We start from the raw sequence: 56,784 nt of genomic DNA on the forward strand, positions 1-56,784 counted from the left end.
AGTCCTGCCAGCCGTCCAGCGTGCGCCGGGGCTGCGAGGCCCCGCCCGGCATCACCACCGCGCCGACGTACGGCGCCTGGAAGACACGAAATGTGGTGTCGGAGAAGAACTCCGTGCAGTCCACGAGCTCGAGCCCGAATCGCATGTCGGGCTTGTCGGAGCCGAACCGCTGCATCGCCTCGGCGTAGCTGATCCGCGGGATGGGCCGCGGGATCTCGTACCCGATCAGCGCCCACAGCGCCGACAGGATCTCCTCGGAGATGGCGAGGATGTCCTCCGCGTCCACGAAGCTCATCTCCATGTCGAGCTGGGTGAACTCCGGCTGGCGGTCGGCGCGGAAATCCTCGTCCCGGTAGCAACGGGCGATCTGGTAGTAACGCTCCATCCCGGCCACCATCAGCAGCTGCTTGAACAGCTGCGGGCTCTGCGGCAACGCGTAGAACGACCCCGGCTGCAGCCGGGCCGGCACCAGAAAGTCGCGGGCGCCTTCGGGGGTCGAACGTGTCATCGTCGGCGTCTCGATCTCGACGAAGTCGTGCTCGGCCAGCACGCCGCGAGCGGCGGCATTCACCTTGGAGCGCAACCGAATTGCCGCGGCGGGCGCGTCGCGGCGCAGGTCGAGGTAGCGGTACTTCAGCCGGGTTTCCTCGCCGGCGGGCTCGTCGAACTGGAACGGCAGCGGCGCGCTCTCCCCCAGCACGGTCAACGCGGTGGCGTTGACCTCGATCTCGCCGGTGGCGATCTCGGGGTTGGCGTTGCCCTCCGGGCGGATCTCGACCACACCAGAGACCGCAACGCAGAACTCGGCACGCAGCCGGTGCGCCTGGGCCAGCACGTCTTCGGCGCGGAACACCACCTGGGTGATCCCGGAGGCGTCGCGCAGGTCGATGAAGATGACGCCACCGTGGTCGCGGCGGCGGGCCACCCAGCCCGCTAGCGTCACCTGCTGCCCGGCGTCGCTGCTCCTCAGCGACCCGGCGGCGTGGCTGCGCAGCACAAAAACACTCCCCTTCACGTTGGACGACAGATCAGTCTAAGGGGCGGTGTAGTTTCGCTCGTATCGCCACAAACATCGCACTCGTCGGTCCGGGCGCCGTCGGTACGACGGTCGCCGCGCTCCTGTCTCGGGCCGGCCATTCGGTCCTGGTGTGCGGCCGCACCACACGCGAACGCATCGAACTGCGGCCCGACGGCGCCGACCCGATCCTCGTCCCCGGCCCGGTGCACACCGATCCCGACGAGGTTTCGGGCCCCGTGGATGTGGTGCTGTTGGCCGTCAAGGCCACCCAGAACCAGGAGGCGGCCGGCTGGCTGGCCCGGCTCTGCGACGTCCACACCATCGTCGTGGTGCTGCAAAACGGTATCGAGCAGGTCGAGCAGGTGCAGCCGCACTGCCCGCGCTCCCCCGTCATCCCCGGCATCGTCTGGTATTCCGCCGAAACCCGGCCCGAAGGCTGGGTGCGGCTGCGCGGCGAGGCGGCCCTGGTGCTACCCAGCGGACCCTCGGCCCAGACGGTCGCCGAACTGCTACGCGGCGCCGGCTGCCGCGTCGACTGCGACCCCGACATCATCACCGCGGCCTGGCGCAAGCTGCTCACCAACGCGCTGGCCGGGTTCATGGCGCTGTCGCGGCGGCGGTCCGGGATGTTTCGCCGCGACGACGTGGCCGCGCTGTCGCGCCGCTATGTCACCGAATGCCTGGCCGTCGCGCGGGCCGAAGGCGCCCGGCTTCCCGACGGCATCGCCGACGAGCTGACCGACCTGTTCCGCAACGTCTCCGAGGACATGGGCACGTCGATCCTGACCGACGCGGAAAACCGCCGGCCGATGGAATGGGACGTCCGCAACGGCGTGATCCTCCGCAAGGCCCGGGCCCACGGCCTGGCCACACCGATCAGCGACGTCGTGGTGCCGTTGTTGGCCGCGGCCAGCGACGGCCCCGGCTAGATTATTTTCATGTTCCCCTGCGAGCGCGTCGACGTGAACTTCATCGAGACGGCGCCATTTGCGTTCCGCAACAGCGTCGACCTGGCCATCACCCCCGAGCAGCTGTTCGAGGTGCTCTCCGACGCCGGATCCTGGCCACGCTGGGCGAAGGTGATCACCAAGGTGACCTGGACCAGCCCCGAGCCGCGCGGCGTCGGCACCACCCGCGTCGTCGAGATGCGCGGCGGGATCGTCGGCAACGAGGAATTTCTCGCGTGGGAACCCTTCACGCACATGGCTTTTCGCTTCAACGAATGCTCGACCAAGTCCGTGGCGGCCTTCGCCGAGGACTACCGCGTCGAGGTCATCCCGGGCGGCTGCCGGCTGACGTGGACCATGGCCCAGAAGCCGGCGGGCCCGGCGAAGCTGGCGATGGTCGTGGTCGGGCCGCTGCTGAACCTGGCCCTGCGCCGATACCTGCGCAACCTGCGCAGCTACACCGACTCCCTTGCGACCCGGCAACCTTAGGAGCGTGTCATGACCTTCAACGAGGGCATGCAGATCGACACCAGCAACGCGTCGTCGTCCGGCGGTGGCGGGATGGGGATGGCCGTCGGGGGCGGCGGCCTCGGGCTGATCATCCTGCTCGGGGCGCTGTTCCTGGGCGTGGACCCCGGTCGCGTCATGAACCAGCAACAGACCAACACCGGCGGGTACTCGGCGCCCGGATTCGACCTGAGCCAGTGCAAGACGGGTGCGGACGCCAACAAGTACGTGCAGTGCCGCGTGGTCGCGACCGGCAACTCGGTGGACGCGGTGTGGCATCAGCTGATGCCGGGGTACACCCGTCCCCATGTGCGCCTGTTCAGCGACCAGGTGAGCACCGGCTGCGGACCGGCCACCACCGATGTCGGGCCGTTCTACTGCCCGGCCGACCAGACGGCGTACTTCGACACCAGCTTCTTTCAGGATGTGCTCGTCAAGCAGCTTCATTCCAGCAACGGGGCTTTCGCACAGGAATACGTCGTCGCCCACGAATACGGACATCACGTGCAACAGCTGCAGGGCGACCTCGGCCGCGCCCAGCAGGGAGCCAAGGGCGCCGGCGGCAACGGCGTGCGCACCGAGCTGCAGGCCGACTGCTACGCCGGCGTCTGGGCGCACTACGCCGCCACGGTCAACCAGAAGGACGGCACGCCGTTCCTGAATCCGTTGACCGACGACGACATTCGCGACGCGCTATCGGCCGCCGCCTCGGTCGGCGACGACCGCATCCAGAAACAGGCGACGGGGCATGTCAACCGCGAAAGCTGGACGCACGGCTCGGCCGAGCAGCGCCAGCATTGGTTCACCGTCGGCTATCAGACCGGTGATCCGAAGCAGTGCGACACCTTCTCCGCACCCGATTTGGGTTAGGCACCAAGCAGTTTGCGCAACTCGGCGCGGCCGTCCTCGTCGAGCGGGAGCAGCGGCGCGCGCGGGTCCCCGACCGGGAAGTCGAGCAGCTCCAGGCCCGCCTTGACGGTGGTGGCCAGTCCGCCCGCGACGATGAAGGTGAGCAGCGGCTTGAGGTCGTCGTAGAGCTTCTGGGCCGTGTCGAGGTCGGTCGCGCGGACCGCCTCGTAGAGGTCGATGCAGGGCTGCGGACGCAAACACGGTGCGGCCGTGCACCATCCGGATGCCCCCGCCTTCAGTGCGTCGAGCACCAGCGGGTTGCTGCCGTTGTAGAAGGGCAGCCGGCTGCCGGACAGTTCGGCGATGCGCTGCATGCGGGTCAGGTCGCCGGTGGACTCCTTGACCATGGTGACGTTGTCGATGGATTCGAACATGCGCACCAGCAATTCGGGAGGCATGTCGACGCCGCTGGTGGCCGGGTTGTTGTAGGCCATGATCGGGATCGAGATGGCGTCGCTGATGCTGCGGTAGTGCTGGAAGATCTCCCGCTCGGTGAGCTTCCAGTAGGACACCGGCAGGATCATCACCGCGTCGGCGCCGGCCTGCTGGGCGTAGGTGGCGCGGCGAATGGTCTTGGCGGTGGTCACATCCGACACGCCGACGACCACCGGCACCCGCCCCGCGACCGTCGCGATGGTGGTATCGACCACGGTGTCGACTTCGGGCTCGTCGAGGTAGGCCAGCTCACCGGTGCTGCCCAGCGGCGCGATCGCATGCACGCCCGCGGACACCAGCCGGTCGACCAGTGCCGCGAGACGTTTCGTGTCAACTTCATTTCGGCCGCTCGCGGCCAAAAACGGGGTCACCGGGTAGGCGATGATGCCGTGGATCTTGGGCTCAGACGTGTGCGCCACAGGCGGGCTCCTCGGATTGGGTTGGCGGATAACGGGTTAGCTGGTCAGCACGTCGGGATGCCGGGCCAGGGCCCGGCGGGCGTAGTAGGCGAAGTTGGCCCGGCTGCGCTGCGGCGACAGCGTCCAGTCGTGGGCCTCGCGGGCCAGTTCCTCGGGTAGCTCTTTGACGGTGCCGGCGGCCATCGCGGCCAGCTGCAGCTTGGCGGCGCGCTCGATGAGGATTCCCAACGAGCACGCCTCCTCGATGCTGGCGCCGGCGATGACGTGGCCGTGGTGGGCCAGCAGGACCGCCTTCTTGTCACCGAGGGCGGCGGAGATGATCTCGCCCTCCTCGTTGCCGACCGGCACGCCCGGCCATTTTTCCAGAAACGCGCAGTCGCCGTAGAGCGGTGTGGTGTCCATGTGGGACACGACCAGCGGAACTTCCAGCATCGACAGCGCCGCCACATGGAACGCGTGCGTGTGCACGATGCATTGCACATCGGGACGGGCGCGATAGATCCAGCTGTGAAAGCGATTGGCGGGGTTGGCGATTCCAGTCTGGGGTCCGTCCCCCTCAAGGACGTTGAGGTCCTCGTCGACCAGGAGCAGGTTGGCGTCGGTGATCTCGTCGAACCCCAGGCCGAGCCGTTGCGTGTAGTAGGTGCCGTCCTCCTCGGCGCGGGCGGTGATCTGCCCGGCCAGGCCGGAGTCGTGCCCGGCGTCAAACAGGGCGCGGCACGTCAGGGCGAGCTTTTGGCGGGTGGTCAGCGGCGAATCGGTGGCGTCTTGGGATTGAAAGGCCGCCAACTGCTCGGCGGCCCGGCGCATCAAGTCGGATTTCGAATCGGTGAACGTGCTGGCCATAGCGGGCTCCCTCGGCGCGAACGTGTGACACAATAGTATCACTATAGGAAACCTTGTGTCATGAGAGGGGTGGCCGGTGACGGCACTGCTGCGCGCGGTCCGCAAGCAACGCGGCCTCACCCTGGAGGCCCTCGCCCAGCAGACCGGGCTGACCAAGAGCTATCTGTCCAAGATCGAACGCCGGCGCAGCACGCCGTCGATCGCGGTCGCCCTCAAGGTCGCCAAGGCGCTGGACGTCGACGTCGGGCGGCTGTTCTCCGACGAGGCGGCGCACGAGAAAATCACCGTCGAACGCGCGGCCAACGCCGACGGCGAACGCTACCGGGTGCTGGCCTCGTCGCTGCTGGGAAAGTCGATGTCGCCGTTTGTGGTTCGCCCGACGGAGAAGCTGGCCGACGACCCCCATCCCGAGCACACCGGTCAGGAATTCATGTTCGTGCACGCCGGGACCGTCGAACTCGACTACGGCGATCAGACGTTCACGCTCAGGCCCGGCGACAGCGCCTATTTCGACGCTGCGATCAGCCACACGGTCCGGGCCGTCGGCGCCGAACCCGCCGAGGTCGTCGTCGTGGCTACCAGGGACGCGTCGAGCAGGTGACGCCGGTGGTGGCGCTCTGGGTCACCACGACCTGGCCGTCCACCGCGATCTGGCACTGAATCTGCGGCATGTTCGACGAGTCGCAGTCCGGCCAGTGGCATCCGCCGCTGGCGTTGACGAACGCCCACTGGTTGGGGTCCGCCAGGGTGGCGTTGTAGACGAGCGGCTGGTTGGCGGTGAACGCCGTCTGCACGGTGTTCAGGAACTGCGACGAGTTCGAGTTGAAGGCCGCCTGGCTGGGCGGGTCGCTGTTCATGTACCTGACGTTGCCGGTCAGGTTGCCGGTGGCGGTGATCGTGTAGGTCACCTGGTGGCCGGCGGGATCCGCGTGGGAGGTCGCGGGCGTCGCAATCATCGCGACGGCCGCGGCAAACGTCGCCGCCGCGATCCCCGTGGTCGCTATTCGCACGTTCGTCATATCTGAAACGCTACCGAATCCGTTACCGCCGTATCCCGGAAACGGCGGGCGTTCACCGTCAGGTTGGCCGGCTCCGGTATGAAGCAGGGGTGAGCAACGATTCGGAACCCGCCGGCATCAGCCGCCGCCGGTTACTCACATCGAGTGCGGCCTCCGCGGTTCTCGGCGGCGTCGGGGTGGGCGGCGCCGCGCTGCTGTGGTCGGAGGGCGCCGGGTCCCGTGGGCCCGCCGCGTGGCTGCAGCCCGACCGCCACGGCGCGCCACCGATCGGCGGCCTACACCTGCAATTCGGCAAGGACGCCGCCACCGAGGTGGTGGTGTCCTGGCACACCACCGACGCGGTCCGCAATCCGCGCGTCCTGCTCGGCACGCCGACATCGGGGTTCGGCCACACCGTGACCGCCGAGACCCGCACCTACCGGGACGCGAAATCCAACACCGAAGTTCGCGTCAACCACGCCCGGCTGACCGGCCTGACCCCTGACACCGACTACGTGTACGCCGCGATGCACGACGGCGCCGAACCGGAACAGGGCACCGTGCGAACGGCGCCGTCGGGCCGAAAGCCCCTGCGTTTCACCAGCTTCGGGGATCAGTCCACCCCGGCGCTGGCCAGGATGCCCGACGGCCGCTATGCCACCGACAACATCGGCTCGCCGGCGGCCGCCGACACCACCATGGCCATCGAGCGGCTCGGCCCGCTGTTCAACCTCGTCAACGGCGATCTGTGCTACGCGAACCTGGCCCAGAACCGGATCCGCACGTGGTCGAACTGGTTCGACAACAACACCCGCTCGGCGCGCCACCGGCCCTGGATGCCGGCGGCCGGCAACCACGAGAACGAATTGGGCAACGGGCCAATCGGTTACGGCGCCTACCAGACCTACTTCGCGGTGCCCGATTCCGGGTCCAGCCCCCAGACCCGCGGCCTGTGGTACTCGTTCACCGCCGGCTCGGTGCGGGTGATCAGCCTCGCCAACGACGACGTGGCCTACCAGGACGGCGGCAACTCCTACGTGCACGGCTACTCCGGAGGCGAGCAAAGGCGTTGGCTGGCCAGTGAACTCGCAGCGTCCCGGAACGATCCCAATATCGACTGGGTGGTTGTGTGCATGCACCAGACGGCGATCTCCACCGCGGACAAGACCAACGGGGCCGACTTGGGCATTCGGGAGGAATGGCTGCCGCTGTTCGACCAGCATCAGGTCGATCTGGTGGTGTGCGGCCACGAACACCACTACGAGCGCTCGCACCCCTTGCGGGGCGCGTTGGGGACCGACACCAGAACGCCGATCCCCGTCGACACCCGAAGCGATCTCATCGACTCGACACGGGGAACGGTGCACCTGGTCATCGGCGGCGGCGGAACCTCGGCGCCGAGCAACGCGATGTTCTTTCCCGAGCCCCGCTGCCGGGTGGTCACGGGCGTGGGGGCGTTTGACCCCGGGTTGCGGCGCAAGGCGCCGATCTACGTCCTCGAGGACGCGCCGTGGTCGGCGTTCCGCGACCGCGACAACCCTTACGGCTTTGTGGCTTTCGACGTCGACCCGGGCCGCCGCGGCGGCAATACCTCGATCAAGGCGACGCATTACGCGCTGCGGGGCCCGCTGGGCGACATGGTCGTGATCGACGAATTCACGCTGACCAAGCCGCGCCGCGACAACGGCTAGTTCAAAACAACGTCTGCTGCAGGGGTTGCGGTGCCGCGGCCGGCACCGCCTGGGAGAAGGGGCGATGATCGCCCGCAAGCCGGTACTTGGCGATCAGGGGGGCGGCGCGCTCGCGCAGCATGTCGCGATAGTCCTGCGGCAGGTAGGCGCCCCGTCGGTACAGCTCGCGATAGCGGCCGACCAGTTCGGGATGTGAGCGGGCCAGCCACGACATGAACCAGCCGCGGGTCGAGCTGCGCAGGTGCAGGCCGAAGACCGTCACACTGGCGGCGCCGGCCACCGCGATCTGGCCGAGCAGCGCGTCGAGCTGCTCGACGGAGTCGGTGAGATACGGCAGCACCGGCGCGACCATCACATGGCAGTCCAGCCCCGCGGCGCGGATCGCGCCGATCAGACCGAGCCGCGCCTGCGGGGTGGGCGTCCCGGGCTCGACGTCGCGGTGCAGCGCGGCATCCCCGACGGCCAGCGACACCGCGACCGATACCGGGACCTGCGCCGCGGCGTCCGCGAGCAGCGGCAGGTCGCGGCGCAGCAAGGTGCCCTTGGTCAGGATCGAGAGCGGGGTGCCCGATTCGGCCAGGGCGCCGATGATGCCGGGCATCAACGCGTAGCGACCCTCGGCCCGCTGGTAGGGATCGGTGTTGGTGCCCAGGGCGACGGTCTCGCGCCGCCAGGACGGCCGGCGCAGCTCGCGACGCAGCACCTCGGCCACGTTGGTCTTGACCACGACCTGGGTGTCAAAGTCGTTGCCGCAGTCCAACTCCAGATATTCGTGGGTGGGCCGGGCGAAGCAGTACCGGCACGCGTGCGAGCAGCCGCGGTAGCCGTTGACCGTGTAGCGAAACGGTAGGGCCGACGCGCTGGGCACCTTGTTCAGCGCGGACTTGCACAGCACCTCGTGAAAGGTGATCCCCTCGAACTGCGGCGACCGCACGCTGCGAACCAAGCCGATGCGTTGCAGCCCCGGCAGTGCCCCGTCGTCCATCGGTTCCCCGTTGACCGCGACGGCCTGGTTTGCCCACCGCATCCCAATATTCGAACATCAGTTCGATGTCGAGTCAAGTGCCGGTGCCGGAACGCCGAGCGCTAGTGGTCGCGGCGGCCTCCGTTAGCCGTTGTGCACCTTCGAAAGTCGGGCTTGTGCCCGGTAGCAAACCAGTTTATTTTCGGTTAACCGAGGCGAAGGCGGGGTGTTCAGGCATGCGTTTGATCCATGTCGTGGCGGCGGTGGGCATTCCCGTCGTCGCGCTGCTCGGGGCGTCCCCGGCTGGCGCAGAGACCGGCGCCGTTGGTTATGCACAATGCGTCGGAGGCGACACGAAGCCCCCGCCGCCGGGGGTGAGTGCAGACGTGTGGTTCCCCAGCGTCCATGTGATCGACCACGACATCATTTCGGGTGTGCCTGCCGCCGAAGTGGTTCAGAGGTTGGAGAACATGGGTGTCAAGCCCGAGGACGCCGTTCGGCGCGTGCAGTGTTATCTGGTCAACTCACCGCATTAGCCCTCTCCTGACGAAGGCCGACCCCGGGGCTAAGCTTCGGATCGTCGCCCGCTACGTCAGCCGCGAGGACCTATGACCGACCGCATTGAGACTTCCCGCACCATCGGCGCACCGGCTTCGGACATCTTCGCCGTGCTGTGCGACCCGCAGGGCCACGTGGCGATCGATTCGTCCGGGATGCTCCAGGACGCCGACGGCGATCCGGTGCGCGGCGTCGGCGACACCTTCGTGGTGCACATGGATCGCGAGTCGTTGAACGACTTTCCGCAACTGGGCAAGTACGACGTCACCGTCGACATCAAGCAGTTCGAGCAGGATCGCCTGATCGCGTGGACGGTGCTCGGCCAGATCCAGCCACCGATCGGCCACGTGTACGGCTATACGCTCGCACCGACCGAAGACGCCTCGGCCACCGTGGTCACCTCGTTCTACGACTGGTCGGATATTGACCCCAAGTGGCGGGAAGCCGGAATTTTCCCGATCCTGTCCGAGGGCGCGCTGCGGGCGACCCTGGGAATTCTCGACCGCACCGTCCGCCGCGGTTATCCGCGCGGGATTGTGCTGTAAGCCCAACGGCGAGAAGGTTTTTTCCCACATTCGTGGGGGTATCACGTCAGGACCCCTCACGAAAGGACCTCACATGTTGCATTCGGTGATTCTGGCGAGTTCGGACCCCGTCGCCGCCGGCTTCATTCTGCGTGGCATCAAAGGGATTTTCGTCGCGATCGGCAGCATCATCGCCGCAATAGTCTGCGGCGTCATCGCCATGATGAAGGGCCGCAATCCACTGGGATGGGGAATCCTTGGGCTGTTCTTCTCCATCCTCACGTTGATCGTGGTGATCATCATTCCCAGCAAGAAATGACCGGGCTGCGCCGTCCCACGCCCGCGCGCTAGAACGGCGGCGGCTCCCCATCCCCAACGGCGTGAGCCGATTCGGAATACCAAGCGTACGAAGGCTTTTCGGCCAACCGGGCGTCGCGGTTGTGTTTGCGTTCTGTGGCGACGCGGGTGGCGCGGTCTTGGGTGCGGGTGCGGCGGCGTTGGGGCATCATCGCGGTGCGCTGGGTGCAGTAGTTCGGGGGTGGGTCGGCTTCGGGGGCCGGGATGGCGCCGGTGCCCTGGCACAGGCTGGGAAACAGCAGTGCGCTGCCCGGGGTGGTGACATAGGTGCACCCGGCCGGGGAGGTCAAGATCAGCGTGCCATCGGCCAGTTGCTTTTCGCGCCAGCCCCAAAACGTTTTCACCAAATGATGCGTACGACACAGCGCCTTGAGGTTAGTGACAAGTCATGAATGTGCCCACTTACTTGGGCCTAGAAGGATTCGCGTTAAGGATCCGCAAACCGGGCACACGGCGAGTGCTGGTTGGATGCGCCACATCGTCACCTCATCGGGGTCCACCGCGCCACGCCAGGGCTGAGAACTCCGCACCGGGATCAGCACTGCCATCTGAGACCTCGATGTTTACCACCGCAGAACCCCCGGGATGGGAGTGAGCGTGCGCGCACCATGTTGCGCAAATTCAACGGAAGCCGTCACAGTGTGGCGGTGCCGGGGGCGGTTGCGCCGCGGCTATAAGATGGCCCAGTGCAAATGTTGTTGCAGTCTATTAATGAGTTGCAGCTGGTGGTTTTGGAGCGGTCGGTGATATCGATATGCACTGTTTGCCTACATCACCGGGCCGTGGCGGTGGCCGACCCACCAGGCCGCGCTTCGTTGTCCCGGTTGACGCAGCACTCACTCGTTGATGGGCTGATGTGCTCCGCGGCCGTGTCTTCCGCGATCGGCCATGGGGTGGGTTTGCGCCCAACCTGCGGCGCCGACGGCTGGCCAACGGAGCCAACGTTATGAGTAGTTTCCGTCCAGTCGGCGATCCCACCGAACTTGTAGGTGACACGTGCTGCGCGGAGTCCACGCAGGTCGCGCGGAATTCGGGGACGCGGGACGCGGGATGGCGCGGGGCCGCTCGCTGGGCGCGGCGGCTGGCCTGGGTCAGCTTGATCGCGATGCTTACCGAGGGCGCGGCGGGGCTGTGGCAGGGCCTAGCGGTCGGGTCCATCGCACTTACCGGTTGGGCGCTAAGCAGCGCGCCCGAAGGCTTGGCCAGCGCGATGGTGGTATGGCGGTTCACCGGCGCGCGGATGCTGTCCGAGAGCGCCGAACGACGCGCTCAACGCGGTGTTGCCGTGTCATTTTGGCTGACGGCCCCCTACATCGCCGCCGAGTCTATTCGGCACCTGGCTGGTGAGCACCATGCGGAGACTTCGATGATCGGTATCGTGTTGACGAGCGTCACCTTGCTGGCGATGCCGATCCTTGGCCGGGCCAAAAAACAACTTGGCGCACGGCTGGGCTCGGCGGCCACCGCCGGCGAAGGTACCCAAAATTACCTTTGCGCGGCCCAAGCCGCCGCAGTGTTGATCGGCCTGGCGGTAACTGCCCACTGGCCGAGCAGCTGGTGGTTCGACCCGGCGGTCGGGCTTGCCATCGCCACCGTCGCCGTCTGGCAAGGCGTCCGAGCCTGGCGCGGCGAGGACTGCGGCTGTTGAATCAAAAGCGACACGCCAGCTGGCGCCGTCAGTCGAGGCGGTATCAGGACAAGCGGGCGTAGGTGACCGCCGCTACCCGATCGGGGTTGCGCCGTATCGCCATCATCACGCCACCCGCCTTTGGGGCCACTACATACTCGCGTTAACCACAGGTCCGCTATGTGGGCGCACGCCTGGGTCAAACAACTACGGCGACTGGCGATTGTAGTGATGCCAGCAGTGCGGCCAACCCGAGATTCCGTAGTTTTCTCAGGCAGCAGTGTTAGCGGGGCGACGTCTCTTAATGCAGTCTTGGTAGCGTTGTGCCACCACCGATCACCGGACAGGGAAAAACATGTCGCACATGCAAACCCGCGAGACGCGCTTGCGGGTGCTGGTGCTGGGCTACAGTGGGATTCTGGCCGGAATCGCCGGATTCATCAATTCGGTTGCACTGCTGGTTTTGGCGTTTCCCGTTGGCAACCTGACCGCACTGAGCACCCAGCTCGGCATGGATTCGGCCAACCCATTGCTATACGAGAGCTGCATGATCGCGCTGATCGTGGGGGGTTTTTTGGCTGGAGCCGCTGGGGCCGGAGCGGTACTGGCTACAGTGCAGACCCACACCAGTGCGCGTCACGCCGCGGTCCTGCTCGCCGAGGCCGCACTGCTGCTAGCCGCCGCCGGCATCGAGATTCCCGGGTTCAAGGCCCTGCTAGCCGCGGCCGCGTGCGGGCTGCAAAACGCGATGACCTCAGACTTTCCCGGGATGACAATCCGCACCACGCACTTCACCGGCACCATCACCGACCTCGGTTTAATATTGGGCCGCAGCCGCCACCATGGAGTGGATAGATGGAAAGCCACTGTGCTCGCGACAACCGTGGTGCTGTTTATCGGCGGCGGTGCGACGGGAGCGCTCATCGGCGGCCGGTTGGGCCACAACGCGCTGCTCCTTCCGGCCGCCGCCTGCCTGGCCATCGCGATGGCCATCCTGTGGTATAGCCGCCGGCGCAGCAGCCGGATGGCCAGCGCGATATCGGCCCTCGAGCCCGCGCATGCCCCACTTGTTGACCGAGCACCAGCAGGCTAGCCACACCCAAATCGCCCGCATTCGTACATGCGCATGCATTTATGTCTGTTAGCCTAGGCGGGTGAGGCATTTGCCGTTGCCTCTTTAGAGAGGTTCAAGTGACAGGCGAACGTGAATCAAAGCAGACCAACGAATCGACGCTGCTGTGTCCGCGGTGCGTGTCGCAGATGTTGCCGGTGCAGCGCTTCGGGGTGACCATCGATCAGTGCACCGGTTGCGGCGGCGTTTTTCTTGACCGCGGCGAACTCGAGCAGCTCTCCGAAGCCGAGGCTAAGTTCTACGCAGCCGCACAACAACCCCCACAGCCACCGCCGGCAGGGTACCCGCCTCAGCAGTACGCGGCCCAGCCGGGGTACGTCGAAAATACGCGCCCGCGAGGGTTTTTGGGTGGCTTGTTCGGGGAGGGCTATTACGGTGGTCGCCACGGAGGATACCGTGGCGGGCACCACTGACATTGATTGTTTCCAGGCGGTCCGGATTGGTCGTGGTTTGGTAACGGTAAGTGTCGCGCCGCTCTGACTGATGCGCTGCCGGGTTGTCTTTTATCGACCAATTCAGCCGCCACTGCAGCGTCAGGTCCCTGGGATCTAGAGCGGCGCGATGCTGGCATTGTTGGTCGCCGTGGTGATCGTCGGGCTGGTCGCCAACTTCTTGTGTTAATGCACCGACGCCGCGTCGATTATTTCGGCGCTTATCGCGATCCGCGTGGCGCTGCGCCCGGGCGCAAGACCGCGACCGAAGGCTCCTGATCTTCGACCTAACTCCACCGCGGCTGAACCGAATGCTTTGGACATGGTCAGTCTTCCGGCAAGCTTACGCTCGGCGTGTCCGAGCAAGATAAACTCGACTGGCTGTGTCAAGGTAACCGACCGTTGATTCTGACAGACCGATTGTGGAGCTATGGCTTCAATACGGTGAGGCCAGGTCACGCGTCCGCGGCTAGGGATTGGTGTTCCTCCTTGTTATCCGAGGGTCGCCGAGGGCGGTACCACCGTCAGTCGGGGCAAGAAGCGGAGATCGGCTTCCCCGACGTTGCCTATGCCACGCCCGGCCATCGTTGCCATCGGCGCGCCGAGCATGCTTGCGGGAGCGCCCGCCGTGGCTCCTGGGGCAGAGGCCAGGCTGGTGCTATGCAGCGCCGCCGCGGCAGGACCCATTGCCGGGGCCGCAGATGCCCAGGTCTGCGGAACCGACAGCGCCCCGACCGTGGCCGCCCGGCCCACCCCCGCCGACACCGCCGCTCCACCGAGCCCTGCTGAGCCGGACGCTCCCAGCGCGCCGGAAGCGAGCGCGCCCGCCAGCCCCGATCCCGAAGCGGCGGTGCTGGCGGCGCTGACGGCCGGCATCAGAGACTTCAACTGGTTGGCGTTGGAGAGCAGCGCACTCGATATCCACGCGAACGAGCTTGTCATCGACAACGCCGGATTCACCGAACTCAGCGACGAACTCAGCGACGACACAGATCCCGTCGACGAAGCGGACGTGGACGACAGCGGGGAGGCGAGCTGCTGCAGGGCCGTGGGCACCGTGGAGGTCACCTGTGACAGGACCGCCTGGGTGTCGGTGCTGGCCGAGCTGCTGACAGCTTGGCCGACCGCGGTCCCCTGTCCGGCCAGGCCGGCCGGGTTGGTGGTGGGTTGCGGCGTGGTGAACGGGGTCAGGAGCGACGCACTGGCTGAGGCGGCCGCGTAGCCATACATCGCGGCGACGTCCTGGGCCCACATCCCCGCGTACTGCGCCTCGGTCGCCGCGATCGCCGGCGCATTCTGCCCGAGGACGTTGGTCGCGATCAGCGACAGCAGCAAGCTGCGGTTGGCCGCGATCACCGGCGGCGGCACCGTCATCGCAAACGCCGCCTCATAGGCGGCCGCGGCTGCCATGGCCTGCGAAGCGGTCTGCTGGGCCGTGGCGGCAGTGGTGTCCATCCACGTCACGTAGGGGGCGCTCGCGGTGGTCATCGCCGCTGACGCCGGACCCAGCCACGGCCCGCTGGTCAGCCCTGAGACCACCGAGGAATACGAGGCGGCCGCCGAATACAGCTGCTCGGCGAGTCCCGTCCAGGCCGCCGCGGCGGCCAGCATCGAGGTCGGGCCCGGACCGGCATAGATCCTTGCCGAGTTGATTTCGGGTGGCAAAGCTGCGAAATCCATCATTTCACCTCGGAGTGCTTAGCCGGTCGCGACCGCGTTGGCGGCTTCGGTACCCGCATACGAATCAGCGCTGGCGCCAAGGGTGTTCGCGAACATTCGTTGATCACCGCAGCTTGGGCGCTGACGGCCTGGTACATCTGCGCCTGCGCGGCAAACTGCAACGCCGTCAATGCCGACACCTCGTCGGCGGCGGGAACCACCCCGGTCGTCGGGGCGGCCGGGGCGGCGTTTTCGGCGCTCATCGCCGAGCCGATGCCCTGCAGGTTGTCTGTTGCCGCCGTCAGAGCCGCTGGCTGAGTAGTCACAAACATCATGGCCTGCTCCTGGCTAAACCTTTCCTGATGGAAAAGGACCGAACTCCCGCATCAGATAACGCGGGTCCCGCGCGGTCGGCGGGGTCGAGGTGGTGCAGGGTGAGTGCGGCGATGAGGCCGATGAGAACCAGGCCGCCCCACACCAGTGCGCCGGCGCTCAGCCCTTGTGCCGCACCGAATATCGACCCGGTGGCCAAGTTGCCGACGAGGATCCCCAGTCCGACGATGGTGTTGTAGAACCCGTAATGGGTGGCCACGAGGCGGCCTCCGGCCAGCGAGACGACGGTGTCCATCTCGAACGGGAAGACCGCGGCCGAACCGACGGCCAGCAGCGCCGCCGACACCAGCAGGGCCCCCACCGCCGCCGGTGTACCGAACCGATGGCCGTCGGGGACGACCGTCAGCGGCACAAACGAGGCCGCCAGGATGGCCACACCGATGGCCAGGCTACGTCCAGATCCCCAGCGTTTGGTGAACCAACGGGTGATGCGCAGCTGTCCGATCACCGCAACCAGGCCAGAGACAACGAAAAGTGCTGCAACCAAAGCCTTTCCAGACCGCGGCATCAGCATCGACGCCTGCAGCGGCAGCGCCAGGTACACCTGGAAGGTCAACACGTAGGAGCCGATCATCGACGCCGCGAAGAGCAGGAACGGCCGGTTACCGGCAACAACCCGCCAGTCCTGAAGAAACGAAGTCTGCCGTGGCGCCGAATCGACACCGCGCTGCGGCAACGCCAACAGCTGCGCCACCGTCAACACTGCGAAAACGGCCGCCGCTGCCGCCGCCGTGACCTGAAAGTCAACGGCCACCAGGACCAGTCCGACCAGCGGACCCAACAGGATTCCGGCCTGATAGAAGAGGTTGAACATGGCGAAGGCCTCCACCCGGCGATCCCCGGCGTCACCGGCCAGATACGCCCGCACCGCCGGGTTGAACAAGGCCCCGGCGAAACCGGTCGCCGCCGCGGCGATCAGCACAGCCGGCAACGACTGAGCCACCACCAGCAGCGCGAAACCGCCTGTGCGCAACAGACATCCAGCCACGATCAACGGCTTGTAGCCCAGCCGGTCGGCCAGCGTGCCGCCCACGATGAACATCCCCTGCTGCGAGAAATTCCGCACCCCCAGCACCAATCCCACCGCCCAGGCCGCCAGCCCGAGCGGGCCAGCCAGGTACCCCGCCAGATACGGCATCAGCATGTAAAAACCCATGTTGATGCCGAACTGGTTGATCATCAGTACCCGGCTGGGCCCGTCGAATCCGCGAAACCGCGCGATAAAGCCCTTCATCGCAACACCAAGGCCGGGTTGGTGATGGTGGTGGTGCGGGTCCAGGAGGTGATGACGTGTTGGTTGGGGTCGGTGAGGGTGGTGGGTTGGGGGGTGGGTTGCCAGTCCAGCAGCTGGTGTTGGTGGCAGTAGTCGTCGTTGTAGATGGTGTCGAAGTAGCGTTGGGGTCCGTCGGGGAAGACCGCGGCGATGCGGGTGTCTTTGGGGTAGGTGCGCGCGGCCCAGCCGGCGACCAGGGCGACGGCGCCTACGCTCCAGCCGCCGCTGGCGAACTGGCTGGCCGCTAAAGTGCGTGCGGCCCAGACGGCTTCGTGTGGGGCGATCCAGTGGACTTCGTTGAAGGCGTGGTAGTCGATGTTGGCGGGGTGGATGCTGGAGCCCAGGCCGCGCATGAGCCGGGTGGTGGCGGGTTGGCCGAAAATGGTGGAGCCGATGGTGTCGACCCCGATCAGTTTCATGTCGGGGTTGAATTGGCGCAGCACCCGCGCCACCCCGGCCGAATGTCCGCCGGTGCCTACCGAGCACACCAGCACGTCGACGTGGCCGAGCTGATTTATGAGCTCTAATCCCAGTGATTGGTAGCCGGTGATGTTGTCGGGGTTGCTGTATTGGTCGGGGCACCAGGAGCCGGGGTGGTCGGCCAGAACTTGGGCGACGCGGTCTTTGCGGGCTTGTTGCCAGCCGCCGATGGGGTGGGGTTCGGTGACCAGGTCGACCTGGGCGCCGTAGGCGGCCAGCATGTGGCGCACGATGGGTTCCATGCCGGTGTCGGTGACTACGGTGACCGGGTGCCCGTAGGCTTGGCCGGCCAGCGCTAGGCCTAATCCGAGGCTGCCGCTGGTGGATTCCACGATGCGGGCCCCGGGTGTGAGTTCGCCGCGGGCCCGGGCGGCTTCGACCATGTGCAGGGCCGGGCGGTCTTTCATGCTGCCGCCGGGATTGAACCCCTCCAGCTTGGCCCAAAACCCGCGACCGGGCGGGCTCAGCGGCGCCGAGACCCGCAGCACCGGAGTGTTGCCCACCAGGGCGGCGGGCCGCCGGGAAGTGGCCGGGGCAAGTTGGCCGCACTCACGCGGCTCGAGAATCTTCGGCGTTGCCAGGGAGTGAAGACACGTGTCGCTAAAGGAACGAACTTCGGTCATCAGATTTGTCGCTTTCCTGCGAAGCCGCGAACCAGAACGCGGCACTTGACATGGGTCAGCGGTCACCGGCCGCTCGCCACAAAGGGCAGAAACGACCTGACGCTGACCAGTCAGCGACGAGACAAGCAGAACCGGATCAAAACCTCTTGACCGATAACAGAAAAAACCGGGGCGCGCGGTGGGCCGCGCCCGGCGGGCACCCCAAACCGGGCCAACCCACCGGTCACCGCAACGGCCGCCACCACGCCCAGCGCGATCAACGCAGCCACCACAGCGCCCGAGCGCGGCAACACCGCCGCGGTGAACCGCTCAGGATGGTCGCCCGCCAAGCCCTTGCCCACATGCAGATGATCGACGCTGAGAGTGGGCTGACCACCACCACTTGCGGAGGCCAGCATCGCGGGTGCTAGGTGCACCACCGAAGACTGCGAATGCGTGTTTACACTGTGGGCGCCAATCAAAACCCCCCACATCGCCAACCACACCGCAGCCCCCACCGCCACCACAGACCGGATCCGTGGCGCCCCGCTAGCGCTGGCCAACCGCACAACAACCCAATCTCTAACCGCGAATATGCGATAACGACGAGGAGGCCATGCCGCCTGTGTCCGACTCGGGATCATGGGCCTGCTGGTTAGCGGAGCGGTGCGTGGGACCGTGCGGGTCTGCGCAATGCGCGCATGCGCCCGCGAAACCGTGTTCGTCGGGGCGGCCTGACTTTTGGTGCTCAAGCTGCAGGGTGATGTGTGAAATCCCGTGCGAGTGCGCGAGCAACTCCGCTAACTCGGCCCGGGTTTCATGGCAATCGCGGTCCTCATCCACGATGACGTGCGCTGAAAGCGCTGTTTGCCCTAACGTTATTTCCCAAACATGCAGGTCGTGAACTTCGACCACCGCGTCGCATGTCGCCATCGCCTGGCCAATCTTTTCGGGCTCGACCCCGCGAGGCGCGGCCTCCAGGAGGACCAGACTTGCGGCACGCACCAATCCCGTTCCAGCCTTTGCCATCAACACCACCACGACCAGCGTGGCGATGGCATCGGCGCGCGCAAACCCGGTGAACACCATCACCAAGCCGGCGACTGCGGTTGCGATGAAAGCGAACAGGTCGTTGAGGATGTGCTGGAAAGCGCCCTCGACGTTGAGGCTGGAGCGATTAGCGCGGCTGATCATCCACGTCGCGGCCACGTTCACCACGACCCCGACCAGTGCCGTTATCAGCACCAGCCTGCCGGTGACCGGCGGCGGGTCGATTAGCCGACGGGCCGCCTCGTAGGCCAGCCAGCCCGCCAATACTAGTAAAGTCAGGCCGTTGCCCAGCGCAGACAAGATTTCCGCCCGTCGCCAGCCGTAGGTCATTCGGCCCGCCGCCGGTCGTGCTGCCAGCCCGATAGCCCATAGCGCCAAAGCGATTGAGGCCGCGTCGGTAAGCATGTGCGCCGCGTCCGAGATCAGTGCGAGGGATCGTGCAACGATTCCTACCGTTACTTCGCCGACCATGAATGCTGTGATCACCGCCAGGGCGCCGGCTAGCCACCGCCGGTCAGCATCGGTTGTGTGCCCATGCCCGTGGGCGTGGCTGTGCCCGCTCATGGTCGCATCCTCGGCGGGCGGCTAGGGGCTAGATCCCCGGCTAGACTTGATCTGTCGGACATTCCGGTTCGTTTTCCCATATGAGTTGCGCCTCTTTCTTTCCTCGGTGTTGACTACGCCGTGATGCAGGCTTAAGGCCATTGTTCTGGTTCAGATGATCACGGTTTCGTGACCCTTTTTCGGAATAATGTTCGTTTGAGCGCAAGTGTTGTGGAGCCGCTAACGAAGAATCATGCAGTGCAGAGTTTTTCGGCGTGACCGCGACGTACCGCTGCGCCGACGATCGCCTCTGTCCCAAATTGCAGATCAAGGTTCTGATTGCGACGACGGGGTTGTAGAGCCGGTAAAGTGTTGCCAGTAAACGGCTACCGGTGAAAGCATTTACAGTATCCATTTTGAACGGGATCGCCGCGGCGGATCCGAGCGCAAGCAGCGCCGCGAAGACTGCAACTGCATCGACGGCCGCCCGTGACCCTAAGCCCCCACCGTCGGGCAGGAGGATCAGCGGCACATACGACACAGCCAGGATAACTAGACCGGCACTCAAGCTACCCCGACAACCCCACCCGTCGAAGAACCATCGCGCGATGCGCAACTGGCCGGCAACGACCACCACACCTGAAATGGCGAACACGACGGTGACAAAACAGCTTTGGAACCACAGTGTCGGTGCCGCCACTTGCAGAGGCAGGGCAAGGTGGCCCTGAAAGGTCACTACATACGAACCTATCATCGCGGCGAAGAGCAGCAAAGACCGGTTGGCTAGGACGATCCGCCAATCCTGCACAACCGATGTAGATCTCGGCGCCTGCTCGCTCTGCTGAAGTAGCAATCGCGCAATTCCTGCCGAATAGCTGCCGGCAGCCACCGGGCACACCACCGCATCGATTCCACCGAGCTGGACGAGCAATCCAAAATCCAACGATTGATAATCGACAACGTTGTCAAAGTTGGTGTACTGAAACGGAATCCATGCACCGTGTTCGGTGGCCAACGACTGCACGACCCGATCTTTGCGGGCTTGCTCCCATCCACCAACCGGGCGCAGTGCGTCGACGAGGACAACGTCGGCGCCGTAGGCAGCAAGCATCCGGCGAATGGTCGGTCCCATCATCCCGGTATCGATGACAACCGCTACCGGACCCACGCACACCTGGCCCGCTAGAACCAGTCCCAAACCTAGTCTGCCGCCGGTGAACTCCGCGGTCCGCGCTTCAGACAGCAACCCGCCGCGGGCGCGCGCCTTATCGACCATGTGCGTGGCAAGGACTTCCTTCATGCTGCCACCTGGGTTAAAGCACTCAAGCTTCGCCCAGAAACCGCGGTCCGGAATGCTCTGGGACGCCGAGATCTTCAGCACCAAAGCGTGTCCCACCAAGACACCAGGCGCCCATAGGTGGCAGGCCTGCGCGGCCAGTAGAAGCGCCCCGATGGCGGTAAGAGGTGGACCTTTTGCAAGATTATTGTCAGTGCGAACAACGTCAGTCATTTGATCGTCACTTCCATCAACGCGCGAGGCGCGACAATTGGTAAGAAGCGTTCACCGGCCGGCGACGCGAAGCGCAGCGGCCTGACGGTGACTGATCAGCGACGAGACAAGCAGAGCCGAGTCAACAGATCTCGACCGGCGCAACGCACTGCAAGCACAGTGGGCGGACCCCGCCCCGGCGCCGCCGCGGGATAAGCCAACCACCCCGCCCCCCCAACTGGGCTGACTGCGGCGCCGAAACTCGCCAACGCGGCCACGGACGGTGTCAAGGCGACGGCCATGAACTGGTCGTGGTGGTGTGTCGACGAATCTCTTCTTGCGTGTGCATGGTCTGGGGGTAGCTGATCCCTGACCACTTGCGACGATTCAAGCGAAGTTGCCGCTTCACCGGCAACGATTTCCAGATCCGTTGAGTTAGTTCTACTTTCGTGGTGGTGTGCGCCACCGATTACCATCCACAATATCAACCATACTGCGGCTGTTACCGCGACCAAACGGGATCGCGGCATTGTCGGATCGGCAACGTCGATTCTCATAACAACCCCGAAGCTAGCACCGCACGGGAACGATGTCGTCGGCAAAAGCCTTGCTGGGACAATATGTTCCCGACTTGACACGACTCGTTCAGCGCTTGCTCACCACCAGCTCACTTAACGAACCAGATCGAGCGTTAACCCGCGCCGGTTTGGCTGCTTTGCATGATCTCGGTTCGGTTGCGTCAACGGTCCGTCAATTCGTACTTCTCGCCTTCGGGCGCCACACGGCAATCGATGGCCGACGATATGGCGCGGTCACAGCAGCGCCCCCGGTGTCGCCATCAATGTCCAGTGCGCCGAACCGCCGCAAGATCCTCACCAGCTCACCCAGCATCGGCGCCAGCCACATGCCAGCCGGCATGTCCAGCACGGCCTAGTAAAGGCCCCGGTGCAACGCTGGCGTTCACCCACCGTCAATCCCATCGTCTGGGCCTGCTGCGCCGCACCGGTTTCGCCGCTTCAACACGCCACTTCGCGGGCAGCATTTCTCTTTGGGACAACGAAGGGGGCACGCGGGCATTGTTGGTGAGTCAACGCGCCGGGTTGACTGGTGCCGCCTTGACTGCGAAGATAACGTTCGCATAAACCTCGGTAGGTGAGGCGTCTGCACGGATATAGGCCACTGACCTCGAACGTCGAGAGACGCCCCGGGTCAGGACAGCTCTTCCCGGCTTAAGGGTTGAGCCCAAGTGGCTTCCGGCTCAACCGGATACGCCGTGTGGTGCCAAAGCTCTGACGAGAGGGGTGCCGCGCCCGGCTGAATCGCCGGGTCGCCTTACCCCGGTGTGCGACTGTTGGCACCCCCGTGTGCCCTGGCCGTGAGGAGGTGAGAGCGAGATGAATCGCGGTGATAGTCCCTATCCGAGTCCGATGAGCATTTCGTTCGGATCCGGCCCAGGCACCGTTTCCACTATCTGAATCGGCTTGCGCCGCTTCGGTTAACACTCGCCCGCGTCCGCTTCGTGGACGCGTGTTGTTGTGGCGTGCCCTGACACGACCACAGCCGCAGCCTTAATCTGCATTCCCTTGAGGAGAAGTCCGATGTCTTTTGTGACCGCACAACCAGAAATACTGGCGGCAACGGCCAATGATTTGCGCAATATCGGCTTAGGGCTCGCCGCCCAGAACGCGGCCGCATCTACGCCTACGACAGGCGTGATTCCTGCAGCGGCCGATGAGGTTTCGGCGCTCACCGCGACCCAGTTCGTTGCGCACGCGCAGCTGTATCAAGTGGTGAGCGCACAAGCCGCAGCAGTTTCTGACCTGTTCGTGCGGACCTTAGCGGCCAGCGCCGTTTCGTACGCCGCCACCGAGGCCCTCAACACGACCGCGGCCGGCTAAAGGAAGTGTGTCCAATGACTGTCATGATCGATTTCGGCGCGTTGCCGCCGGAAATCAATTCCGCAAGAATGTATTCCGGCGCGGGCTCAGCGCCGATGCTTAGCGCCGCCGCCGCCTGGGACACGCTGGCCGCTGAATTGCGTTCGGCGGCAACCTCCTACAGCTCGACGATCTCAGGATTGACCAGCGAAGGCTGGCGCGGCCCGGCATCGATATCGATGGCGGCCGCCGCAGCACCTCTTGTCGCCTGGATGAACACGACCGGGATGCAGGCTGAACAAACCGCCACCCAGGCCACCGCAGCCGCGGATGCCTATGAGACCGCGTACTCGATGACGGTGCCCCCACCGGTCATCGCGGCCAATCGTAGCCTTTTGAGCGCGTTGGTCGCGACCAACGTTTTGGGGCAGAACACGCCGGCGATCGCGACCACCGAGGCTCACTACGGCGAAATGTGGGCCCAGGACGCTGCCGCAATGTACGGCTACGCCGCCGCTTCGGCGGCCGCCTCGAAGGTGACGCCATTCACCGGTCCACAACAGACAACCAATGCGGCGGGGCTGACCGGGCAGGCCGCGGCGGTCAGCCAGGCCACTGCTACCTCGACAGGCACGAGCACGCAGACTGCACTGTCACAGCTGACCTCCACGGTACCCACAAAGTTGCAGAGCCTCGCGGCACCCGCGTCGTCTTCGTCGTCGACGTCGGGACTTTCGGAAATCCTTGGCCAACTGCCTCAGTCTGGGTCTGGGAATCCGCAGCTCGACGACTTCTGGAACCAGTGGGGGCCCAACGCGAACATCTGGAACACCATCTTCTCGTCCGGGTTCTACACACCCAGTAACACATTGGGTGCCTTCACGAGTTTGCTGGGCGCCGGCGCAGCCGGGGGCGCGGCGGGAAACGCGATCGGAGAAGCTGTCACAACCGGCCCCCTCGGAGGCCTATTGGGTCTGGCGAGCCTGGGCTCTGGCGGCGGCGCATCGGCGGCCCTGGGTCAAGCCGCATCAATCGGCCCGTTATCGGTGCCCGCGAGCTGGACCGCCCTAGCCCCACCCCCGAGCTCTCTTGCCTCAGGGCTGGGCGGCACGCCCCTCACCGCGGCTCCGGCAGGTGTGATACCCATGATGCCCGGCATGCCGATGGCGAACACGGCCGGAAGCCACATAGCCAGTGCTCCCAAATACGGGCTCCGGCTCACCGTAATGGCCCGCTCACCCATCGCCGGATAGCAGATACGGGGATCGGCTGCGAGCCTCAGTTCGACGGCCCCAACCGCATAAGCAGTTCGGCCACGATTCACCGCTTATGTGGCACTCGATGATTTCTAGATAAGGAGACATTCAGATGACTACGCGTTTTACGACCGACCCGCACGAGATGCGCTCGATGGCAGGGCGTTTCGAAGTGCACGCCCGAACCGTGGAGGACGAGGCCCGCAAGATCTGGGCGTCCTCGCAAAACATCGCCGGCGCCGGCTGGAGCGGTAGCGCTCAAGCCACCTCCTACGACACCGTGAGCCAGATGAACACCGCCTTTCGCAATATCGTCACCATGCTGCACGGGGTGCGCGACAACCTGATTCGTGACGCCAGCAACTACGAGGACCAAGAACAGGCCTCTCAGCAGATCCTGGGCAACTAACCGCTTTGCACCCGTGAGGAGAACACCGATGACGATCAACTACCAGTTCGGCGACGTCGACGCCCACGGTGCGCTGATCCGCACCCAAGCCGCCACCCTAGAGGCTGAGCATCAGGCCATCATTCGCGATGTGCTTGCCGCCGGCGACTTCTGGGGCGGCGCGGGCTCACTGGCCTGCCAGGAGTTCATCACCCAATTGGGCCGCAACTTCCAGGTGATCTACGAGCAGGCCAACGCTCACGGCTCCAAAGTACAAACGGCCGGTTCCCACATGGCCAACACCGACAGCGCCGTGGGCTCCAGCTGGTCCTAACCCCAAGCGCGGCAGCCGTATTGCCGCTCCCGTGCTACACCACCCACCACTGATTTACACGTTGCGCCAAGGAGAGATCCATGAACAAACCGGCGACCGAGATCCGACGACCGCTCCGCCTGCTCGGACTGCTGAAGACACCCGGCGGCCACGTTGCCCGCCCTCCCACGAGGTCGCCGCGTTGCTCGCCCGGATCCGTGCCGACGACGCCGACGACGCGGCCTTCATTTTGCGCCAGTCCCACCCGGCGCCGTGTTCTGGAATTGATGCCCGCACCCCAGCGCTCCCACGGTGATCGCCCTTGTTGGGATTCAAACCCGCACAGCGCAGGCCGTTTGATGAACCTCGACATCGTCTCCTGCGAAACATGGGCGTCTGCAGCTGCACGTCCTCCACGAGTGCGGGCGGCTGGCCGGCGTGGTCTCAGTGATCGCACTTTGCAATCGAACATTGCGGATGCGGTTGCGACACTGATGGATTCGAATCCCATCTTGGTGACTCCCGATGCCGATCTGATCGATGCCGCGGTATTGATAGCCGACTACAACTTACACACCATTTCGGTCGTCGATGACGAGGGTCAGGCGCTGGGGGTGGTGACCGTCGATGCCGTGCTCAGGCCACCATTCCCGACGACTGGCGCTAGCGAGCGCCCGGGCCACGCCTGGTTCGCGAAGACCTGACCTCGATGAGCAGCGAAGAAGGAGACTGGCTATGACACTCTTGGACCGCCCCACTTCCGACACAGTGTTGGCGGCGCCGCACGGCACCGCGGTGCTGGACAGCGCACACGTCGGCGACATCGAAGGTGCGCTGGGCCGAATCGGCCTCGGCGACACCGCCCGTCCGCGTAGCCTGAAAATCCGCCTAGCCACCATGCTGGCGATCATCGGGCCCGGCTTGATCGTGATGGTCGGCGACAACGACGCCGGAGGCGTCTCGACCTACGTGCAGGCCGGACAGAACTACGGCTACAGCCTGCTGTGGGTGCTGGTGTTGTTGATCCCGGTGCTGATTGTTAACCAGGAGATGGTGGTCCGGCTCGGTGCGGTCACCGGGGTCGGACACGCGCGGTTGATCAATGAGCGGTTCGGCCGCGGCTGGGGCTGGTTTTCCGTGGGTGACCTGTTCCTGCTGAACTTTCTGACCCTGGTCACCGAATTCATTGGCATCACCCTGGCGGCCGACTACATCGGCATCCCCCGATATGTGGTCGTCCCGCTGGCCGCGATCGCGCTGATCACCATCATGGCCACCGGCAGCTTCCAGCGCTGGGAACGCGCGATGCTCGCGTTCATCGCGATCACGCTGCTGCAAATCCCAATGTTGTTGATGTCCCATCCAGATGCGGGGCGCGCCGCCAAATCGTTTGTCATCCCGGGCATGCGTGGCGGAGTCACCTCGGACGCGGTGCTGTTGATCATCGCGATGGTCGGCACCACGGTGGCCCCGTGGCAGCTGTTCTTTCAGCAGTCCAACATTGTCGACAAGCGCATCACGCCGCGTTTCATCGGCTACGAGCGCGCCGACACCACACTGGGTGCCTTCGTCGTGGTGATCGGTGCGGCGGCGTTGATCATGACCGGCGACTGGGCCGCGCGGGCCACCAACAGCCGTGGGCGCTTCGCCGACGCCGGCACGGTTGCGCACCTGCTCGGCCAAATCAACACCACCCTCGGGTCGGTGTTCGCGATCGTGTTGCTCGACGCCTCCATCATTGGGGCGGCTGCGGTGACCCTGGCCAGCAGCTATGCCTTCGGGGATGTACTCGGGCTCAAGCATTCCCTGCACCGTGGCTTCGGTGACGCCAAGCCATTCTACCTGTCCTACACCGGAATGGTCGTGATCGCCGCAGCGATCGTGCTAATCCCCGGGGCGCCGTTGGGGTTGATCACGACCGGCGTGCAAGCGCTGGCCGGGTTGCTGCTGCCCAGCGCGACTGTCTTTTTGGTGCTGTTGTGCAACGACCGGGAAGTCTTAGGCCCGTGGGTGAACCGGCCGTGGCTCAACGTAACGTCAGGGCTCATCGTCAGCGTGCTGTTGCTACTCTCGGGCATACTCATGGCCACGACCGTATTCCCCCGCCTCGACATCGTCTCACTCGCCGCCGACCTCACCGTCGGTATCGCCCTATGCGCCGCAACCGTTTTCGGTGTGCTGCGGTGGTATGGTCGCCAGCGCCCGAAACAACAATGGCCTGACCAGCCCCCCTTTGACCTGGCCACAGCCCAACGGGCCACCTGGCGAATGCCGCCGTTGACCTCGTTGAAACCGGTGTCCTGGTCGGCCGGAACTCGGCTAGGCATGCTGGCCTTGCGTGGCTACCTCGTAGTCGGGGCGATTTTGCTCGTGGCCAAAGCCATCCAACTCGGTAGCACCTGACGACGACCGTGCGCGTCGGACGCAGCAGCTCACTTAGTGGCCTCGCCAGCGCGAGTGAACTTCACCCAAACGCCCTCCCACGCACTTGTGACCGCAGCTTCACCGAGCAGACCTGCTTGCTAACTCTGTCGCCGCGCAACCAGGTCTGGGCAACAAGACCTTGGCGCGTGTCGGCTGAGCGGGCTCGATCGAACAGTTGTCGGTGCCGTCCAAGCTGGACCGCGAGCGCCCCGCCAATGAACGCGCAGGCTTGAGCGGTGGGAAACATCTGAAGATTCCTCGCCGGCGGGTCGCGATCGATGGCATTGCTGGGATGCCGCTTAGACATCCTGGGGCCGGCCCATCGGGGTCCGTCAGATTACGGTGTAAGCGGCATCTTCGGTAGGTGTTTCACTTTCCGGCATGCGGTCGGCGAAGCAGATCGCGAAGGCGTTCACTGCCAATCTTGAACGCATGTCCATCGCTTCTGTCCCGTCCCGGTCAGGTGCAGTGACCGCGTGATTAAGTAGAGGTATTCGAGTGCAGCCTGCTTGGTCGGGAAGCGGGAAGTGTCCGCGGACACGGATGGCCCAGCCGCGCTCAAAAAGCGGCGCGGTGTCCGTGGGCCACTCGAACGGCGTTGCGCTGAACTGGATCTCGGCGCAAATGGTTGGGACGTCGTCGCGTTATCCGGCAAACGGGGGGCGCGCCATCACCGTCGGGCGGATCCCGTAGCGCGGACCGGTGCCGCCCGAACTTCCGCCGATACCCGCCAGCGGCATGCCGCCGAGCAGGTTTCCGGGCGCTGATGTGTCCGGGGTGGTGATGAAGCGGCTGACCGGAATCGACGATGCCCCCGACGTGACCGCCGGGGGCGCGGCGGACCACGCGGGCGGTACGGACAGCCCACCGACCGGTGCGGCGGAAGCCAAAGTTGCCGAGATGGCGCCGCCGCCACCGGTCAGGCCGCGCAGCGAGGCGCCGACGGTGGGCAGGGCCGCGGCGGCTTTGGCTCCCTCGCTGGCGGCTTTGGCGGCGGGTGCTAGTGCCTTGCCGAGTGATTGAAAGTGCGTTGTCATGCCGGTAGCGCGATACATCATTGCGAGGGTGTTTTGGGTGGGGCTGGCATATTGGGACCACAGGCTCACGAATTCGTTCTGTTTTAACGCGTCTGAGATCGGTGTTGTGGATGCGGTTGATGAGCTAGGTGATGCGAGGCTTTGCAGTGCGGAGGGTGTGGAGGATAACAGTTGCGACTGCGTAGCCTGCGTGCTCGTGCCGGCCGGTGTGCCGGCGGCTCGGGTGACCGCGGCGCCCTGCATGGCCTGTCCGGCGGGGTTGGTGGTTTGGGCCGGCTCGGTGAATGGCGTGACTTCGGCAGTGGGTGCGGTGTGGGCGGCGTAGCCGTACATCGTGGCGGCGTCTTGGGCCCACATTTCGCCGTATTGGGCCTCGAGTTGGGTGATCAGTGGGATGTTTTGGCCGAGGACATTGGTGGAGATCGCCTGGGCGAGCAGGGTGCGGTTCGTTTCGATCAGTGGTGGGGGCACCGTGGCGGCGAACGCGGTCTCGTAAGCGCCCGCCGCGGCTCTGGCTGATGTGGCGGCCTGTTCGGCTTGCGCGGCGCTGGTCCGCATCCATACCAGATAGGGTTGGGCGGCCTCGGCCATTTGGGCTGATGCCGGGCCCATCCACCCTTCGCTGGTCAGTTGTGTGATGACGGTGTCGTAGGCGGTGGCTGCGGAGTCCAGCTCGGCGGCCAGCATGTTCCATGCCCATGCCGCGGCCATCATCGATGCCGAACCGGGGCCGGAATACATGCGCGCAGAATTGAATTCAGGGGGTAGTGCTCCGAAATCCAGCACGTAGTCAGCCTCCTTAGCTGGCCGCGGCGGCGTTGATGGCTTCGGTGGCCGCATAGGAACCGGCGCCGAGGTGCAGCATTTTCACGAAGCTGTCGTGAATCATCGTGGCTTGGGCGCAGACGGTCTGATACATCTGGGCGTGCGTGGCGAACTGCGCCGCGATCAGGACCGAAACCTCGTCGGCCGCCGCGGGAACCACGCCCGTCGTCGGCGCCGATGCCGCGGCATTCTGCGCGGCCAGCGCCGAACCGATCACGGCCAATTTGCTGGCTGCTGCGGATAACACTTCGGGTTGGGTGGTCACGAACGACACTGTGATCTCTCTCCTCGCTGGATCTCGTTTCAGCGGCCGCTAAAGCCGCTCCCCAGCGAGGTTAAGTGCTGCGCGATCAATAGTGTATTGCCAAAGACTAATGTTCATCGTCAGTTAGATTCAGTTCAGAGTCGTGAACTGTCGCGTACATATATGTTCTTAGAATCATATATGTGCATCATCGTCCACTCATGAGAGATGGCGGCCGCGGTCGACGAACGGCTTCGCGTTCGTGACTTCCTCGCCGACGGTGTCGGCTGCGCTGGACGGTAGCCACGCACACGTATCTGACCACAGTTTCGGGCGGCGTTGGTGTGCGTGCGACAGCCGTCGACAAGCCGAGGGGACCACTTAGTGGATTACGGGGCGCTTCCGCCGGAGGTCAACTCCGGGCGGATGTATGTCGGCGCGGGTTCGGGGCCGATGCTGGCCGCGGCGGCAGCCTGGGATGGGGTGGCCATCGATCTGTACAGCGCGGCCGCCTCCTACAGTTCGTTGATCGCCGAGCTCACCGGCGTGTGGAGGGGTCCGGCGTCGGCGACGATGGCCAGCGCTTCGGCCCCGTATACCGCGTGGCTGACTGCGACGGCTGCGCAGGCCGAGCAGACGGCCGTCCAGGCGAAGGCCGCTGTGGGAGCGTACGAGGCGGCGTTCGCGATGACGGTTCCGCCGCCGGTGATCGCGGCCAACCGCGCGCAACTGATGACGTTGATCGCGACGAACTTCTTCGGCCAGAATTTGCCGGCGATTGCGGCTACCGAGGCCCAGTACGCCGAGATGTGGGCCCAGGACGCGGCGGCGATGTATGGCTACGCCGCGGCGTCGGCCGGCGCCTCAGCACTGCCCACCTTCGATCAGTCGCCGCCGACCACCAACCCGGCGGGCCAGGCCGGTCAAGCCGCCGCCGTCGCCCACGCCGCCGATACAAGTGCACAACCCAGCGCGTCCATCTCCGGGCTAGCAAACCTCAAATCAGTCTCGACCGGATTACTGAATGCATCGACTACGTCATCCGGATCGTCCAAACCGGTGGCCTGGAAAGACTGGGTAAAAATGTATACCAGCGACCTTGGCATCCTATATTACCAACTGGGCGACTATGACCACTTTATGAAGCTCTGGCTAGGTGGGAGGCCGGCCGCCGTCAGCAAAGGAACTCAGGCCGCGGCGGCCGCAGCCACCTTGCGCGGTGTGGGTGGAACCCTCGGCGGTGGCCCGACGCCCTCGGGCGCGTCTGTGTCGGCGGGTCTGGGCAGGGCGGGCACCGTCGGCCACTTGTCGGTGCCCCAGAGTTGGGCCGCCGCGGCACCGGCGACAAGCGCAGAAACAGCGCCGCCCGCGGTCAGCACCGTCAGCGCCGGCTCCGAGGCCAAAGCAGGGGGTTTGCTCCGCGGCATGCCGCTGACGGGCGCGGGCCGGGGTGCCGGCGGCAAGATCGTCGGACAGCGGTACGGGTTCCGTCCGATGGTGGTGGCACGCCACGTCGTCGGCGGATAGACGCCCAGGGTCCCGCGCTGGTCGAGGGGCGCCGAACGCGTGGTGTGGGCCTATTTGCCGGACGTGAACCAGGCGACCTTGGCTTGCCAAGATCGGGCGGATCCGTAGGCGAAACCGATGGCGCTCAGGCAGGCGCACAACCAGACGGGCAAGGCGATGTCGGTGCCCGCCCACGCGGTTCCAATTTGGATCACGCTGGCCGCCGCCCCGAATCCCGCCGAGATCAGATAGAGGTCGACGGTCGTCGTTGAGCGGGGATCCGTCCGCAGGATCAAAAGGATTCGCCCGGCGTAGGAGAGTAGATAGATCATCAGGGCGCCCAGGACCAGCCAGTAAGCCAGCAGCCAGAAGTCGGCGGGGGCCGCGAAGAAGTCGAGGTGATGGCCTTCGTCGGCGATGATGAACAGCGCCACCAGCAGCGGAACCGCAAGCCGCAGCGGGCGCGTGACGTGCTTGCGAAATAGTTCGCGCTCGTAGGTTTCGTCGACGAGGCGGATGAGCCCGTGCCGAATAATGGCCGTCACCGCGAAGATCCAGCAGATGTGACCGAGCAGATGTTGTATGTTCCACAGCCCCAAGACGCGATGCAGTGGCGGCCCGAGCGCGGCCGCGGCCCAATGCGACATCAACAGCACGGCGCAACCGTGCAGGGCGATGTTGCGGGTGGCGCCGGCCTCCCACCGGGAGCGCCAGGTGTCGCGCCGGATCCACAGGCTGCACATCAGGGCCGCCAGGGTGACGATGATGAGTGCGGTCTTGATCATTCAAACGGTCCCGGCAGTGCCGCTCAGACGGGCGGACTGTTGGGATCGGGGCGAAGATCACGCAGCCGGGGCGGCCCGGCCTGGGACTCCACATACTCGGTAACCGAGTCGGAGTCGATCAAACCGAAGCGAACCTGCAGGTCAACCGGGTTCAACCCCAAATACTTGGCCGCCCTAATCAGGTTGTCCGCGGTGATTAGCCTGCCCTCACGAGCCGCCTTGTAGTACGCGGACTTGCGGTAGCCGAACGCTTCGTAGACCTCGGTAGCCGCCAAGGGCCGCCCGACCAGATACGGAAGCACCACCGCCGGGTCCTTCGCACTGTCGTCCACAATCAGGGACGATAGCGTCGTACGACGGACCTCGCAAAAGAAACGCGACCACGCCAATGTGGCGGGGCGATTGCGGTTCGCCTGCCTGCCAGCCTTAGCCACCCTGCCTGATTTCGACGTCGATGCCGCCGCCTGCTGCACCGCTCGGCGGTCATCAACATCGACCGCGAGTGTCCTACCGACTACGCGACCATGCCGCCGCCGAAGCCCCGCGCCGCGCCGCCACTGCGACCGGCACACTGACCGCAGCTCACGGCGGGGAATTCGACGAGCCCACCCCGGGGGCTTGCGACGAGCGCGATCAGCCAGCCGAATTGTGGCGGTTGTACCACGGATGTTCGCACAGTTCCTCGTCCGGAGCGGTTTCGAAGACGGTCTTGGTCCGCCTTAAGCAATCCGCCGGGCCGGTCACCACGCCGACCTCCCGAGCCTGGCGCACCAACTCCCTAGCCCAAGCGATCTCGAGTCGGTCGACCTCGCGGCTGCCGACGACATCAACGGCCGGCGCAGAGGCGGCCTCATCTTCAGGATTCTGCGTCAACTGCGCAGCCACGACAGTCTTGGTCTTGGTATCAGACGACCCCTCCGGCCCCACACACTGTGGCCGATAGCCATCTATACCTTTAATGCAATCCCGGACCTAGGGAACACGATCCGGGGTTCGCCCCGGGTTGGCCTTCGCCAAGACCCATTACATAGTGATATTGCGATGTATCTATGTTACGGTCGAATGAGTAGTAGGTGAAATGCGCCCGACAGGGCCGAACACGAGGAGGAATTTGATGTTTCCGCATGCGCTAGCGGCAAAGGCGGCCGCGACGGTGTTCACCGGCTTGGTGGGCGTGAGCGCTTATGAGTTGTTGCGGAAGGTGGCTGGTGGGGCGCCTGTGCGCCGGGCGACGGTCGCGGCCGCGGAGTTGAGTTTGCGAGGGACGCGTCGCGCGGAAGTGGCCGCGGAGTCGGCTCGGCTGAAGGCGGCCGACGTGGTCGCTGAGGCGCGTGAACGCATCGGTGAAGAGGCTTCCCCGCCGGCTGCGGCCGCGGTCCACGATCACGACCACTGATCGCTTAACGATGACTGTTGTCGATGACCCCGCCGTAGAAATTCTGTCCGATGCGGCGGGGCGGATGAGATTGCATGTTCCGTGGGTTCGTTCGGATTCCCGTCGTGCGGTGGCCGTCGAGGACATGGTGGACAAGCAGACCGGTGTGCGTGCGGTGCACGCCTATCCCCACACCGGATCGGTCGTGGTGTGGTATTCACCCAAGCGTTGTGATCGCTCGGCGATCATGGCGGCCATTGCGGCGGCGAAAGACGTTGCGGCTGAGCTTATTCCCGCGCGTACGCCGCGCTCGGCTGATGTTCGCAACACTGAGGTGCTGCGCATTGCGGTCGGCGGGGCGGCGCTGGTGTTGTTGGGTGTGCGCCGCTATGGTTTCCGACGCCCGCCGCTGCTGGGGCCCAAGGGTCAGCTGGTGGCGACCGGCGCGACGGTGTTCATGGGCTATCCGTTCTTCCGGGGGGCGCTACGTTCGCTTCGTTCTGGCCGAGCGGGCACCGACACGTTGGTGACGGCGGCCACGGTGGCCAGCATGGTGTTGCGGGAGAACGTGGTCGCGCTGACTGTGTTGTGGCTGCTCAATATCGGCGAGTACCTGCAGGACCTGACGCTGCGCCGCACCCGCCGGGCCATCGCCGACCTGTTGCGCGGCACCGCGGACACGGCCTGGATCAGGGCCAATGATGGCAGCGAAGTCCAGGTGCCCATCGATACCTTGCAAATCGGTGACGAGGTCGTCATCCACGATCACGTGGCGATCCCGGTGGACGGCGAGGTGCTCGACGGGGAAGCGGTGGTCGACCAGTCGGCGATCACGGGCGAAACGTTGCCGGTCAGCATGGTCGTCGGCTCCCGCGTACACGCCGGATCGGTGGTGATACGCGGACGCCTCGTGGTGCGCGCGACCGCGGTGGGCAGTGAAACCACGATCGGGCGGATCATTTCTCGCGTCGAAGAGGCCCAGCACGATCGGGCACCGATTCAAACGGTCGGTGAGAATTTCTCCCGCCGGTTTGTTCCGATCTCGTTCATCGTGTCCGCGGCAACTCTACTGCTGACCGGCGACATCCGGCGCGCGATGACCATGCTGTTGATCGCGTGTCCATGTGCGGTGGGATTGTCGACCCCGACTGCGATCAGCGCCGCGATCGGCAACGGGGCGCGCCGCGGCATTCTGATCAAGGGCGGGTCTCACCTCGAACAAGCCGGGCGGGTGAACGCCATCGTGTTCGACAAGACCGGGACGCTCACCGTTGGGCGCCCCGTCGTGACGAATGTCGTTGCCTTCCAGAAGGATTGGCAGCCCGAAGAGGTCTTGGCCTATGCGGCCAGCTCGGAGATACATTCACGTCACCCGCTGGCCGAGGCGGTGATCCGCTCGACCACCGAACGCCATATCACGATCCCGCCGCACGAACAGTGCGAAGTGTTGGTCGGCCTGGGCATGCGCACCTGGGCTGATGGCCGTGTTTTATTGCTGGGTAGCCCTTCGCTGCTGCGTGCCGAAAAAGTCCGCGTGTCCAAGAAGGCAACCGAGTGGGTTGAAAAACTGCGCCGCCAAGCCGAGACCCCGCTGCTGCTTGCCGTCGATGGCAAGCTGATCGGCCTGATCAGCCTGCGCGACGAAATCCGCCCCGAGGCAGCCGACGTGCTGAACAAGTTGCGCAGCAAGGGCATTGGGCGCATCGTGATGCTCACCGGTGATCATCCTGACACCGCCGAGGTGGTCGCCGGCGAACTCGGCATCGACGAGTGGCGCGCCGAGGTGCTACCCGAAGACAAGCTTCAGGCGGTGCGCCAACTGCAGGACGAAGGCTTCGTCGTCGCGATGATCGGTGACGGCGTCAATGACGCGCCGGCGCTGGCGACCGCCGATATCGGGATCGCCATGGGTCTGGCCGGCACCGACGTCGCCGTGGAAACCGCCGATATCGCGCTGGCCAACGACAACCTGCAGCGCCTGCTTGATGTACCCGATCTGGGTGCGCGAGCCGTCGCGGTGATCCGGCAGAACTACGGCATGTCCATCGCCGTCAACTCGATCGGTCTGCTCATGGGTGCCGGAGGGGCCCTGTCGCCGGTGCTGGCCGCGATCCTGCACAACGCATCCTCGGTCGCGGTGGTCACCAACAGCTCTCGACTCATCCGCTACCGCCTGATGAACGGTCAATCCGCGACCGCGAACGAACACGCGACGGGGGCGCCCGTCGGCACCACCCGTGAGCAAGCCGCGGTGTCGTCCCCGGTCGCCGATTGATTGCCCCTGCTGTCGCGTCTCCCCCGCAGCGTCATCCCCAATGGGCGCGCTTCTGGGCTCACGGGCCTTTCATTCGAGTGGGCCGCTTAACGCCTGAGGCCGACGAGCGCCCGGTTAGAAAGGTGAGCACAAGTGAGTGGACCAGAAACGTCGGCTGAGCAGGTCGGGTCGCACCCGGTTATGCATCTCTCGGAGTTGCTGCATGCGCCGGTGTTGGCCCGGTCGGGCGAGGCTGTGGGCCGGGTGCAGGACGTGATTGTGCGGCTGCGCGGCGCCGACGAGTATCCGTTGGTGAGTGGGATCGTCGCTGTGGTGGGGAGGCGGCGGGTGTTCATCGGCAGCCCCTCCATTTCTGAGTACGCCCCAGACCGCGTGGTATTGGCGACACACAAAATCGATCTGCGCGGTTTCGAACGCCGCGACGGCGAGGTGTTGCTGCGCGCTGATGTGCTGGGACACCGGTTGATCGATGTGGCTGCCGTGGAGTTGGTACGCGCCTATGACGTGGAGCTCGAAGATATCGGCGTCGGGTGGGTGCTTGCCCGTCTGGATACTCGCCGCCCGGCGCGGTTCTTCGGACTAGGGCGTGTCTGACAAATGCGGTAGCCAGAGGGTGATAGCTCTCAGGACAGCTGCGCCGCGGTAGACGAGAGCGAGTTTGTCATAGCGGGTGGCCAGTCCGCGCCATTGCTTGACGACGTTGAAGTTTCGCTCAACGACGTTGCGGCCCTTGTAATCCTCGGCGTTGAAGGCCGGCGGCCGGCCGCCACGTGCACCTCGCCGCTTACGGTTAGCGATTTGGTCGGAGGGTTCGGGAATGACCGCGCCGATGCCACGTCGGCGCAGCCGTGTTCGTGTTGCGCGGCTGGAGTAGGCCTTATCTGCGCGGACGCGATCGGGGCGGGTCCGTGGTCGGCCACCGCGGCGGTGCACTTTCACGTGTGCGAGCAAATGCTCCAACACCGGTCCGTCATGGGCTTGGCCAGGGCCGACGAGCACCACCAAGGGCCGTCCACGACCGTCGACGAGATGATGAATCTTGCTGGTCAACCCACCGCGGGAGCGGCCAATGCCGTGGTCAGGCGGCTCGATGCCCAGATTCGTGTAATTCGACCCAGCCCCCCGTGTCACGGGTGATGTTCGTAGCGTGCTGATGAGCACGGGCGATCGTGGAATCCACCGCCACCGCCCAGTCGATGAGCCCGGCCGCCTCTGCGGCGGCCAGCAACCGAGCCAGCACCACATCCCAGGTGCCTTCGGCGCTCATCCTTCGATGCCAGGTCCAGATCGTCTGCCACGGTCCGAACACCTCGGGCACGTCTCGCCAGGCGATCCCACACCGGTACCGGTAAATAATGCCTTCGACCATCGAGCGAGCATCCTGAAAGGGCCTGCCCCGCTTACCTGTCCGGGCCGGAAGCAAATCTTCGATCAACGACCACTGAGCATCAGTGAGCAACTGAAACCGCGACATAGCTCAAGCCTCAGGCACAACACCCCAAAACTTTGTCAGACACGCCCTAGTCAAAAGTCGGGGTGGGCATGCGGCCCGGGATTGGAAGGCATTCGAACCACTGATCGGCCACGCCCGCTCCGGTGCCTCGCGACGTCAGGCAGGCCGGCTCGGCGGGTTCAAACCCGCCGACATCGCCGATCTTCTCGAAGACGCTGACAAAGCCGAGGGTGGGGAGATCCTCGACCGAGTCCGCAGCGACCCGGAATTGGAAGCCGACGTGTTCGAAGAACTCGACCCTGACAAGGCCAGCCGATTGCTCAATGACATGGCCGATGACGAGGTCGCCGCACTAATGGGCCGGATGCGCGCCGACGACGCCGCCGACGCGATCGCAGACCTGCGTCAATCGCGGCGCAGGCGCGTGCTGGAGCTCATGCCGGGCCCGCAGCGCACGAAAGTGATCACCCTGATGGGCTTTAACCCCGACAGCGCCGGCGGCCTGATGAATGTCGACTTCGTCTCCTGCGCCGCAAGCACCACCGCGGGCATGGCGCTGGCACTGATCGCGGGCGCCACAACGATACAGCCCGAGGCATTGGTCAAGATGCATGTCCTTGATGAAGACAACCGCCTGGCTGGTGTCGTGTCGGTGATCGACCTGCTGCAAGCCGAACCCGGTCAAACCGTTGAAGCACTGATGGATTGCGACCCAATTCGAATCGGGGCCGAAGCCGATCTGACCGACGTCGCCCTATTGATGGCCGACTTCAACCTCTACTCCATCCCCGTCGTCGACGGCCAGGACCGCGTGCTCGGGGTTGTCACCGTCGATGACGTGCTAGAAGCCACCATCCCCGAGGATTGGCGGCGCCGCGAACCCGCCCCCCGCCCGGTCCGCGAAATCGCCCCACCGTATGACGATCGCGACGCGCCTGCACCGGAGAGTGAGGCGCCGTGACCTCCGGCGAGGAGGCCACCGGCCACGCAGCAGCGACTCACCGATCCGAGTCGCCACCACCGAAGCGCACCGCGGTGCTTGACTCGGCTCACCTCGGTGATATTGAGGGCGCCTTTGGGCGCATTAACGTCGGTGAAACCGACCATCCCCGCACGTTCAAGACGCGGCTACTGACGCTGCTGGCCATCGTCGGCCCCGGAATCATTGTGATGGTCGGTGATAACGATGCCGGCGGGGTTGCCACCTACACCCAAGCTGGCCAAAACTACGGCTACTCCCTGCTGTGGGTGCTACTCCTGCTCATCCCGGTGCTCATCGTCAACCAAGAGATGGTGGTCCGGCTCGGCGCGGTTACCGGTGTCGGACATGCCCGCTTGATCAACGAACGCTTCGGCCGCGGCTGGGGCTGGTTCTCCGTCGGTGACCTGTTCCTGCTCAACTTCCTCACGATCGTCACCGAGTTCATCGGCATCACTTTGGCCGCCACCTACATCGGTATCTCCAAATATATTGTCGTTCCGGTCTCAGCGCTCACGCTCATCGCGATCATGGCCAGCGGCAGCTTTCGCCGTTGGGAGCGGGCCATGTTCGTCTTCATTGCCATCACTTTGGCGCAGATCCCAATCCTGCTTATGGCGCACCCACAGTGGGCCCAGGCCGCCAAGTCATTTGTGGTGCCAAACATCTCCGGTGGCGTGACCTCGGATGCGGTGCTTTTGATCATTGCCATCGTCGGCACCACCGTGGCGCCTTGGCAGCTGTTTTTTCAGCAGTCCAACGTCGTCGATAAGCGCATTACGCCTCGATTTATGGGCTACGAGCGCGCCGACACCGTGTTGGGGGCCTTCATCGTGGTTGCCGGCGCCACCGCACTGGTCATGATCGGCGACTGGGCGGCGCGCTCCACTGGCACAGCCGGTGGTTTCACCGACGCCGGCGCCATCTCGCATCTGCTGGGCCAACACAATTCGACGCTGGGCTGGTTGTTCGCGATCGTGCTGATGGACGCCTCGATCCTCGGCGCCGCCGCAGTGACCCTGGCCACCAGCTACGCCTTTGGCGACGTATTCGGCCTGAAACACTCGCTGCACCGAGGGTTCGCCGATGCGAAACCTTTCTACCTTTCCTACAGCGCAATGGTGGCGTTTGCGGCGGCGATCGTGCTGATTCCTGGCGCCCCCCTCGGGTTGATCACCACCGCCGTGCAGGCCCTCGCTGGCTTGCTGTTGCCCAGCGCCAGCGTGTTCCTCCTGCTGCTGTGCAACGACCGGGAAGTATTGGGCCCCTGGGTAAACCGGCCCTGGCTCAACTGGATTGCCGGCCTAATCGTCGGCGTCCTGCTGCTGCTGTCGGGAATCCTGATGGCGACTACCTTGTTCCCCGGCCTCGACGTGATCGTTGTCGCCGGCTACCTGGCACTGACATTGGTCATACTCGCCGCAGCCACGGTACCGACACTTCGTTGGATGGGTCGCCGCCAGCCCTCACCACCGGCGGCATCAAGCCCGGCGCGGCCCCTTGACCGCAATAGCTGGCGAATGCCACCACTGACCTTGTTAGAGCCCGTGACCTGGTCGCCAGGGACCCGTCTAGGCATGATTGCGCTGCGCGGCTACCTCGTCGTCGGCGCCGTCCTGCTCATCGTCAAGGCTGTCCAGCTCAGCGGCCGATGAATTTGGGCCAATCCGAAAGGTCACCAAATGAGCACGCCACGCAACGGGCGATTCGCCGCGGAAGCCAACTACCTACCGCACTACAACGACATCCAGCAGATCACCGGAACTGCCATCCTCGCCACCATTGCAGTCGCCCTGGCAGTGGCATTCATCATCATCCAACGTCGACGACGCCGCGCGCGCACCAAACAAAGCCATGTCGGTGGCCCCCAACGCTCCCGCGTCTCAAGACCTTCTAATATTTGTCGCTGGCGAATGATACCGACCTCTCGGCACATGTGGCCGGCAATTTCTTCGGCGCGGCGGTGACATCGCACAGCCCGCAATACCGTCCGGGTATCCCAGCCGGGGGCATGGACCAATGGGGGACGGACAATGCCGCACCACCGGTAGAGCGCGGGACTCCCAGTAGCGGCCCAGCGCTGCGCTGACACCCACCCACTATTGCCTCGTGTCGACATGCCCGAAGCCGTCGGTTGCCGGTCGGGGTGATCCGGCCGTTGAAGGTGATGGCAAACGCTTCGAGTGCGGGTTTCCACCTCATTCCCATCGCGCCTTGCCAGCTCTTGAATGTTCAACGGGCAGTTGTGACTTCGCCTCATAGGGCGTGTCGTTGGATGAGAAGGCTATCGGCCTTCCGGAGTCTGAAGTTCACGGACCTCACAGTCCAGAAGGAACGGCAAGGACCGTGTGTGACGGTACGACATCGTTGTTTGGTTGCCATGTGTACGGGTTGAGCGTGTCGAGCGGCGCGCGGCGAGGTCTGGGTGGTGCACGTGGTCACGGCTGGCGAAAGGGCAGCGGCCTGCCCCGGGTGCGGGGTGCTCCTCCTCGGTCAAAAGTGGGTGATGACCTCGCCGAAGGACATGCCCTACGGGGCAAGATCGCATCCGAACCGCTCCTCGCGGAACTCCCGGTCGTACTTTTTCAGTTTCTCTGGCGTCGCTACCCCTCATAACTGATGCCTCCGCGGCCTCGGAGGAATCTCGGCTTTCTGGCTGTCGTCTCTAATCGCTTGCCCGTCGCCTGAACCAGTGATTGTCTGGCGTTGCCGCAGCGCAGTCATCGCGTGCCGTTCACCGGATCGCGCGGCGCGGGCGAGTGCGTCGCTTTCCTCGGCCGGATCTGGCCGCAGGAAACTGCCCGTGCCGGGGGCGCCGCTGGCGCCGAGCTTGTTCATCCGCTTGGGTACTGCCGCGCCCTGATATTCCAATGGAATTGGGTGACCGTCTTCGTCGACGTCTCCTAGCGGTTGATGTATTTCTATGTAGGCGCCGTGCGGAAGGCGATTAATGATGCCGGTCTCGACGCCATGCTGAAGCACCGCGCGGTCGCTGCGCTGGAGTCCGACGCACCACCGGTAGGTGATGTAGTAAATGATCGGTGGCAGCACCACCATCCCGATGCGACCTATCCAGGTCGTGGCGTTCAGCGAGACTTCAAACTTGTAGGCCAAGATGTCGTTCATTCCGCTGAAGGTCAGCACCAGGTAGAAGGCGATCGCCATCGCCCCTATGGCGGTGCGCACCGGCGCGTCGCGCGGCCGCTGCAGCAGGTTGTGGTGGGCGTTGTCGCCGGTCATCTTGTTCTCGATGAGCGGATAACTCGTCAACAGGACGAATACCACTCCCATGAGCAGCGCCACCCAGAACGCCGCGGGCACGGTGTGGCCCCACACGTACAGTTCCCACGCCGGCCAAAGGCGAGCCAGCCCCTCGGTCCACATCAAATAGAAATCGGGTTGGGAACCGGCCGACACCTGCGACGGCTTGTAGGGACCGAGATTCCAGATCGGGTTGATCTGCAACAGCCCACCCATCAGACCCAAGATGGCGACCGTCATCGCGAAAAACGCGCCGGACTTGACCGCGAACACCGGCATGACCCGCACACCCACCACGTTGTTCTCGGTGCGGCCGGGACCGGGAAACTGGGTGTGTTTCTGAAACCACACCAACGCCACATGCACGCCGATGAGTGCCGCGAAGATCGCCGGGAGAATCAGGACATGGATGGCGTACATGCGCGAAACGATGATGTCGCCGGGAAAGTCGCCACCGAATAGCGCCCAGTGCAGCCACGTGCCGATTACCGGGACGCTCATCGTGATCGATGACAACGCGATGCGCAGCCCGGTGCCCGACAGCAGATCATCGGGTAGCGAATAGCCGAAGTAGCCCTCGAACATGGCCAGAATCAGCAGCAGGGCGCCGATCATCCAGTTGGCTTCCCGGGGCCGCCGAAACGCCCCGGTGAAAAAGACTCGGGCCAGATGCACCATGATCGCCGCGGCGAACATCAACGCCGCCCAATGGTGGACCTGGCGGATGAACAACCCGCCGCGCACTTCGAAACTGATATCCAGCGTCGACTGGTAGGCCTTCGACATCGCCACGCCGCGCAGCGGTTGATAGACGCCGTTGTAGGTGACCTCGGTCATCGACGGGTCAAAGAACAGGGTCAGATACACCCCGGTGATCACCAGCACGATGAAGCTGTACAGGGCCACCTCGCCCAGCAGAAACGACCAATGGGTGGGGAACACTTTATTGAGCTGACGCCGTAGAGCCGCCGAGGGGTGATACCGCGAATCAAGCGCGCCGCCCTGATCAACGAGCACGTCATCGAATTTTGGGCTCATCGGCTACACAGATGCCGCGAAAGTCGGCAGTGGACGCATCGCTTCACGGCGAAAGTGTTTACCATTTCTGGGGCCGTTAAACGCGTAGCGCGATCCCCCAATGGCTGCCCCGGGCGGCGAACCCGCAGCAGTGGGCCATAGTCACAATAGTCGTGGGTCATTCGCGGCACACCCCCCATGCTTTGAGGCGCGTGCATACTGCTTACCTACGGCGAAGCACCACGGCAAGCAGGGTCGACTGTTCGGGTCGACTGTTCGCGTCATCAGTATCGCGGCTCCGCGCCACCGCGTCGTGGATATCTGGCCCGCGGATGTCACGCGGTTAAGTCCCTTCAAAAGTGCTCACTCGCAGCAACATCGCTGTCAGTAGCAGCGCTAAACTCCGTGACCGCTTTCAAATTTCGTGTCATGAGGGGAACCCAGCAATTGCCCACGCGCAGTAGCCCGTTCTTCACTTTGCGACTGCGGCTGGGCGCCAGCGATACCACCTGGCTCGCGCCCATCGACCCGGAAGCGTTCCGGGCGTGAATGGTAACTGTTACGATCGGGCACCGTGGCCCGCTACGAATCTCCGAATAACGGTGGCGATGACCAGATTAGCTATACAAATCTCGGCCAGAGTCTAAACCAGCCGCGCCTCACCCCTTGGTATCGCAGGCGCGTGGTGTTGTTAGGAGCGGTCCTCGCGATCCTCATCGCCCTGATCACCTGGGGCATCGTCGCGCTGTTCACAGGCAGCCAGGGCGGCAGCCCCTCCATAACGACAACTACGACAACGACCGCGCCAGCCACCAGCACGTCGGGCGGCTTTCGGCTGCCGTCACTGCCATCGGAAATCACCCTCCCATCACTACCGTCGAAAATCACGCTGCCATCGGAGATCACGCTGCCGTCGCTGCCTTAGCCTGAATCCACCGACGGGGCTGGTTGTTGAGCTGATGCCGCCTGGTCTGATCCTGATTTCGACGGACGGCGTGCTGTATCCGCTGGTCTGCCCGGCTTTCCTTGTTGCTCCGCTCCGGCCTTTTCGGCGATCGTCAGGCGGTGAGCCGTGGTGGGCGCTGTCCGATCATGTTGCACCACAACGTCAGCCATGCGTCAGCCCAGGGCCAATGGCTGAGCAGATGCAGAAGAGGTCGGGTCAGGCGGACCGGAACGTTGACGACCTTGTGGCGCAGTGTGGCGTCCCGCGCGGTGGAGTTGCGGTTGATCCCAGCTTGCGGCAACGCGCGGCAGGTTGTGGGCGAAGGCAGCGGATCGGATCCTGTTGGCGCCGAACGCTCCAAGGGCGTCTGCGCCAGTGGTCCGTCGATCAGGTCGGCGAACACACGCAACTTCGCGCGTTAGGTCGGCCGCCGAACCTCCTATCATTGGACCTCCTGGGACGCGTTGTGTAGGAACGTGCCCATAGGCTTACGGGTCAAGTGCCCGGGTGCCCGACTCCCACTGCCGTGTGGTACCAGCATGTTCCATGCACCTGGCTGGAACCGTGCCGAACGCGTTGTTGAGCCGACGAGAAGCCAGCACACTGCCGTTCTCTGGTGGTCGTTCAGGCTGCGCGGTGTAAACGTTTCGCGTCGCGCGAGCTTGTTCAAGACAGATGCAAGGTGTCGTCAGCGGCTTCCGGCGGACCATGTTGGTGTCGCGGCTTCGCTTCGGACACCCGTTTGCTCGCTGCGGTCAGAAGCCGGCGGGTTGTTCGACGTGGCCGGCAGGCTCGACCTCGATTGTGGAATGGGTTACCCCGTAGCGTTCGGCAAGGAGTTGGCGGCTTGAGTCCAGCACGGCGTGCCAGTTGGCCCCATCGCTTATCACCACGTGTGCGGTTGCGGCCTCCATGCCGCTGGTGACCGTCCAGATGTGCAGGTCGTGGACCTCACGGACACCGGGAATTGCGGTCAGGTCACGGGCGGCGCCGTTGACATCGACTCCCGGGGGTGCGACCTCCATGATGATTCGCAGCGCCTGACGCATGAGTTGCCAGGTGCGCGGCAGGATGAACAGGCCGATAGCCGCAGCGACAATGGCGTCGATATATCGAAATCCAGTGATTGCTATCACGATGGCCCCGACGATGACGCCGATCGAACCGAGCATATCGGAGAGCACCTCCAGGTAGGCCCCCTTGACATTCAGGCTCTCCTTGGCGCCTGCGGTGAGCAGCCGAAAGGAAATGATGTTGACCGCCAGCCCGACCGTGGCCACGATCAACATCGGCACACCCAGTACCTCTGGCGGCGCGAGGAAGCGCCGCACCGCCTCATAGAGGACGTAAAAAGCGACGCCAAATAGCAACAGCCCATTGATTACTGCGGCCAGCACCTCCAACCGGTATGTGCCATAGGTGCGCTGGTCTGCGGCCGGCCGCTTTGCCATATAGATCGCGGACAAGGCGAGCCCGAGTCCGAGCACATCGGTACCCATATGGGCAGCGTCACTGATCAGCGCCAGGGACCCGGTGACAATACCGCCGATGACCTCCACGATGGCATAGGTGGCGGTCAACGCGAATGCGATCATCAACGGCTTCTGATGGCGTTCACCGGCGCTGCCGATGCGCAGCCCGTGCCCGTCACCATCGGGCCGGCTCGGAGTGGGCTCCATAGTGTTATCGCGCTTGCTGGATGAGCTCATCTGGATGTCTCCCGCGTTTAGCTAAATGACCACTACATATTTCACGCTAGCGAACTGAGGGTCGTCGCCGTCGTCATCTCGGCAAAGTTCACCCGCCATACTGCCAGCAGCAGGCGTAGAAAGCAGGTGGGGCCAAGGCGGGTGAGCGCCAGCCCGGTGCGCTTCGCGCCACACGGCAAGCGAATTCCGGAAATAGCCGACCGGACAGCCGCTTGATACCAGTAAAGAAAGTTCTCACGGGCCAGGTCACAGGTGGTCGGTGGTGGGCTTGGTCGGTGTTGGGGCCGTGGTCGTGCGGGGCGGCGGACGGGAGCGCCAGCGGACGGTAGCCGCCCCGCTGGGCGGCTGGTTCGGGTTACTGGCCGGTGAGGACTTCGATCAGGGTGGCGGCGTTGCGGCCGAGGTGGTCGAGGGCTTTGTTGCCTTTGGTTTCGGTGGCGTGCGATGGGTAGCCGATGATGCCGGTGGGTGTGTAGGCGTGGATGCCGAGGGTGGTCAGGTAGCGGCGATCGCTGGCTGTGTGATCGCTGGTCTGCCATCCCTCGCGCAGGTAGTCGGGGCAGCTGGCGAGCAGGATGGAGGTCTCTAGTTCGCCAGCGTGCATGTCGTCGTGGTTGCTGCTTTGGATTCCTGCGGCGATGCGGGCCTCAGCCCAGTCGTCGCGGCTGGGGTAGAGCCCGACCTTCATGGGGGTTCGCGGGTGGTTGGCTTGTTGTACGACGTTGGTGAGTACCGCGTTGCCACCGTGGCCGTTGACGACGATGAACGCGGCGATGTTCTGGTGGGCAAGTGATTCGGTGATGTCGGCGACGACGGCGGCAAGTGTGGTTGCGCTGATACTCACAGTGCCGGGATAAGCGGCGTGCTCGTGGGAGCAGCCGAATGCGACAGGCGGTAGCTGAAACACGTTGTGATGCTGACTGATTGATGAAGCGATAGCGCAGGCAATGAGAGTGTCGGTGCCCAACGGCAAGTAGGGGCCGTGCTGCTCGAATGCTCCGACCGGCAAGACCGCAACGGTGCTGGCGGTCGCGGAGTCTGCGGTAGTGGTGTCGGGGATGACACGGCGGCTCATGTGGCGGCTCCTTGGGTGGCGTTCTTTATGCGACCGGCGAGTTGTTGCAGAATCGGGCTTTTGTTTCGTCGCCGGCGGTCCCGAACGACTGTGCCAGCCTTGGCGAGATGAAGTCGGGCTCGCTGAGAGGGTGCGGCCAGGTAGCCCGGGATCGCCGTGACGGCCAGTGCCAGCGCTTGCTGGTATTCGCCGACGGCGATGTAGGCGTGCAAAAGCCGCATATCGGCCACGGCCCGGTCGCGGTGCTGGTCTGACGTCCAGGCGTGATGGTGGCCGGCAAGCAGGGTTACCGCCTTGTCCGGGTTGCCGATGCGTAGGTAGCCCGACGCGATCTCGCTGGCAACGTAGGCGCCGTGGGCGTAGATCGCACGGTCATGGGCCGTGGGAGCGATGCCGCTGAGGTCTAACGCTGCGGCAGCATGGCGGTGAAAAGCCCGCTCATTGCGGTTGGCCAACTCAGCGAGTGCTTGTTGGCGGGCGATGCTTGCCGCCAGGCGACCCACGTCTTGCCCGTCAATGAGTTCGGCGGCGTCGGCGGCCAGATCAGCGGCGAGGTCGGGGTTGGCGCGGGCAAAAATATTGGACTGCCGCATCAAGATCATCGCATTCAGTTCCGGACCGGCCGACCGCAAGTGCAGGGCGGCCGTGTTGGTGAGTTTTTCCGCGGCGCTGTGATCGCCGAGGTCTTGGGCGATCCACCCCGCCACCTCGGCGATTGTCCCGGCAGCGTGCCGCATCTGTGGTTTGAGCTGCGGTGGTGCATGGGCGATGAGGGATTCGATCGTGACCAGATCGGACTCGACGAGCGGGCGGGCGTGTTGAGGGCCGAAGGCGTGCTCGGCCCGGATATGCGCATGTTGCTGAGCCTGAATGACGTCAAGTACCTCGCTGTCGACGGGGAGCTGCAGCAACAACGGGTGCGGCAACTGGCTCTCGATCGGCACGACGAAGAACTCATCGGGCTCGACGCCGAACACTGCAGCCAGGTCTTCACGCCACATCGGACCGATCTTGCCGGTCGCCAAGACGTGAGAGATTTCGCGCTTGAGGGTGTCGCGAGTAGGGACGTCGTCATCGCCGCGCAGCCGGCGAACATTCTCGGCCTCGATTGCCAGTTCACGAAGGCTGTAACCGTACTGGTCCATGGCAGCGCGCAGCCGTTGCGCGTTGCGTGCCCGGATCGGGTCGGCTTCAGCCACGGCTTTAATCATGCCGCACACATCGGCGCAGGTCAGCTGGGCGTGCGCGTTTCCGGTTATCACTGCCATCAGTGGCTGTCACTTCCGGCGGCAGCCGGGGTGGCGCTGTCCTTGAGTCGCGGCCGAACAGACCGCGTCAACACCACGAGAAAGGACAGCAATCCATGAAGTTACGAATCGAGACCACCGGCGTGACGTTCCTGTGCACCCGGATTCCGGAGCAGCGCACCAACTTCGACACCGGCGCACCACGAATCGACAAAGCCACCGGGCAGGCGTTATGGCAGGTCCAGCTGATCGCCCTTGATGCCACCGGTGGCGAGGTGCTCGCGGTGACCGTGGTCGGTGAGCCCAAAGTCACTGTCGGCCAACCGGTTGCGGTGTCGGGCCTGGTGGCGTTGCCGTGGTCGCAAGACGGCCGCTCAGGCATCGCGTATCGCGCCGAAACCATAACCGCCGCCGACCCGGCTGGGGCCGCCGCGAAGGCGGGCCAGCAGGCCCGGTAGCCGAGGGTCTGGCCCGACAGCACCCGCACGAGCGCGAGCTGTCGGGCCAGCCTTCCCGACAACACCCCAACCCGTCGCAATGGAAAGCGTGCCATCATGTCGAACACCTCAAACCGTAAGAACCACAACACTAATCAAGCATCTGATGACGACTGGATCGGCGAGCTGATCTGGGCAGTAGTCAAAGCCGCCGGGCAGCTGCTGTGGTGGGCAATCCTTTTCCCCACGCTCAGTATCCCGATCATCGTCTCGATGTGGTTCGCCCTCGCCCACGGCCCCCGCGCGGGCCTGCTGACCGCCGTCTTGTCCGTCGCCGCCTATATCGGCTGGGCCGTGTTGGAGCCGTCCTCGTTTACCGCGTGGGTGACCGTCCCGGTGCGCCAACGCTGGCTGTCGTGGTGGCGATACCGCCGCAACTGGGAGTCGGTGTGCGTCCTGCACGGTTTGACCGCCCGGCTCGGTGAACGCACCCTGGTCCCGGCATTGCGGTCGGTGCAGATCGGCAGCCACACCGACATACTGAGCCTGCGGGTACTGGCCGGCCAGTCGATTGCTGATTGGCAGAAACGCGGCGACGCGCTGGCGGCGGCGTGGCGGGCCGAGCGGCTCACCATCCGCGCCACGGCCCCCGGCGAGCTGCAGATCATCATCAGTCGCGGTGACGTGCTGGCCCAACCCATCGCCCTGCCCATGCCAACGCGAGCAACCCCGGTCGACCTGGCCGCGGTGCGCGTCGGCATCACTGAGACGCGGATGTGGTGGCAGTTGCCTGTGCTGGGGCAGCACATCCTGATCGCCGGTGCCACCGGATCTGGGAAGGGCTCGGTGCTGTGGTCACTGATCGCCGGACTGGCACCACACGTCGCGACAGGCCGGGTGCGGCTGTGCGTGATCGACCCCAAAGGCGGCATGGAACTGGGCGCCGGCGCACCGATGTTTTCGGTGTTCAGCCACAACACCGGCGAACCCACCGTCGCACTGCTGCGCCAGCTGGTGGAATTGATGCAGGCGCGGACCAACCGGCTGCGCGGACGCACCCGCCTGCACACCCCCAGCACCAGCGAACCGCTGATCGTGGTCGTCATCGACGAGATCGCCGCGCTGACCGCCTACGTCACCGACCGCAAACTGCGCACCGAAATCGAACAGCTGCTGGGCCTGCTGCTCTCTCAGGGCCGCGCGGTGGGGATCTCGGTGATCGCCGCGGTGCAAGACCCGGCCAAAGACAACCTGCCGGTGCGGCAGTTGTTCACCGTGCGGATCGGGCTGCGCATGACCGAAGCCACCCAAACCGCGATGGTGTTGGGCCAAGCAGCTCGCGATGCCGGCGCCGAATGCGACCTGATCGCTGATGCCACACCCGGTGTCGGGTACGTGATGATCGACGGCACCGCCGACCCGATACGGGTGCGAGCCTTTCACGTCACCGACCGCGATATCACCGCCCTGGCCCGAACATTCCCCGCACCCCGGCGCCGTACACCAGGCACGGTGAGAAACCGAACAGAGCGCCCGGACTACCGAGACGGCCAGGGGCAGCGGTGACAGCCGTCGCTGCGGACAGCCCGCCGGTCATGTTGCCAGGGCTGCCGAGCACCGTGGATCCCGGGCCGGTGATCGCCCAGATGCTGCGCCGCGCCGCCTCCCCCGGGTTTGGGTCGTGGTGGCATCGCGCCGAATCGGTCGGGTTTTGCGCCCACCCGATCCAGCTGTCCGGTGCTGACACCGCCGGGCGTAGCCACACCGTGTGGACACGCTGCAACAACCGCCGTCACGCGGTGTGCCCATCATGCTCAGACCTCTACGCCCGCGACACCTGGCAACTCGTGCACGCCGGAGCCGCCGGCGGCCATCACGACATACCCGTTGAGGTCGCGGCCCGACCGCAAGTGTTCGCCACCATGACCGCGCCCAGTTACGGGGCGGTGCACAACGCCACCGGCACACCCTGCCACACCGCACGGAACAGGTCGGCGGACCGTTGCCGGCACGGAACACCCTTGCGCTGCAACGCCACCCACCATGTCGATGACCCCGTGGTGGGGCAACCGCTGTGCCACGAGTGCTACGACTACCTCGGGCATGTCTTGTTCACCTGGCATCTGCCCGAACTGTGGCGGCGCTTCACCATCGCACTACGGCGAGCCGTCTCGACGCACCTGAAAACAGTTGGCGTCAAGCCCGGTTCGGTGCGGGTCAGCTTCGTCAAAGTCGTTGAACTGCAAGCCCGCGCCATCCCCCATATCCACGCGCTGATCCGCCTCGACCCGCCACCGGCCGACAACGACACCCCAGGATCGGGTGACCACGATCGTCACGGCCCCGCCGCCGCCGGGGGTGGTGGGGAGCCCCGTCCGGTAACCGACCAGCACACCAACTGGTCGTCACCGATCATCCCCGCCGACCTAGCCGCGCTGATCCAGCGCGCCGCCCGCCACGTCCGCATCGACATAGACGCCGGCGACCGCGGCCCCACCCAGGGCGGCTTGCGCACCCTACGATTCGGCGCCCAGACCGACACCCAACCATTGGCACCCGAAACCACGGCAGCCGCAAACGATTCCACAATCAACGACACCGCGGGCACTTCGGTATCGCGGCTCTCGCCGCGCCGGGTCGCGGCCTACCTGGCCAAATACGTCACCAAATCCCTACACGACTTCGGCATCACCGCCCGTCGCCTCACCGCCGAAGCAATCCGCGACCTCGACATCACCGAACACATACGCGCGATCCTGGCCACCATCGCCGAACTCGCCGAACACACTGCATCCGCAGGCCCGTCGTTGGTGGGAATCGGACGCTGGCTGCACACCCTGGGCTACCGCGGCCACATCACCACCAAATCCCGGCACTACTCAACCACCATGGGCGCCCTACGCGCCGCCCGCGCCACCTGGACCCGCCACCAGATGACCAAACGATCAGGGCAACAGGGCGATACCCAACCATCCCGCTCGGGCCAACACGTGACCGGTGCCGCTGGTGATCGACACGAACCGATTGACACCGACGAGATGCTGTGGGAGTTCGACCGCGCAGGACACACCAGCGCCGGAGATCGCGTCCTGGTCATCTCCGCAGCCCTGCGCCACATCGGCGCTCGGATCACTGGCATCACCGAATCCCAGGCTGTCGCCACCCGCATCCCGCCAAACCCACACGGGGCAGGGTGATGGCCACCACACCCGCGGACGCCGCCGCTAGCAACTACGAGGCTGGTGCCCTCCCGCCCTATGAGCGCCCCGAATTCGTCGCCTGGCTGACCTCCTCATGTGAACGCCAGAACGTGCCAGTCACCATCACCGACCCAACGGTCATCGCACGCATCGCCACCCTGCTCGGAGCAAGCCACCCGGCGCGGTCCTCGGTTCAGGTCCGCCACACCGGTCGCACCCGGGCGATATCCAGGCTGCGCGACCCAGGGGTCCCCGGAGCGATGACGGCGTGATCGAGCACCGATCTGATGACTGCCTGTTGACGGTCAATGTCCAAGCTGTCCCACTGCAGTCGGAGCAGACGCCCGGTGCCGGCCAACTCCTGCACATCGGTGGTATCGGTCGCGGCCGCGATCGCTCGGCGTGTTTCGGCGATACGAGCGATGATCGGGTCACGTGCGGCGATCCATTCCCGCGCGGTCACGGCACCGTTCGCATACAGCGCGGCCAGCTCATCCAAACGGGTAGTGTCGGCGTCGAGCCGGGCCGACAACGCCGCCACATCGGCATCCACGCTGGCCCTGCCCGCCAACGCATCGGCCAGAGCCGGAGAGTCCAGCCGGGTCAGCACCGCGTCGGTCAACAGCTCTTCGACGGGTTGGGCCACGACCGTCAGACGGCCGCAGCCGCCCTGATCCGGGCCGGATAAGCACACATAGCGGCGCACCCGGTTCTCGGGATTGACATGGCGGGCTTGGGAATACAACCGGTTGCCGCAGCGCCCGCAGCGCAGCAACCCCGACAGCAGGTAGGTGCGCGGGGCGCGGGTCTTGGCAAGCGCGCGGGCGGTCATGCGGGCCAATACCTGGTCCCGCTGTGCCGGGGTGATGATCGCTGGCCACGCGGCCTCACCGATGACTTGGCCGTGATGCTCGCGCAGTCCCGCGATGCGACCCGAGCATAGGATTTGGCGTACCGCTGAGGTCCGCCACGACTTTGATGCCGCCGGCGCGATGCCGGAATCGTTGAGCCACATCGTCAATGAGCGGATCGAGGCCCCCGCCAGATACCGGTCCACCATCTCGCGCACCACGGCGGCCTCCGGCTCACGCACGGTGATCTTGTCGGGTTCGTAGCCGAACGGGCGCACCGAGCCGTGCGGGCGTCCTTGTTCGGCGTTCTGCAACATCCTGCGGCGGATGCGCGCGGATTTGCGTCCGGACTCTTTGGCGGCGAACGCGGCGAAAATCCGGGCCATGAACAACCCGTCATCATTGCCCAGATCGATATCGGCGGTCACGGTGGCCACGTCGCGCACTCCTACCGATTCACACAACGCGACGAACTCTTCCAGCTCCACCGGGCGGCGATGCAACCGATCCAAGTTGTAAACGATCACCGCATCCCGCGCACCCGACTGCAGATCGGCCAGCATCCGTGCGTACTCGCGGCGCGGTTTACCGGAGAAGGCCGACACGTCGTTGTCGACATACTCAGCCCCGACCGGCCAGCCCCGATCGGCGGCCAGCTTGCGGCAATCCTCCAACTGACGAGCGACCCCTAATCCAGCGCCCTCAACATCAGCGGAGATGCGAGCGTAGATTGCCGCAGATTCGACACCGACCCGCTGAGCAGTGGTTTTCCGGCGCGACATGAGGGTAGTTTAACATCATCTCAGCTTGGCGGCATGGGTGGGCCCGCCCTCGGCATACGGGATGGTGTGGTCGAGGTCGCAGGCGGTGGCCGGGCGATCACAGCCCGGCCAGCGACACGTCAGATCCCGACACCGCACAAACGCGGCCAGCCCGGTCGAGGGCACATAGCCGGGCTCAGGGGGCGCATCCCCGGGATGGATCAGCGGCACCAGTTTGGCTGAGGCCGCCAACTCGGCGAGCAGTTCGGGCGGGATCAACCCCTCGGCACCGATCTCGGCACCCTGGGTCGCAGCGGTGCCATCCAGGCTGGCCTGCTCGGCGATCACATGGATCACCACCGGGCTTGCGGCCCGGCCCCCGGCCCCACACTCCGCACGCCCGCACCGGCACCCCAACCGCTCGGCGTCAGCGGCCAAGGCCCCCAACGCATCCGCGCGGCGCTGTTCACGGGTCCGCGGGTCGCGGGCACACACCGTGGCCGCCAACGCCTCCAGGCGCTTGTCCAGCGCGTGGGCATCGGGGCTGGCCAGCGTGCCCTCCACATGCGCCAACCCGTCACCCATGTCGGCGAACCACACCTGCCGGCCGGCCGCGTGTTCCTGGCGCCGGCGCACCGCATCGGCATCGGCGTGGGCCACCACCTTGTCCACCTGCGCGGCCAACCGGCCCTGACTCAGCGACGGCCACCGGCCCACATTGCTCGCCAACACCGCGTCCACCGACGCCAGTACATCCGGGTCCACGATCAAATCCGTGCGGAACACGATGGTCTGAAACATCCGGTAATCAATATCCCCGGCCGCAAAGACCGCCCCCACCTTCGGCAACCGCTCGCGCAGCGCCCGCGCGTAGCGCACCCGGCTCGCCGCCAACCCTTGGCCGACCCGCAACTCGGCAGCCACCTCGGCGGCCACCGCCGCCTCGGTATCGATCGCCCAGTCCTCGGTCTCCGCACAACGCGACAGCCGGTAGGCAAACAACTCCCCGACCGCCACCAACTGCGCCGCGGCCGCCCGATTCTCCACCCGCGCCACCATCCCGACGTGCACCAGCAGCGCCGCCGACTCCGCCGTCACCGACGGATGACAACGCTCGATGAGCTCCTCCAGCGCCGCGATCCCCGCAAGACGCCCCGCCTCATCGAACATACATTCGACTATGCCACACGGGACCGACAACCCGCCTACCAGGCCTGAAACGCGTTACCGATCGAGCCGGGCGAGCACGTCGGCGACGACCGACTCCGTAGCGACGGCCGACTGCTTCCCCGTCCCCAGGTCCTTCACCCCGACCGTGCCGGCCTCGATATCGCGGTCTCCCAGCACCAGGGCGACCCGGGCGCCCGATCGGTCGGCCGCGCGCATCGCGCCCTTGAGCCCGCGGTCGCCGTAGGCGAGGTCGACGCGCACACCGGCGGCCCGCAGTTGACCGGCCAGCACCGCCAGCCGCAGCTTGGCCTGCTCGCTCAGCGGCACGCCGAAGACGTCGCAGCGGGTGGTCTCCCCGACGCTCTTGCCCTCCGCCCGCAGCGCCAGCAGCGTCCGGTCCACGCCGAGCCCAAATCCGATGCCGGACAGGTCTTGTCCGCCGAGCTCGCGCATCAGGCCGTCGTAGCGGCCGCCGCCGCCGATGCCCGACTGCGCGCCCAGACCGTCGTGCACGAACTCGAACGTGGTCTTGGTGTAGTAGTCCAACCCGCGCACCATGCGCGGGTTGATGACGTACGGGACCCCGAGCGCGTCCAGGTGCGCCAGCACGGTGTCGAAGTGCTGCTTGGCCGCGTCGGACAGGTGGTCGAGCAACACCGGCGCATCCGCCGTCATGGCCTTCACCTGCGGTCGTTTGTCGTCGAGCACGCGAAGTGGATTCAGCCGCGCGCGTCGCTGGGTTTCCTCGTCGAGGTCAAGACCAAACAGGAACTCCTGCAACAGTTCCCGATATTGTGGTCGACAGCTGTCGTCCCCCAGCGAGGTGATCTCGAGCCGGAACCCGTCGAGCCCGAGCGACCGGAATCCCGCGTCGGCGATCGCGATGACCTCGGCGTCCAGGGCCGGGTCGTCGACGCCGATCGCCTCCACGCCGACCTGCTGCAGCTGGCGATACCGGCCGGCCTGCGGGCGCTCGTAGCGGAAAAATGGTCCCGCGTAACAGAGTTTGACGGGCAGTGCGCCACGGTCCAGCCCGTGTTCGATGACGGCACGCACCACGCCGGCGGTCCCCTCGGGCCGCAGCGTCACCGAACGGTCGCCACGGTCGGCGAACGTATACATCTCCTTGGACACCACGTCGGTGGATTCGCCGACGCCGCGGGCGAACAGGGCGGTGTCCTCGAAGATCGGCAGCTCGATGTCGCCGTACCCGGCGCGGCGGGCGGCGCCGAGCAAGCCGTCGCGCACGGCGACGAACTGCGCCGAGTCCGGCGGGACGTAGTCGGGCACCCCCTTGGGGGCAGCAAAGTCAGGCACGGGCTACAGGCCTTCGAGGAAGGGGTTGAGGCGCCGCTCGGCGCCGATGGTGGTGGCGTTGCCATGCCCCGGCAGCACCACCGTCGTGTCGTCGAGCACCAGGAGCTTGTCGACGATCGAGGTCAGCAGGTCGCGACCGCTGCCGCCGAACAGGTCGGTACGGCCGACCGACCGCTCGAACAGCGTGTCGCCGGTGAACACCACATCCTTGTCCCCGGTGACCCGGAACACCACCGATCCGCGGGTGTGGCCGGGGGTGTGGTCGACGTTGACGGTCACGCTGCCCAGGTCGAGCTTGTCGCCGTCGCGGTCGAGCTCGACGACCTGCTTGGGCTCGCGCCAGAAGGCGCCCGCCGCCAGCTGCGCCAGGCGCGGGCCCAGGCCGTAGATCGGGTCTTTGAGCATGAACCGGTCCTCGGGATGGATGTAGGTCGGGCAACCGTAGGTGTCGGAGACCTTCTGCGCCGACCACATGTGGTCGATGTGCCCGTGGGTGAGCAGCACCGCGGCCGGCGTCAGCCGGTTTTCGTCGAGGATGCGCCGCAGCGGGGCCATCACCCGCTGCCCCGGATCCACGATGACGGCGTCCGTTCCTGGCCGCTCGGCCAGCACGTAGCAGTTGCACTGCAACATGCCGGCGGGAAATCCGGTGATCAACACGGTTCCCATTTTCCCATGGGCCCCACTTGACACGAGTCGCGGCGCCCACATTAGCCTGAGCTGGCCACCTCACGGGTTTATGGGGCTCCGACTTCACCAAGCATGGAGGCATAGCGGCCGTGCCGACCAACGAACAACGACGTGCCAACGCCAAGCGCAAGCTCGAACGCCAGCTGGAGCGGCGCGCGAAGCAGGCCAAGACTCGCCGGATCGTGCTGATCGCGGCCGGCGCGATCGTGGCGGTGGCCGTGGTCGTGGCGGTGGTCCTGACGATCGTCAACACCAAGCACGAACAGAAGAGCAACACCGCGGCGTCCACCACCACCAGCGCCAGCGCGCCCGAGTCCACGACGCCTGCCGGGCCGGCGCCGTCCGCCCCGCCGTTGCCGGCGTTCAAGCCGTCGGCCGAGGTGGGCGCCAACTGTCAGTACCCGGCAACGCCGGAGCCGGCGGCCAAGGAGGTCAAGCCGCCGCGGACCGGCAAGGTGCCGACCGATCCGGCGCAGGTGAGCGTCAGCATGGTGACCAACCAGGGCCACGTCGGCCTGATGCTGGCCAACAACGAATCGCCTTGCACGGTCAACAGTTTCGCGAGCCTGGTCGGCCAGAAGTACTTCGACAACACCAAATGCCACCGGCTGACCACGTCGCCGGGGCTGGGCGTCTTGCAGTGCGGCGACCCCAAGGGCCAGGGCACGGGCGGCCCGGGCTACCAATTCGCCAACGAATACCCGACCGACCAGTACCCGCCGAATGACCCCAAGGCGCAGGAGCCCGTCCTCTACCCGCGCGGCACCCTGGCCATGGCCAACGCCGGGCCCGGCACCAACGGCAGCCAATTCTTCATGGTCTACAAGGACTCCCAGCTGCCCCCGCAATACACCGTGTTCGGCACCATCCAGCCCGACGGGCTGGCCACCCTGGACAAGATCGCCAAGGCGGGCGTCGCCGGCGACGGCGAGGACGGGGCACCCGCCAACGAGGTAACCATCACCTCGGTGTTGCTCGACTGAGTCCACTCGGCTGAATCCGTAGCGGCGCAACGCAGGCGCCGATCGGCGAGAATGCCGCGGACGCCGCGGCCGACAGCTTATGGTCGTTGGGTGGCGGCGAAGTCATTCGGGCAATACCAATTGCTGGAGGTCTTGGGACGCGGGGGCATGGGACAGGTCTACCGCGCCTACGACGCCACCACCGACCGGGTGGTCGCGCTGAAGGTGTTGCCGTCGAACCTGGCTGAGGATCTCGAGTTTCAGCAGCGGTTCCGGCGTGAGGCACGCATCGCCGCCAGCCTCAACGACCCGCACGTGGTGCCGATCCACGGTTACGGCGAGATCGATGGCCAGCTGTATGTCGACATGCGGCTGATCGAAGGCCGCGATCTGGTCGACTACATCGCCGAAAACGGTGGACGGCTCAGCCCCGAGCGGGCGGTCGCGGTCGTCGAACAAGTTGCGGCGGCGTTGGATAGCGCGCACGAGGCGGGATTGATCCACCGCGACATCAAGCCCAAGAACATCTTGGTCACCAGGGCACGGGATTTC

At 65.3% G+C, this 56,784-nt stretch carries 51 protein-coding genes, 9 pseudogenes and 1 riboswitch (2 of these 61 cut by a window edge); of the genes and pseudogenes, 30 read left to right on the forward strand and 30 right to left on the reverse strand.

Annotation, left to right across the window (positions count from 1 at the left end):
- Positions 1-1,015, reverse strand: the 5' portion of a protein-coding gene (gene aspS, locus G6N26_RS07865) for an aspartate--tRNA ligase (protein ID WP_179960304.1). It extends 779 nt beyond the left edge of the window; the window shows 1,015 of its 1,794 coding nt (coding positions 1-1,015); its start codon is at positions 1,013-1,015; the stop codon falls past the left edge of the window.
- A 44-nt stretch (positions 1,016-1,059) separates the two neighbouring features.
- Here aspS and G6N26_RS07870 point away from each other — a divergent pair, with 44 nt between their 5' ends.
- Genes G6N26_RS07870 through ypfJ form a run of 3 tightly spaced genes read left to right on the forward strand, consistent with a single transcriptional unit; the run spans position 1,060 to position 3,342 of the window.
- Positions 1,060-1,947 (forward strand): oxidoreductase, encoded by an 888-nt coding sequence (locus G6N26_RS07870; RefSeq protein ID WP_179960350.1) that lies wholly within the window; start codon positions 1,060-1,062, stop codon positions 1,945-1,947.
- Positions 1,948-1,956: 9 nt separating this feature from the next.
- Positions 1,957-2,454: an SRPBCC family protein gene (locus G6N26_RS07875; protein ID WP_067168294.1), complete on the forward strand. Its 498-nt coding sequence runs from the start codon at positions 1,957-1,959 to the stop codon at positions 2,452-2,454.
- Between the two features lie 9 nt (positions 2,455-2,463).
- The gene (gene ypfJ / locus G6N26_RS07880; RefSeq protein ID WP_067168295.1) at positions 2,464-3,342 is read left to right on the forward strand and encodes a KPN_02809 family neutral zinc metallopeptidase; all 879 of its coding nucleotides are present in this window, start codon (positions 2,464-2,466) and stop codon (positions 3,340-3,342) included.
- Here ypfJ and G6N26_RS07885 read toward each other — a convergent pair.
- The gene (locus tag G6N26_RS07885; protein ID WP_083020468.1) at positions 3,339-4,235 is read right to left on the reverse strand and encodes a dihydrodipicolinate synthase family protein; all 897 of its coding nucleotides are present in this window, start codon (positions 4,233-4,235) and stop codon (positions 3,339-3,341) included. The genes ypfJ and G6N26_RS07885 overlap by 4 nt on opposite strands.
- Before the next feature lie 36 nt (positions 4,236-4,271).
- Complete coding sequence (locus G6N26_RS07890) at positions 4,272-5,081, reverse strand: aldolase (protein ID WP_083020467.1); 810 nt, start codon at positions 5,079-5,081, stop codon at positions 4,272-4,274.
- 76 nt (positions 5,082-5,157) lie between these two features.
- Between G6N26_RS07890 and G6N26_RS07895 the strand changes: the two genes are divergently transcribed.
- The gene (locus tag G6N26_RS07895; RefSeq protein ID WP_083020466.1) at positions 5,158-5,682 is read left to right on the forward strand and encodes a helix-turn-helix domain-containing protein; all 525 of its coding nucleotides are present in this window, start codon (positions 5,158-5,160) and stop codon (positions 5,680-5,682) included.
- Here G6N26_RS07895 and G6N26_RS07900 read toward each other — a convergent pair.
- Positions 5,657-6,100 carry a hypothetical protein gene (locus tag G6N26_RS07900; protein ID WP_083020465.1) on the reverse strand — a complete coding sequence of 148 codons (444 nt, stop codon included), beginning with the start codon at positions 6,098-6,100 and terminating at the stop codon, positions 5,657-5,659. The genes G6N26_RS07895 and G6N26_RS07900 overlap by 26 nt on opposite strands.
- An 89-nt stretch (positions 6,101-6,189) precedes the next feature.
- Between G6N26_RS07900 and G6N26_RS07905 the strand changes: the two genes are divergently transcribed.
- Positions 6,190-7,770 carry a purple acid phosphatase family protein gene (locus G6N26_RS07905; RefSeq protein WP_083020464.1) on the forward strand — a complete coding sequence of 527 codons (1,581 nt, stop codon included), beginning with the start codon at positions 6,190-6,192 and terminating at the stop codon, positions 7,768-7,770.
- Between the two features lies 1 nt (position 7,771).
- On the opposite strand, the gene G6N26_RS07910 is transcribed toward G6N26_RS07905, so the two are convergent.
- Positions 7,772-8,797: an Rv2578c family radical SAM protein gene (locus tag G6N26_RS07910; RefSeq protein WP_083020463.1), complete on the reverse strand. Its 1,026-nt coding sequence runs from the start codon at positions 8,795-8,797 to the stop codon at positions 7,772-7,774.
- Between the two features lie 173 nt (positions 8,798-8,970).
- Here G6N26_RS07910 and G6N26_RS07915 point away from each other — a divergent pair, with 173 nt between their 5' ends.
- From G6N26_RS07915 to G6N26_RS07925, 3 genes are all read left to right on the forward strand, one after another.
- Positions 8,971-9,270, forward strand: coding sequence for a glycosyltransferase family protein (locus G6N26_RS07915; protein WP_067171293.1), 300 nt, complete (start codon positions 8,971-8,973; stop codon positions 9,268-9,270).
- Between the two features lie 72 nt (positions 9,271-9,342).
- Complete coding sequence (locus G6N26_RS07920; protein ID WP_083020462.1) at positions 9,343-9,837, forward strand: SRPBCC family protein; 495 nt, start codon at positions 9,343-9,345, stop codon at positions 9,835-9,837.
- Between the two features lie 73 nt (positions 9,838-9,910).
- Positions 9,911-10,135 (forward strand): deoxyribodipyrimidine photolyase, encoded by a 225-nt coding sequence (locus G6N26_RS07925; RefSeq protein WP_067171287.1) that lies wholly within the window; start codon positions 9,911-9,913, stop codon positions 10,133-10,135.
- A gap of 28 nt (positions 10,136-10,163) precedes the next feature.
- Here the strand turns inward: G6N26_RS07925 and G6N26_RS07930 are convergent.
- Positions 10,164-10,553 (reverse strand): annotated as a pseudogene (locus tag G6N26_RS07930) (hypothetical protein); the annotation flags it as partial.
- Positions 10,554-11,119: 566 nt separating this feature from the next.
- On the opposite strand from G6N26_RS07930, the gene G6N26_RS07935 reads away from it, so the two are divergent.
- The 3 genes from G6N26_RS07935 to G6N26_RS07945 all read left to right on the forward strand — a co-directional run bounded on the left by G6N26_RS07935 (position 11,120) and on the right by G6N26_RS07945 (position 13,345).
- A complete protein-coding gene (locus tag G6N26_RS07935) occupies positions 11,120-11,821 on the forward strand; it encodes a cation efflux transmembrane domain-containing protein (protein WP_014712351.1) in 702 nt (233 codons plus the stop codon).
- Between the two features lie 334 nt (positions 11,822-12,155).
- Entirely contained in the window at positions 12,156-12,893 is a 738-nt protein-coding gene (locus G6N26_RS07940) for a DUF1275 family protein (protein WP_014712352.1), read from the forward strand.
- 167 nt (positions 12,894-13,060) lie between these two features.
- Positions 13,061-13,345 carry a TFIIB-type zinc ribbon-containing protein gene (locus G6N26_RS07945; RefSeq protein ID WP_041298054.1) on the forward strand — a complete coding sequence of 95 codons (285 nt, stop codon included), beginning with the start codon at positions 13,061-13,063 and terminating at the stop codon, positions 13,343-13,345.
- 510 nt (positions 13,346-13,855) lie between these two features.
- Here G6N26_RS07945 and G6N26_RS07950 read toward each other — a convergent pair.
- The 8 genes and pseudogenes from G6N26_RS07950 to lpqS (G6N26_RS26655) all read right to left on the reverse strand — a co-directional run bounded on the left by G6N26_RS07950 (position 13,856) and on the right by lpqS (G6N26_RS26655) (position 21,409).
- The gene (locus G6N26_RS07950) at positions 13,856-15,046 is read right to left on the reverse strand and encodes a PPE family protein (protein ID WP_041298056.1); all 1,191 of its coding nucleotides are present in this window, start codon (positions 15,044-15,046) and stop codon (positions 13,856-13,858) included.
- Between the two features lie 15 nt (positions 15,047-15,061).
- Positions 15,062-15,357, reverse strand: a pseudogene (locus G6N26_RS07955) (PE family protein).
- Positions 15,354-16,649 (reverse strand): MFS transporter, encoded by a 1,296-nt coding sequence (locus tag G6N26_RS07960; protein WP_014712356.1) that lies wholly within the window; start codon positions 16,647-16,649, stop codon positions 15,354-15,356. The pseudogene G6N26_RS07955 and the gene G6N26_RS07960 overlap by 4 nt, the downstream one beginning before the upstream one ends.
- Complete coding sequence (locus G6N26_RS07965) at positions 16,646-17,791, reverse strand: PLP-dependent cysteine synthase family protein (RefSeq protein ID WP_170296246.1); 1,146 nt, start codon at positions 17,789-17,791, stop codon at positions 16,646-16,648. Before G6N26_RS07965 ends, G6N26_RS07960 begins: the two co-directional genes overlap by 4 nt.
- Before the next feature lie 110 nt (positions 17,792-17,901).
- Complete coding sequence (lpqS, locus tag G6N26_RS26650; protein WP_462931612.1) at positions 17,902-18,414, reverse strand: putative copper homeostasis (lipo)protein LpqS; 513 nt, start codon at positions 18,412-18,414, stop codon at positions 17,902-17,904.
- Complete coding sequence (locus G6N26_RS07975; protein ID WP_014712359.1) at positions 18,353-19,384, reverse strand: cation diffusion facilitator family transporter; 1,032 nt, start codon at positions 19,382-19,384, stop codon at positions 18,353-18,355. Before G6N26_RS07975 ends, lpqS (G6N26_RS26650) begins: the two co-directional genes overlap by 62 nt.
- A gap of 40 nt (positions 19,385-19,424) precedes the next feature.
- Positions 19,425-20,873, reverse strand: coding sequence for a pyridoxal-phosphate dependent enzyme (locus G6N26_RS07980; RefSeq protein ID WP_081490133.1), 1,449 nt, complete (start codon positions 20,871-20,873; stop codon positions 19,425-19,427).
- A gap of 95 nt (positions 20,874-20,968) precedes the next feature.
- On the reverse strand, positions 20,969-21,409 hold the full coding sequence (gene lpqS / locus G6N26_RS26655) for a putative copper homeostasis (lipo)protein LpqS (RefSeq protein ID WP_460015507.1): 441 nt from the start codon (positions 21,407-21,409) through the stop codon (positions 20,969-20,971).
- A 580-nt stretch (positions 21,410-21,989) separates the two neighbouring features.
- A riboswitch (M-box (ykoK) riboswitch) is annotated at positions 21,990-22,160 on the forward strand.
- A gap of 290 nt (positions 22,161-22,450) precedes the next feature.
- Here lpqS (G6N26_RS26655) and G6N26_RS07985 point away from each other — a divergent pair.
- From G6N26_RS07985 to G6N26_RS08010, 6 genes are all read left to right on the forward strand, one after another.
- Complete coding sequence (locus G6N26_RS07985; RefSeq protein WP_014712361.1) at positions 22,451-22,750, forward strand: PE family protein; 300 nt, start codon at positions 22,451-22,453, stop codon at positions 22,748-22,750.
- 14 nt (positions 22,751-22,764) lie between these two features.
- Positions 22,765-23,982: a PPE family protein gene (locus G6N26_RS07990; RefSeq protein WP_014712362.1), complete on the forward strand. Its 1,218-nt coding sequence runs from the start codon at positions 22,765-22,767 to the stop codon at positions 23,980-23,982.
- Positions 23,983-24,097: 115 nt separating this feature from the next.
- Entirely contained in the window at positions 24,098-24,394 is a 297-nt protein-coding gene (locus tag G6N26_RS07995; RefSeq protein ID WP_014712363.1) for a WXG100 family type VII secretion target, read from the forward strand.
- 28 nt (positions 24,395-24,422) lie between these two features.
- Positions 24,423-24,707: a WXG100 family type VII secretion target gene (locus tag G6N26_RS08000; RefSeq protein WP_014712364.1), complete on the forward strand. Its 285-nt coding sequence runs from the start codon at positions 24,423-24,425 to the stop codon at positions 24,705-24,707.
- 338 nt (positions 24,708-25,045) lie between these two features.
- The gene (locus G6N26_RS26105; protein ID WP_225520576.1) at positions 25,046-25,390 is read left to right on the forward strand and encodes a CBS domain-containing protein; all 345 of its coding nucleotides are present in this window, start codon (positions 25,046-25,048) and stop codon (positions 25,388-25,390) included.
- A gap of 31 nt (positions 25,391-25,421) precedes the next feature.
- A complete protein-coding gene (locus G6N26_RS08010; protein WP_014712365.1) occupies positions 25,422-27,089 on the forward strand; it encodes an NRAMP family divalent metal transporter in 1,668 nt (555 codons plus the stop codon).
- 353 nt (positions 27,090-27,442) lie between these two features.
- Here G6N26_RS08010 and G6N26_RS08015 read toward each other — a convergent pair.
- The 3 genes and pseudogenes from G6N26_RS08015 to G6N26_RS08025 all read right to left on the reverse strand — a co-directional run.
- A pseudogene (locus G6N26_RS08015) lies at positions 27,443-27,630 on the reverse strand (hypothetical protein); the annotation flags it as partial.
- A 124-nt stretch (positions 27,631-27,754) separates the two neighbouring features.
- Positions 27,755-28,933 (reverse strand): PPE family protein, encoded by a 1,179-nt coding sequence (locus G6N26_RS08020; protein ID WP_041298062.1) that lies wholly within the window; start codon positions 28,931-28,933, stop codon positions 27,755-27,757.
- A gap of 13 nt (positions 28,934-28,946) precedes the next feature.
- Positions 28,947-29,246, reverse strand: coding sequence for a PE family protein (locus G6N26_RS08025; protein ID WP_014712367.1), 300 nt, complete (start codon positions 29,244-29,246; stop codon positions 28,947-28,949).
- A gap of 354 nt (positions 29,247-29,600) precedes the next feature.
- On the opposite strand from G6N26_RS08025, the gene G6N26_RS08030 reads away from it, so the two are divergent.
- Positions 29,601-30,743, forward strand: coding sequence for a PPE family protein (locus tag G6N26_RS08030; RefSeq protein WP_014712368.1), 1,143 nt, complete (start codon positions 29,601-29,603; stop codon positions 30,741-30,743).
- 50 nt (positions 30,744-30,793) lie between these two features.
- Here the strand turns inward: G6N26_RS08030 and G6N26_RS08035 are convergent, their stop codons facing one another.
- From G6N26_RS08035 to G6N26_RS08050, 3 genes and pseudogenes are all read right to left on the reverse strand, one after another.
- A complete protein-coding gene (locus tag G6N26_RS08035) occupies positions 30,794-31,507 on the reverse strand; it encodes a hypothetical protein (RefSeq protein WP_014712369.1) in 714 nt (237 codons plus the stop codon).
- Positions 31,508-31,530: 23 nt separating this feature from the next.
- On the reverse strand, positions 31,531-31,839 hold the full coding sequence (locus tag G6N26_RS08040) for a hypothetical protein (RefSeq protein ID WP_014712370.1): 309 nt from the start codon (positions 31,837-31,839) through the stop codon (positions 31,531-31,533).
- A 304-nt stretch (positions 31,840-32,143) separates the two neighbouring features.
- A pseudogene (locus tag G6N26_RS08050) lies at positions 32,144-32,434 on the reverse strand (hypothetical protein); the annotation flags it as partial.
- A 187-nt stretch (positions 32,435-32,621) separates the two neighbouring features.
- Here G6N26_RS08050 and G6N26_RS08055 point away from each other — a divergent pair.
- The 3 genes and pseudogenes from G6N26_RS08055 to G6N26_RS08065 all read left to right on the forward strand — a co-directional run.
- Positions 32,622-32,903, forward strand: coding sequence for a DUF1490 family protein (locus G6N26_RS08055; RefSeq protein ID WP_014712372.1), 282 nt, complete (start codon positions 32,622-32,624; stop codon positions 32,901-32,903).
- Positions 32,904-32,913: 10 nt separating this feature from the next.
- Positions 32,914-35,157 (forward strand): manganese-exporting P-type ATPase CtpC, encoded by a 2,244-nt coding sequence (gene ctpC, locus G6N26_RS08060; protein WP_041298064.1) that lies wholly within the window; start codon positions 32,914-32,916, stop codon positions 35,155-35,157.
- A 180-nt stretch (positions 35,158-35,337) separates the two neighbouring features.
- Positions 35,338-35,739, forward strand: a pseudogene (locus G6N26_RS08065) (magnesium transporter MgtE N-terminal domain-containing protein); the annotation flags it as partial.
- Here the strand turns inward: G6N26_RS08065 and G6N26_RS08070 are convergent.
- Positions 35,737-36,631, reverse strand: a pseudogene (locus G6N26_RS08070) (IS5 family transposase). The pseudogenes G6N26_RS08065 and G6N26_RS08070 sit on opposite strands and share 3 nt — an antisense overlap.
- Before the next feature lie 46 nt (positions 36,632-36,677).
- On the opposite strand from G6N26_RS08070, the pseudogene G6N26_RS08075 reads away from it, so the two are divergent.
- The 3 genes and pseudogenes from G6N26_RS08075 to G6N26_RS08085 all read left to right on the forward strand — a co-directional run.
- Positions 36,678-37,571 (forward strand): annotated as a pseudogene (locus tag G6N26_RS08075) (magnesium transporter MgtE N-terminal domain-containing protein); the annotation flags it as partial.
- Positions 37,568-39,244 carry an Nramp family divalent metal transporter gene (locus G6N26_RS08080; protein ID WP_014712378.1) on the forward strand — a complete coding sequence of 559 codons (1,677 nt, stop codon included), beginning with the start codon at positions 37,568-37,570 and terminating at the stop codon, positions 39,242-39,244. The pseudogene G6N26_RS08075 and the gene G6N26_RS08080, both read left to right, overlap by 4 nt.
- Before the next feature lie 27 nt (positions 39,245-39,271).
- A complete protein-coding gene (locus G6N26_RS08085) occupies positions 39,272-39,556 on the forward strand; it encodes a hypothetical protein (protein WP_208852502.1) in 285 nt (94 codons plus the stop codon).
- A 643-nt stretch (positions 39,557-40,199) separates the two neighbouring features.
- Here the strand turns inward: G6N26_RS08085 and qcrB are convergent.
- Positions 40,200-41,888, reverse strand: a complete 1,689-nt coding sequence (gene qcrB, locus G6N26_RS08090; RefSeq protein ID WP_014712379.1) for a cytochrome bc1 complex cytochrome b subunit — start codon at positions 41,886-41,888, stop codon at positions 40,200-40,202.
- Positions 41,889-42,441: 553 nt separating this feature from the next.
- On the opposite strand from qcrB, the gene G6N26_RS08095 reads away from it, so the two are divergent.
- Positions 42,442-42,792 carry a hypothetical protein gene (locus G6N26_RS08095; RefSeq protein ID WP_232067548.1) on the forward strand — a complete coding sequence of 117 codons (351 nt, stop codon included), beginning with the start codon at positions 42,442-42,444 and terminating at the stop codon, positions 42,790-42,792.
- A gap of 133 nt (positions 42,793-42,925) precedes the next feature.
- On the opposite strand, the pseudogene G6N26_RS26545 reads toward G6N26_RS08095, so the two are convergent.
- The 4 genes and pseudogenes from G6N26_RS26545 to G6N26_RS08115 all read right to left on the reverse strand — a co-directional run.
- A pseudogene (locus G6N26_RS26545) lies at positions 42,926-43,216 on the reverse strand (IS1380 family transposase); the annotation flags it as partial.
- Positions 43,217-43,568: 352 nt separating this feature from the next.
- Positions 43,569-44,492 (reverse strand): cation diffusion facilitator family transporter, encoded by a 924-nt coding sequence (locus tag G6N26_RS08105; protein WP_014712382.1) that lies wholly within the window; start codon positions 44,490-44,492, stop codon positions 43,569-43,571.
- A 385-nt stretch (positions 44,493-44,877) separates the two neighbouring features.
- The gene (locus G6N26_RS08110; RefSeq protein ID WP_014712383.1) at positions 44,878-45,597 is read right to left on the reverse strand and encodes a creatininase family protein; all 720 of its coding nucleotides are present in this window, start codon (positions 45,595-45,597) and stop codon (positions 44,878-44,880) included.
- Positions 45,594-46,796: a hypothetical protein gene (locus G6N26_RS08115; protein WP_041298282.1), complete on the reverse strand. Its 1,203-nt coding sequence runs from the start codon at positions 46,794-46,796 to the stop codon at positions 45,594-45,596. The genes G6N26_RS08110 and G6N26_RS08115 overlap by 4 nt, the downstream gene beginning before the upstream one ends.
- Positions 46,797-46,960: 164 nt before the next feature.
- Here G6N26_RS08115 and G6N26_RS08120 point away from each other — a divergent pair, with 164 nt between their 5' ends.
- The 3 genes from G6N26_RS08120 to G6N26_RS08130 all read left to right on the forward strand — a co-directional run bounded on the left by G6N26_RS08120 (position 46,961) and on the right by G6N26_RS08130 (position 50,478).
- Positions 46,961-47,302, forward strand: a complete 342-nt coding sequence (locus G6N26_RS08120) for an SCO3933 family regulatory protein (protein ID WP_014712385.1) — start codon at positions 46,961-46,963, stop codon at positions 47,300-47,302.
- Positions 47,303-47,398: 96 nt separating this feature from the next.
- On the forward strand, positions 47,399-48,847 hold the full coding sequence (locus G6N26_RS08125) for an FtsK/SpoIIIE domain-containing protein (RefSeq protein WP_014712386.1): 1,449 nt from the start codon (positions 47,399-47,401) through the stop codon (positions 48,845-48,847).
- 29 nt (positions 48,848-48,876) lie between these two features.
- The gene (locus tag G6N26_RS08130; RefSeq protein ID WP_139799157.1) at positions 48,877-50,478 is read left to right on the forward strand and encodes a replication initiator; all 1,602 of its coding nucleotides are present in this window, start codon (positions 48,877-48,879) and stop codon (positions 50,476-50,478) included.
- 196 nt (positions 50,479-50,674) lie between these two features.
- On the opposite strand, the gene G6N26_RS08135 is transcribed toward G6N26_RS08130, so the two are convergent.
- The 4 genes and pseudogenes from G6N26_RS08135 to G6N26_RS08150 form a co-directional block, all read right to left on the reverse strand.
- Positions 50,675-52,114 (reverse strand): recombinase family protein, encoded by a 1,440-nt coding sequence (locus G6N26_RS08135; RefSeq protein ID WP_050989395.1) that lies wholly within the window; start codon positions 52,112-52,114, stop codon positions 50,675-50,677.
- 18 nt (positions 52,115-52,132) lie between these two features.
- Positions 52,133-53,263: pseudogene (locus G6N26_RS08140) on the reverse strand (HNH endonuclease signature motif containing protein); the annotation flags it as partial.
- Between the two features lie 54 nt (positions 53,264-53,317).
- Entirely contained in the window at positions 53,318-54,580 is a 1,263-nt protein-coding gene (hisS, locus tag G6N26_RS08145; protein WP_083019167.1) for a histidine--tRNA ligase, read from the reverse strand.
- 3 nt (positions 54,581-54,583) lie between these two features.
- A complete protein-coding gene (locus tag G6N26_RS08150; RefSeq protein WP_067173613.1) occupies positions 54,584-55,240 on the reverse strand; it encodes an MBL fold metallo-hydrolase in 657 nt (218 codons plus the stop codon).
- Between the two features lie 119 nt (positions 55,241-55,359).
- Here G6N26_RS08150 and G6N26_RS08155 point away from each other — a divergent pair, with 119 nt between their 5' ends.
- Together G6N26_RS08155 and G6N26_RS08160 are read left to right on the forward strand one after the other, a co-directional pair.
- Positions 55,360-56,253 carry a peptidylprolyl isomerase gene (locus tag G6N26_RS08155; RefSeq protein ID WP_083019168.1) on the forward strand — a complete coding sequence of 298 codons (894 nt, stop codon included), beginning with the start codon at positions 55,360-55,362 and terminating at the stop codon, positions 56,251-56,253.
- Between the two features lie 90 nt (positions 56,254-56,343).
- On the forward strand, positions 56,344-56,784 hold the 5' portion of the coding sequence (locus G6N26_RS08160; protein WP_264077899.1) for a protein kinase domain-containing protein. It continues 1,275 nt past the right edge of the window; only the first 441 of its 1,716 coding nucleotides appear in the window; its start codon is at positions 56,344-56,346; its stop codon lies beyond the right edge, outside the window.

It is taken from the genome of Mycobacterium marseillense (assembly GCF_010731675.1).
Classification (GTDB): domain Bacteria; phylum Actinomycetota; class Actinomycetes; order Mycobacteriales; family Mycobacteriaceae; genus Mycobacterium; species Mycobacterium marseillense.

Coding starts and splice junctions, on each gene's coding strand:
- G6N26_RS07960 (WP_014712356.1), bottom strand. CDS start 16,649: ATGAAGGGCTTTATCGCGCGGTTTCGCGGATTCGACGGGCCCAGCCGG.
- G6N26_RS07990 (WP_014712362.1), top strand. CDS start 22,765: ATGACTGTCATGATCGATTTCGGCGCGTTGCCGCCGGAAATCAATTCC.
- G6N26_RS07965 (WP_170296246.1), bottom strand. CDS start 17,791: ATGACCGAAGTTCGTTCCTTTAGCGACACGTGTCTTCACTCCCTGGCA.
- qcrB (WP_014712379.1), bottom strand. CDS start 41,888: ATGAGCCCAAAATTCGATGACGTGCTCGTTGATCAGGGCGGCGCGCTT.
- G6N26_RS07890 (WP_083020467.1), bottom strand. CDS start 5,081: ATGGCCAGCACGTTCACCGATTCGAAATCCGACTTGATGCGCCGGGCC.
- lpqS (WP_460015507.1), bottom strand. CDS start 21,409: ATGAGAATCGACGTTGCCGATCCGACAATGCCGCGATCCCGTTTGGTC.
- G6N26_RS08055 (WP_014712372.1), top strand. CDS start 32,622: ATGTTTCCGCATGCGCTAGCGGCAAAGGCGGCCGCGACGGTGTTCACC.
- G6N26_RS08085 (WP_208852502.1), top strand. CDS start 39,272: ATGAGCACGCCACGCAACGGGCGATTCGCCGCGGAAGCCAACTACCTA.
- G6N26_RS07935 (WP_014712351.1), top strand. CDS start 11,120: ATGAGTAGTTTCCGTCCAGTCGGCGATCCCACCGAACTTGTAGGTGAC.
- G6N26_RS07950 (WP_041298056.1), bottom strand. CDS start 15,046: ATGATGGATTTCGCAGCTTTGCCACCCGAAATCAACTCGGCAAGGATC.
- ypfJ (WP_067168295.1), top strand. CDS start 2,464: ATGACCTTCAACGAGGGCATGCAGATCGACACCAGCAACGCGTCGTCG.
- G6N26_RS07910 (WP_083020463.1), bottom strand. CDS start 8,797: ATGCGGTGGGCAAACCAGGCCGTCGCGGTCAACGGGGAACCGATGGAC.
- G6N26_RS07995 (WP_014712363.1), top strand. CDS start 24,098: ATGACTACGCGTTTTACGACCGACCCGCACGAGATGCGCTCGATGGCA.
- G6N26_RS07920 (WP_083020462.1), top strand. CDS start 9,343: ATGACCGACCGCATTGAGACTTCCCGCACCATCGGCGCACCGGCTTCG.
- G6N26_RS08105 (WP_014712382.1), bottom strand. CDS start 44,492: ATGGAGCCCACTCCGAGCCGGCCCGATGGTGACGGGCACGGGCTGCGC.
- G6N26_RS07900 (WP_083020465.1), bottom strand. CDS start 6,100: ATGACGAACGTGCGAATAGCGACCACGGGGATCGCGGCGGCGACGTTT.
- G6N26_RS07940 (WP_014712352.1), top strand. CDS start 12,156: ATGTCGCACATGCAAACCCGCGAGACGCGCTTGCGGGTGCTGGTGCTG.
- G6N26_RS07945 (WP_041298054.1), top strand. CDS start 13,061: ATGTTGCCGGTGCAGCGCTTCGGGGTGACCATCGATCAGTGCACCGGT.
- G6N26_RS08000 (WP_014712364.1), top strand. CDS start 24,423: ATGACGATCAACTACCAGTTCGGCGACGTCGACGCCCACGGTGCGCTG.
- G6N26_RS08035 (WP_014712369.1), bottom strand. CDS start 31,507: ATGATCAAGACCGCACTCATCATCGTCACCCTGGCGGCCCTGATGTGC.
- G6N26_RS07915 (WP_067171293.1), top strand. CDS start 8,971: ATGCGTTTGATCCATGTCGTGGCGGCGGTGGGCATTCCCGTCGTCGCG.
- G6N26_RS07925 (WP_067171287.1), top strand. CDS start 9,911: ATGTTGCATTCGGTGATTCTGGCGAGTTCGGACCCCGTCGCCGCCGGC.
- G6N26_RS07875 (WP_067168294.1), top strand. CDS start 1,957: ATGTTCCCCTGCGAGCGCGTCGACGTGAACTTCATCGAGACGGCGCCA.
- G6N26_RS08125 (WP_014712386.1), top strand. CDS start 47,399: ATGTCGAACACCTCAAACCGTAAGAACCACAACACTAATCAAGCATCT.
- G6N26_RS07980 (WP_081490133.1), bottom strand. CDS start 20,873: ATGACTGACGTTGTTCGCACTGACAATAATCTTGCAAAAGGTCCACCT.
- lpqS (WP_462931612.1), bottom strand. CDS start 18,414: ATGATCCCGAGTCGGACACAGGCGGCATGGCCTCCTCGTCGTTATCGC.
- G6N26_RS07985 (WP_014712361.1), top strand. CDS start 22,451: ATGTCTTTTGTGACCGCACAACCAGAAATACTGGCGGCAACGGCCAAT.
- G6N26_RS08010 (WP_014712365.1), top strand. CDS start 25,422: ATGACACTCTTGGACCGCCCCACTTCCGACACAGTGTTGGCGGCGCCG.
- ctpC (WP_041298064.1), top strand. CDS start 32,914: ATGACTGTTGTCGATGACCCCGCCGTAGAAATTCTGTCCGATGCGGCG.
- G6N26_RS08110 (WP_014712383.1), bottom strand. CDS start 45,597: ATGAGCCGCCGTGTCATCCCCGACACCACTACCGCAGACTCCGCGACC.
- G6N26_RS08135 (WP_050989395.1), bottom strand. CDS start 52,114: ATGTCGCGCCGGAAAACCACTGCTCAGCGGGTCGGTGTCGAATCTGCG.
- G6N26_RS26105 (WP_225520576.1), top strand. CDS start 25,046: ATGAACCTCGACATCGTCTCCTGCGAAACATGGGCGTCTGCAGCTGCA.
- G6N26_RS08120 (WP_014712385.1), top strand. CDS start 46,961: ATGAAGTTACGAATCGAGACCACCGGCGTGACGTTCCTGTGCACCCGG.
- G6N26_RS07975 (WP_014712359.1), bottom strand. CDS start 19,384: ATGAGCGGGCACAGCCACGCCCACGGGCATGGGCACACAACCGATGCT.
- G6N26_RS08130 (WP_139799157.1), top strand. CDS start 48,877: ATGTTGCCAGGGCTGCCGAGCACCGTGGATCCCGGGCCGGTGATCGCC.